Annotated in this window: 51 protein-coding genes and 3 tRNA genes (1 of these 54 cut by a window edge); 32 read left to right on the forward strand and 22 right to left on the reverse strand. The window is 73.2% G+C overall.

What is annotated here, in order from left to right:
• Both ACQ3I4_RS10095 and ACQ3I4_RS10100 read left to right on the forward strand, forming a co-directional pair.
• Window positions 1–1,116, forward strand: a 1,116-nt coding sequence (locus ACQ3I4_RS10095) for an FAD-dependent oxidoreductase (RefSeq protein ID WP_430633484.1), incomplete at its 5' end; no start/stop codon positions are given.
• Between the two features lie 28 nt (window positions 1,117–1,144).
• A complete protein-coding gene (locus ACQ3I4_RS10100; protein WP_430633485.1) occupies window positions 1,145–3,019 on the forward strand; it encodes an RNA polymerase sigma factor in 1,875 nt (624 codons plus the stop codon).
• A gap of 122 nt (window positions 3,020–3,141) precedes the next feature.
• Here the strand turns inward: ACQ3I4_RS10100 and ACQ3I4_RS10105 are convergent, their stop codons facing one another.
• The gene (locus ACQ3I4_RS10105) at window positions 3,142–3,570 is read right to left on the reverse strand and encodes a Fur family transcriptional regulator (protein ID WP_430633486.1); all 429 of its coding nucleotides are present in this window, start codon (window positions 3,568–3,570) and stop codon (window positions 3,142–3,144) included.
• Window positions 3,571–3,642: 72 nt separating this feature from the next.
• Here ACQ3I4_RS10105 and ACQ3I4_RS10110 point away from each other — a divergent pair, with 72 nt between their 5' ends.
• Complete coding sequence (locus ACQ3I4_RS10110; protein ID WP_430633487.1) at window positions 3,643–4,920, forward strand: MFS transporter; 1,278 nt, start codon at window positions 3,643–3,645, stop codon at window positions 4,918–4,920.
• Between the two features lie 162 nt (window positions 4,921–5,082).
• Window positions 5,083–5,949 (forward strand): zinc metalloprotease HtpX, encoded by an 867-nt coding sequence (gene htpX, locus ACQ3I4_RS10115; protein ID WP_430633488.1) that lies wholly within the window; start codon window positions 5,083–5,085, stop codon window positions 5,947–5,949.
• A 98-nt stretch (window positions 5,950–6,047) separates the two neighbouring features.
• On the opposite strand, the gene ACQ3I4_RS10120 is transcribed toward htpX, so the two are convergent.
• The gene (locus ACQ3I4_RS10120; protein ID WP_430633489.1) at window positions 6,048–6,536 is read right to left on the reverse strand and encodes a YajQ family cyclic di-GMP-binding protein; all 489 of its coding nucleotides are present in this window, start codon (window positions 6,534–6,536) and stop codon (window positions 6,048–6,050) included.
• A gap of 163 nt (window positions 6,537–6,699) precedes the next feature.
• Between ACQ3I4_RS10120 and ACQ3I4_RS10125 the strand changes: the two genes are divergently transcribed.
• A tRNA-Tyr gene (locus tag ACQ3I4_RS10125) sits at window positions 6,700–6,781 on the forward strand.
• Window positions 6,782–7,074: 293 nt separating this feature from the next.
• The gene (locus tag ACQ3I4_RS10130) at window positions 7,075–8,583 is read left to right on the forward strand and encodes a catalase (protein WP_430633490.1); all 1,509 of its coding nucleotides are present in this window, start codon (window positions 7,075–7,077) and stop codon (window positions 8,581–8,583) included.
• A 212-nt stretch (window positions 8,584–8,795) separates the two neighbouring features.
• On the opposite strand, the gene ACQ3I4_RS10135 is transcribed toward ACQ3I4_RS10130, so the two are convergent.
• Entirely contained in the window at window positions 8,796–9,176 is a 381-nt protein-coding gene (locus ACQ3I4_RS10135; RefSeq protein WP_430633491.1) for an ankyrin repeat domain-containing protein, read from the reverse strand.
• 100 nt (window positions 9,177–9,276) lie between these two features.
• A complete protein-coding gene (locus ACQ3I4_RS10140) occupies window positions 9,277–9,690 on the reverse strand; it encodes a hypothetical protein (RefSeq protein ID WP_430633492.1) in 414 nt (137 codons plus the stop codon).
• A 339-nt stretch (window positions 9,691–10,029) separates the two neighbouring features.
• Between ACQ3I4_RS10140 and trxA the strand changes: the two genes are divergently transcribed.
• Together trxA and ACQ3I4_RS10150 are read left to right on the forward strand one after the other, a co-directional pair.
• Window positions 10,030–10,407, forward strand: coding sequence for a thioredoxin (gene trxA / locus ACQ3I4_RS10145; protein ID WP_430633493.1), 378 nt, complete (start codon window positions 10,030–10,032; stop codon window positions 10,405–10,407).
• Window positions 10,408–10,567: 160 nt separating this feature from the next.
• The gene (locus ACQ3I4_RS10150; RefSeq protein ID WP_430633494.1) at window positions 10,568–12,391 is read left to right on the forward strand and encodes an AMP-binding protein; all 1,824 of its coding nucleotides are present in this window, start codon (window positions 10,568–10,570) and stop codon (window positions 12,389–12,391) included.
• A gap of 15 nt (window positions 12,392–12,406) precedes the next feature.
• Here the strand turns inward: ACQ3I4_RS10150 and ACQ3I4_RS10155 are convergent, their stop codons facing one another.
• Complete coding sequence (locus tag ACQ3I4_RS10155; RefSeq protein ID WP_430633495.1) at window positions 12,407–13,456, reverse strand: DNA-3-methyladenine glycosylase family protein; 1,050 nt, start codon at window positions 13,454–13,456, stop codon at window positions 12,407–12,409.
• Between the two features lie 113 nt (window positions 13,457–13,569).
• On the opposite strand from ACQ3I4_RS10155, the gene ACQ3I4_RS10160 reads away from it, so the two are divergent.
• Together ACQ3I4_RS10160 and ACQ3I4_RS10165 are read left to right on the forward strand one after the other, a co-directional pair.
• Window positions 13,570–14,946, forward strand: a complete 1,377-nt coding sequence (locus ACQ3I4_RS10160; RefSeq protein WP_430633496.1) for a cystathionine beta-synthase — start codon at window positions 13,570–13,572, stop codon at window positions 14,944–14,946.
• 11 nt (window positions 14,947–14,957) lie between these two features.
• A complete protein-coding gene (locus tag ACQ3I4_RS10165; protein WP_430633497.1) occupies window positions 14,958–16,115 on the forward strand; it encodes a cystathionine gamma-synthase in 1,158 nt (385 codons plus the stop codon).
• 106 nt (window positions 16,116–16,221) lie between these two features.
• Here ACQ3I4_RS10165 and ACQ3I4_RS10170 read toward each other — a convergent pair whose 3' ends face one another.
• Window positions 16,222–17,403 carry an amidohydrolase gene (locus ACQ3I4_RS10170; protein ID WP_430633498.1) on the reverse strand — a complete coding sequence of 394 codons (1,182 nt, stop codon included), beginning with the start codon at window positions 17,401–17,403 and terminating at the stop codon, window positions 16,222–16,224.
• A 154-nt stretch (window positions 17,404–17,557) separates the two neighbouring features.
• Window positions 17,558–17,983, reverse strand: coding sequence for a hypothetical protein (locus tag ACQ3I4_RS10175; protein ID WP_430633499.1), 426 nt, complete (start codon window positions 17,981–17,983; stop codon window positions 17,558–17,560).
• Between the two features lie 37 nt (window positions 17,984–18,020).
• Between ACQ3I4_RS10175 and ACQ3I4_RS10180 the strand changes: the two genes are divergently transcribed.
• From ACQ3I4_RS10180 to ACQ3I4_RS10235, 12 genes are all read left to right on the forward strand, one after another.
• Window positions 18,021–18,674 (forward strand): MOSC domain-containing protein, encoded by a 654-nt coding sequence (locus ACQ3I4_RS10180; protein ID WP_430633500.1) that lies wholly within the window; start codon window positions 18,021–18,023, stop codon window positions 18,672–18,674.
• Between the two features lie 349 nt (window positions 18,675–19,023).
• Entirely contained in the window at window positions 19,024–20,976 is a 1,953-nt protein-coding gene (locus ACQ3I4_RS10185; protein ID WP_430633501.1) for a DEAD/DEAH box helicase, read from the forward strand.
• Window positions 20,977–21,195: 219 nt separating this feature from the next.
• A complete protein-coding gene (locus tag ACQ3I4_RS10190) occupies window positions 21,196–22,527 on the forward strand; it encodes a glycosyltransferase family protein (protein ID WP_430633502.1) in 1,332 nt (443 codons plus the stop codon).
• Window positions 22,514–25,126: a glycosyltransferase gene (locus ACQ3I4_RS10195; protein WP_430633503.1), complete on the forward strand. Its 2,613-nt coding sequence runs from the start codon at window positions 22,514–22,516 to the stop codon at window positions 25,124–25,126. The genes ACQ3I4_RS10190 and ACQ3I4_RS10195 overlap by 14 nt, the downstream gene beginning before the upstream one ends.
• The gene (locus ACQ3I4_RS10200; RefSeq protein ID WP_329860681.1) at window positions 25,123–27,159 is read left to right on the forward strand and encodes an ABC transporter ATP-binding protein; all 2,037 of its coding nucleotides are present in this window, start codon (window positions 25,123–25,125) and stop codon (window positions 27,157–27,159) included. The genes ACQ3I4_RS10195 and ACQ3I4_RS10200 overlap by 4 nt, the downstream gene beginning before the upstream one ends.
• Window positions 27,156–28,382, forward strand: coding sequence for a hypothetical protein (locus tag ACQ3I4_RS10205; protein ID WP_329860679.1), 1,227 nt, complete (start codon window positions 27,156–27,158; stop codon window positions 28,380–28,382). Before ACQ3I4_RS10200 ends, ACQ3I4_RS10205 begins: the two co-directional genes overlap by 4 nt.
• An 80-nt stretch (window positions 28,383–28,462) precedes the next feature.
• On the forward strand, window positions 28,463–29,566 hold the full coding sequence (locus tag ACQ3I4_RS10210) for a phosphotransferase (RefSeq protein WP_329860678.1): 1,104 nt from the start codon (window positions 28,463–28,465) through the stop codon (window positions 29,564–29,566).
• 163 nt (window positions 29,567–29,729) lie between these two features.
• Window positions 29,730–29,801, forward strand: a tRNA-Thr gene (locus ACQ3I4_RS10215).
• Window positions 29,802–29,871: 70 nt separating this feature from the next.
• Window positions 29,872–29,945, forward strand: a tRNA-Met gene (locus ACQ3I4_RS10220).
• Window positions 29,946–30,094: 149 nt separating this feature from the next.
• Window positions 30,095–31,474, forward strand: coding sequence for an ATPase (locus ACQ3I4_RS10225; RefSeq protein WP_430633504.1), 1,380 nt, complete (start codon window positions 30,095–30,097; stop codon window positions 31,472–31,474).
• On the forward strand, window positions 31,467–32,408 hold the full coding sequence (locus tag ACQ3I4_RS10230) for a DUF2797 domain-containing protein (RefSeq protein WP_430633505.1): 942 nt from the start codon (window positions 31,467–31,469) through the stop codon (window positions 32,406–32,408). Before ACQ3I4_RS10225 ends, ACQ3I4_RS10230 begins: the two co-directional genes overlap by 8 nt.
• A gap of 126 nt (window positions 32,409–32,534) precedes the next feature.
• Window positions 32,535–32,780 (forward strand): hypothetical protein, encoded by a 246-nt coding sequence (locus ACQ3I4_RS10235; RefSeq protein WP_430633506.1) that lies wholly within the window; start codon window positions 32,535–32,537, stop codon window positions 32,778–32,780.
• A 115-nt stretch (window positions 32,781–32,895) separates the two neighbouring features.
• Here ACQ3I4_RS10235 and ACQ3I4_RS10240 read toward each other — a convergent pair whose 3' ends face one another.
• Both ACQ3I4_RS10240 and ACQ3I4_RS10245 read right to left on the reverse strand, forming a co-directional pair.
• A complete protein-coding gene (locus ACQ3I4_RS10240) occupies window positions 32,896–34,578 on the reverse strand; it encodes a SulP family inorganic anion transporter (RefSeq protein WP_430633507.1) in 1,683 nt (560 codons plus the stop codon).
• Window positions 34,575–35,063 carry a metalloregulator ArsR/SmtB family transcription factor gene (locus tag ACQ3I4_RS10245; protein ID WP_430633508.1) on the reverse strand — a complete coding sequence of 163 codons (489 nt, stop codon included), beginning with the start codon at window positions 35,061–35,063 and terminating at the stop codon, window positions 34,575–34,577. Before ACQ3I4_RS10245 ends, ACQ3I4_RS10240 begins: the two co-directional genes overlap by 4 nt.
• 141 nt (window positions 35,064–35,204) lie before the next feature.
• Between ACQ3I4_RS10245 and ACQ3I4_RS10250 the strand changes: the two genes are divergently transcribed.
• The 7 genes from ACQ3I4_RS10250 (at window position 35,205) to ACQ3I4_RS10280 (ending at window position 39,923) form a co-directional block, all read left to right on the forward strand.
• Entirely contained in the window at window positions 35,205–35,651 is a 447-nt protein-coding gene (locus ACQ3I4_RS10250) for an FAS1-like dehydratase domain-containing protein (protein WP_430633509.1), read from the forward strand.
• A gap of 3 nt (window positions 35,652–35,654) precedes the next feature.
• On the forward strand, window positions 35,655–36,101 hold the full coding sequence (locus tag ACQ3I4_RS10255) for a MaoC family dehydratase (protein WP_329860672.1): 447 nt from the start codon (window positions 35,655–35,657) through the stop codon (window positions 36,099–36,101).
• Window positions 36,102–36,145: 44 nt separating this feature from the next.
• Entirely contained in the window at window positions 36,146–37,378 is a 1,233-nt protein-coding gene (locus ACQ3I4_RS10260; RefSeq protein ID WP_430633510.1) for an MFS transporter, read from the forward strand.
• Complete coding sequence (locus ACQ3I4_RS10265; protein WP_430633511.1) at window positions 37,375–38,454, forward strand: UDP-N-acetylmuramate dehydrogenase; 1,080 nt, start codon at window positions 37,375–37,377, stop codon at window positions 38,452–38,454. Before ACQ3I4_RS10260 ends, ACQ3I4_RS10265 begins: the two co-directional genes overlap by 4 nt.
• Before the next feature lie 14 nt (window positions 38,455–38,468).
• Window positions 38,469–38,981 carry a DNA glycosylase AlkZ-like family protein gene (locus ACQ3I4_RS10270; protein ID WP_430633512.1) on the forward strand — a complete coding sequence of 171 codons (513 nt, stop codon included), beginning with the start codon at window positions 38,469–38,471 and terminating at the stop codon, window positions 38,979–38,981.
• A complete protein-coding gene (locus ACQ3I4_RS10275; RefSeq protein ID WP_430633513.1) occupies window positions 38,909–39,598 on the forward strand; it encodes a DNA glycosylase AlkZ-like family protein in 690 nt (229 codons plus the stop codon). Before ACQ3I4_RS10270 ends, ACQ3I4_RS10275 begins: the two co-directional genes overlap by 73 nt.
• A gap of 133 nt (window positions 39,599–39,731) precedes the next feature.
• On the forward strand, window positions 39,732–39,923 hold the full coding sequence (locus ACQ3I4_RS10280) for a hypothetical protein (RefSeq protein WP_329860668.1): 192 nt from the start codon (window positions 39,732–39,734) through the stop codon (window positions 39,921–39,923).
• A gap of 128 nt (window positions 39,924–40,051) precedes the next feature.
• Here ACQ3I4_RS10280 and asd read toward each other — a convergent pair whose 3' ends face one another.
• The 12 genes from asd to ACQ3I4_RS10340 all read right to left on the reverse strand — a co-directional run bounded on the left by asd (window position 40,052) and on the right by ACQ3I4_RS10340 (window position 51,723).
• Window positions 40,052–41,170, reverse strand: coding sequence for an aspartate-semialdehyde dehydrogenase (gene asd, locus ACQ3I4_RS10285; protein WP_430633514.1), 1,119 nt, complete (start codon window positions 41,168–41,170; stop codon window positions 40,052–40,054).
• A gap of 155 nt (window positions 41,171–41,325) precedes the next feature.
• The gene (locus ACQ3I4_RS10290; protein WP_329860666.1) at window positions 41,326–41,583 is read right to left on the reverse strand and encodes an NF038396 family protein; all 258 of its coding nucleotides are present in this window, start codon (window positions 41,581–41,583) and stop codon (window positions 41,326–41,328) included.
• Window positions 41,580–42,167, reverse strand: a complete 588-nt coding sequence (locus ACQ3I4_RS10295) for a dihydrofolate reductase (protein WP_329860665.1) — start codon at window positions 42,165–42,167, stop codon at window positions 41,580–41,582. The genes ACQ3I4_RS10290 and ACQ3I4_RS10295 overlap by 4 nt, the downstream gene beginning before the upstream one ends.
• On the reverse strand, window positions 42,164–42,967 hold the full coding sequence (locus ACQ3I4_RS10300; protein WP_329860664.1) for a thymidylate synthase: 804 nt from the start codon (window positions 42,965–42,967) through the stop codon (window positions 42,164–42,166). Before ACQ3I4_RS10300 ends, ACQ3I4_RS10295 begins: the two co-directional genes overlap by 4 nt.
• 60 nt (window positions 42,968–43,027) lie before the next feature.
• Window positions 43,028–43,774: a DUF1648 domain-containing protein gene (locus tag ACQ3I4_RS10305; RefSeq protein WP_430633515.1), complete on the reverse strand. Its 747-nt coding sequence runs from the start codon at window positions 43,772–43,774 to the stop codon at window positions 43,028–43,030.
• Between the two features lie 9 nt (window positions 43,775–43,783).
• The gene (locus ACQ3I4_RS10310) at window positions 43,784–44,212 is read right to left on the reverse strand and encodes a GntR family transcriptional regulator (RefSeq protein ID WP_430633516.1); all 429 of its coding nucleotides are present in this window, start codon (window positions 44,210–44,212) and stop codon (window positions 43,784–43,786) included.
• Window positions 44,212–46,137 (reverse strand): hypothetical protein, encoded by a 1,926-nt coding sequence (locus ACQ3I4_RS10315; RefSeq protein WP_430633517.1) that lies wholly within the window; start codon window positions 46,135–46,137, stop codon window positions 44,212–44,214. Before ACQ3I4_RS10315 ends, ACQ3I4_RS10310 begins: the two co-directional genes overlap by 1 nt.
• A gap of 120 nt (window positions 46,138–46,257) precedes the next feature.
• Complete coding sequence (locus ACQ3I4_RS10320) at window positions 46,258–46,584, reverse strand: GNAT family N-acetyltransferase (protein ID WP_329860658.1); 327 nt, start codon at window positions 46,582–46,584, stop codon at window positions 46,258–46,260.
• A gap of 102 nt (window positions 46,585–46,686) precedes the next feature.
• On the reverse strand, window positions 46,687–47,655 hold the full coding sequence (locus ACQ3I4_RS10325; protein ID WP_329860657.1) for an NUDIX hydrolase: 969 nt from the start codon (window positions 47,653–47,655) through the stop codon (window positions 46,687–46,689).
• Window positions 47,655–49,871 carry an RNA degradosome polyphosphate kinase gene (locus ACQ3I4_RS10330; RefSeq protein WP_329860655.1) on the reverse strand — a complete coding sequence of 739 codons (2,217 nt, stop codon included), beginning with the start codon at window positions 49,869–49,871 and terminating at the stop codon, window positions 47,655–47,657. Before ACQ3I4_RS10330 ends, ACQ3I4_RS10325 begins: the two co-directional genes overlap by 1 nt.
• Window positions 49,872–49,960: 89 nt before the next feature.
• Window positions 49,961–50,968 (reverse strand): mycothiol synthase, encoded by a 1,008-nt coding sequence (mshD, locus tag ACQ3I4_RS10335; protein ID WP_329860654.1) that lies wholly within the window; start codon window positions 50,966–50,968, stop codon window positions 49,961–49,963.
• Between the two features lie 50 nt (window positions 50,969–51,018).
• Window positions 51,019–51,723, reverse strand: a complete 705-nt coding sequence (locus tag ACQ3I4_RS10340; RefSeq protein ID WP_329860653.1) for a winged helix-turn-helix transcriptional regulator — start codon at window positions 51,721–51,723, stop codon at window positions 51,019–51,021.
• Between the two features lie 273 nt (window positions 51,724–51,996).
• Between ACQ3I4_RS10340 and ACQ3I4_RS10345 the strand changes: the two genes are divergently transcribed.
• The 3 genes from ACQ3I4_RS10345 (at window position 51,997) to ACQ3I4_RS10355 (ending at window position 54,644) form a co-directional block, all read left to right on the forward strand.
• The gene (locus tag ACQ3I4_RS10345) at window positions 51,997–52,755 is read left to right on the forward strand and encodes a hypothetical protein (protein ID WP_329860652.1); all 759 of its coding nucleotides are present in this window, start codon (window positions 51,997–51,999) and stop codon (window positions 52,753–52,755) included.
• A 216-nt stretch (window positions 52,756–52,971) separates the two neighbouring features.
• Window positions 52,972–53,571, forward strand: a complete 600-nt coding sequence (locus tag ACQ3I4_RS10350; protein WP_329860651.1) for an FABP family protein — start codon at window positions 52,972–52,974, stop codon at window positions 53,569–53,571.
• Window positions 53,571–54,644, forward strand: coding sequence for a YgfZ/GcvT domain-containing protein (locus ACQ3I4_RS10355; RefSeq protein ID WP_329860649.1), 1,074 nt, complete (start codon window positions 53,571–53,573; stop codon window positions 54,642–54,644). The genes ACQ3I4_RS10350 and ACQ3I4_RS10355 overlap by 1 nt, the downstream gene beginning before the upstream one ends.
• 72 nt (window positions 54,645–54,716) lie before the next feature.
• Here ACQ3I4_RS10355 and ACQ3I4_RS10360 read toward each other — a convergent pair whose 3' ends face one another.
• Window positions 54,717–55,042, reverse strand: partial view of a GNAT family N-acetyltransferase gene (locus tag ACQ3I4_RS10360; RefSeq protein ID WP_329860647.1) — the 3' end only. The gene runs 397 nt beyond the window's last position; the window shows 326 of its 723 coding nt (coding positions 398–723); its start codon lies off the right edge, out of view — the gene reads right to left on this strand; the stop codon is at window positions 54,717–54,719.

Raw genomic sequence — 55,042 nt, forward strand, 5'->3', positions numbered from 1 at the left:
TACGACGCGGTGGTCTTCGCGACCGGGGCGATCCGGGACGCGGACCTGAACATCCCCGGGATCGAGCTCGAGGGCTCCTACGGGGCCGCGGACTTCGTGTCCTGGTACGACGGGCACCCGGACGTGGACCGGCACTGGCCACTGCAGGCGCGCGAGGTCGCGGTGATCGGCAACGGCAACGTGGCCCTGGACGTGGCCCGGGTGCTCTCCAAGCACGCGGATGACCTGCTCTCCACGGAGATCCCGGCGAACGTGTACGAGGGGTTGAAGGCCTCCCCGGTCACGGACGTGCACGTCTTCGGCCGCCGCGGTCCGGCGCAGATCAAGTTCACCCCGCTGGAGCTGCGGGAACTGAGCCATTCGCGGGATGTGGACATCGTGCTCTACCCGGAGGACTTCGAGTTCGACGCGGCCTCGGACGAGGCGATCAAGACGAACAACCAGGTCAAGACCATGGTGAACACGCTCACGAACTGGCTCGTGGAAGAGCAGGACACGGGGGCCTCGCGGCGCCTGCACCTGCATTTCCTGCACAACCCGGTCGAGGTCCTGGGCGAGGACGGGCGGGTGTCCGGGCTGCGCTTCGAGCGCCAGGAGCTGGACGGCACGGGCAACGTGCGCGGTACGGGGGAGATCGTGGACTACCCGGTCCAGGCCGTGTACCGGGCGATCGGCTACTTCGGCTCCGAGCTTCCCGAGGTCGGCTTCGACGCCGCGCGCGGCGTGGTACCGAACGCGGGCGGGCGGGTCCTGGACGAGTCCGGGCAGCCCGTGCCGGGGCTCTACGCCACGGGCTGGATCAAGCGCGGGCCCGTGGGCCTGATCGGCCACACCAAGGGCGACGCCCTCGAGACCATCGGCAACCTGCTCGAGGACCGCTTGTCCCTCCCGGCCGCGACGCAGCCGGACGAGGATGCCGTGATCGGCCTGCTCGAGGAGCGCGGCATCCGCTACACGACGTGGGAGGGATGGCTGGCCCTGGACGCCCACGAGCGCGCGCTCGGCGAGGCGGCCGGTACGCTGCAGACGGAGGCCGGTCCCGTGACCCGCGAGCGCATCAAGGTGGTCCCGCGCGAGGACATGGTCGAGGTCTCCACGCGCCAGCCCGTGACCTGATCCCCGTTCCCGACGTAGAAGGCACCGTGTGACAGCCGAGTTCCAGCACCCCGCGGAACAACCCGTCCCGGACGACGCCCTGGCGTCCCGGGTCCGGGCCGGCGACCCCTCGGCCGCCGCGGTCCTCGCGGAGCGGCACCGTGCGGCGGCCCTGGCCGTCGCCCGCACCCATGCCGACGACGACGCCGGGGCACAAGCGCTGGCCGAGGACGCGCTCGGGCTCGTGCTGCGTTCCGAGCGGGACGGGCTCTCCCCGCCGGAGTTCTTCCGTGGCCGCTGGTGCACGGCCGTCGCACGGCTCGGCCTCTCCGCCGCGGACGGCTCCTCCGACCCGCACCGCTTGTTCGAGCGCGGCGACGCCCACGCGGATCGCGTGATGGACCTCCACGAGGCCCGGCTGCTCGCGAACGCCTTCCGTTCGCTGCCACCGCGCCAGCAGGCGGCCCTCTGGCTCGTCGAGGTGGAGGGCCGCGACGAGCGCGCCGCCGCGCCGCTGCTCGCGGTCACGCGCGAGGCGGCCGCGGCCGTGACGGCGCAGGCGCGGGAGGGCCTCGCCGCCGCCTATGCGCAATCCCACCTGGCCCTGAGCGCCGACCCGGCGTGCGGTGCGGCGCTTGGGCCGCGGCCAGCCGGCGGTCCGACCGGACCGGAAGGCCTCCGGTCCGGTGGCCGCCGTCCCGGGCCGCGCGGCCCCGAGGCGCGTGGCTCCGAGGCGCGGGAGCGGGGGGAGGCCTGCCCGGCGTGCCGCTGGGCGTTCGAGCTCGCGGGTGATCCCGGCCCCGCCGTGCGGCGCGTGGTCGTTCCGCTCTTCCTCGGCGCGGGAACGGCGGGCCACCTCGTGGTGCCCGCCGCCGCGCCGCTGCCGACCCGGGCCGGCGCCGCCGCGGCCGTTCGCGGGCCGGCGCGCTTCATCAAGGACAACGCCGTCGCGCTCGGGCTGGCAGTCGCCGCGGCGCTCACGGCGGCTGCCGTGGCCACGGCCGGAGTGCTTCCGCTCGGCGACGACGACGGGGCGCGGCCCGGTGCCGGCGTGTCCGACGAGGCAACGGACACGCCGGGCGGGTCCTCCAACGGGGGAGGCACCGACGGCGCCGACCGCGCCGAGACGGCGCCCGGCGTCTCCCTTCCGGCAGGCGGCGGAGCGGGCGACGGCGGAGCGGGCGGCGGCCTCGACGACTCGGCCGCGCGACCAGGGGCGGAGACGACGGCGCCGGGCGGCCCGGGATCCGGCGGTGCCACGGGGCCCGGGAACGGCGGGGCGGCGGACCCCACGACGGGCGCGCAACCCACCGCCCCGGGCACGGGAGGGGGGTCGACGGTGCCCTCGGCGTCGGAGCCCGGAGGAACGGGCGCGCCCTCGCCCACGCGGACGCCCGGTCCCAGCCCGACCGCCTCGACCTCCGGCACTCCATCGTCCAGTCCGACCGGCAGCGCTCCCGCGGATCCGTCCACGACGCCCAGCGGGACCCCGACGCCCACGGAATCCGACCCCGGAAGCGGCGCCCCGCCGTCGTCCTCCGAGCCGACGCCGGACCCGACCCCGACGGAGCCCGCGCCCGAGGGGCCCGCGATCGGCGGCTGGACCGTCACTTCCGGTGGCGGGGGCAACAGCACTGCGATGTTGTTCGAGCCGGAGGGCGGATTCGCGCCGCCCATGACCGTCACGTTCACCGTGCGACCCGCCACGGTGAACCTCATCGACGTGCCCCTGGGCGGGGCCGCGTGCACCCGGACGGGCGTGCCGGGCCAGTGGCGCTGCCTCACGGACGGGCGGCAGACGCTCCAGTTCGGGCTGACGGCGACCGGATCCCCGGACGGGGGCTCGGCGGAGCTCTCCGTCGAGGTGCAGGACGACGCCGGACGCGGCTTCAGCGGGACGCGGGGCATCCCGGTCGCGGACTGAGCTCGTCCCTCACCCTCGCACTCACCCCATCGCGCCCCACGCCACGCTCTCCACCCCCGGGTCGTGACGCGGCAGTCTGAACAGCGCTGGGCTGGATGGCGATGGGTGCAGCGGGGGCCGCGTCAGGAGGCCTTGGCCTCACGGCAGGCGGAGCACACGCCCTGGTAGACGACGTCGGCGATCTGGATCGTCATGCCGTGGTCGGTCGACGGGGTCAGGCACGGCGCGTGGCCCACGGCGCAGTCGACGTCCTCGACGCGTCCGCACGAGGTGCAGACGGCGTGGTGGTGGTTGTCGTCCGCCCGCGTCTCATACAGGGCGGCGGACTGCGGCGGGGTGAAGCGGCGCAGGAGCCCCAGGGCGGTGAGGTCGTTGAGGACGTTGTAGACCGACTGGATCGAGGTCTCCGGCAGCTCGCGGCGGACCTCGGTGGCGATCGCGTCCGCGGGGGAGTGCGGCATCCGGTCGAGCACGCCGAGGATCGCCAGGCGCTGGCGCGTGACGCGCAGGCCGTGGGCGCGGAGCCGTGCCGGATAGTCCATGCCGTCCATTGAACCGGTTTATTTTGAAAGCGTCAAAATAATGTGGCCCACGCGATAGTTGCCCGCGGGTACAATCCTCAGGTGTCCCGCCTCTTCGCCGACCTGACCCCGCTGAAGGTCAGCCCCGCGTTCCGCCGCCTCTTCATCGGCAACGCGCTCTCCGCCGTCGGCAGCCAGCTCACCCTGATCGCGGTGAGCCTGCAGGTCTACCACCTCACCGCGTCGAGCTTCTACGTGGGACTGCTGGGCCTGTTCGCCCTGGTCCCGCTCGTCCTGGCGGGCCTGTACGGGGGATCGGTCGCCGACGCGCACGACCGCCGTCGGGTCGCACTGGCCTCCTCGTTCGTCCTCTGGCTATCCACGATCGGCTTCGCCGCCCAGGCCTGGCTGCAGCTGGACAGCATCTGGGTCCTCTACGCGCTCACGGCCGTGCATTCCGCCGCGGCCGGCATCAACCAGCCCACGCGCGGGGCCATCATCCCCGCGCTCATCGGCACCAAGCTGCTGCCCGCGGCGAACTCGCTGAACATGGTCACGTTCGGGATCGCCATGATGGTCGGGCCCCTGCTCGGCGGCGTCCTCGTGGCCCAGGTCGGCTACGGCTGGACGTACACGATCGACGTCGTCACGTTCCTGGCCGCCCTCTGGTCCGTCTACCGGCTGCCGCCCCTGCCCCCGCAGGGCGAGATCTCCAAGGCCGGGATGCGCTCGGTGATCGAGGGCTTCCGCTTCCTGGGCGGCCAGCCGAACGTGCGGATGACGTTCCTGATCGACCTCGCCGCCATGATCCTCGCCGCCCCGCGCGCGCTGCTGCCGGCCATCGGCGCCGTCATGCTCGGCGGAGGCGAGGCGACCGTGGGCCTGCTCCTCGGCGCGGTGGCCCTCGGGGCCTTCCTGACGGGCCTGTTCTCCGGGCCGCTGACCCGGATCCACCTCCAGGGCACGGCGGTGTTCTGGTCCGTCGCCGCGTGGGGCGCCAGCATCTCGGCGTTCGGGCTCGTGGTGCTCCAGGCCTCCCGCGAGCCGCTGCCGAGCGGCGGGACGTCCGGGTGGATCTGGGCGGCCGTGGCGTGCTGCGCCGCCGCGGGCGTCGCCGATTCCGTCAGCGGCGTCTTCCGGACCACCATCCTGCAGACCGCCACGCCCGACCACTTGCGCGGACGGCTGCAGGGCGTGTTCATCGTCGTCGTCGCGGGCGGGCCCCGGATCGGGGACATGGTGGCCGGCGGCGTCTCGACCGGCCTCGGCGAGGCCTGGACGCTCGTCGTCGGGGGTCTCGCCTGCATCCTCGGCGCGTGGCTCCTGGTGCGCTGGAGCCCCGGGTTCCTCCGCTACGACTCCCGCAACCCCGTCCCGTAGCGCGTCCGCGTCCCCTGTCCCCTCGCGTGTCCGCCTGTGGCGAACCCGTGGCGAAGCGGCCGCCCGCGCCGGAACACGGCGGAACGGCCCGTCGTTGACTAGATTGGATACACGCGGGCCGCACGGAGCGGGCCGCACCGGATGGACCAGGAGTGAGGTTCCGTGCACCGTCACAACAACGGACTCAAGACAGCGCTGCTGCTGGGCGGCCTGTTCGCCCTGCTGCTGGCGATCGGCGGCCTCATCGCGGGAGGCACCGGGAACTCGACCTTCATCTGGATCTTCATGCTGATCGGCCTGGGCACCACCGCCTACGGGTACTGGAACAGCGACAAGATCGCGATCAGGGCCATGCAGGCCTATCCCGTCACGCCGGAGCAGCAGCCGGCGATGTACCGGATCGTCCACGAGCTCTCCGTGGCCGCCCAGCAGCCGATGCCGCGGCTCTACGTCTCGCCGACGTCCGCCCCCAACGCGTTCGCGACGGGGCGCAACCCCCAGAACGCCGCGGTGTGCTGCACCGAGGGGATCCTGCAGATCCTCGACGAGCGCGAGCTGCGCGGCGTCCTGGGACACGAGCTCATGCACGTCTACAACCGGGACATCCTCACGTCCTCGGTCGCGGCGGCCGTCGCGGGCGTCATCACCTCGGTGGCCCAGTTCCTGCTGTTCTTCGGCGGCGACCGCCGCAACGCCAACCCGATCGCGATGATCGCCACCGCGCTCCTGGCGCCCCTGGCGGCCTCGCTCATCCAGATGGCGATCAGCCGCACGCGCGAGTACGACGCCGACGAGGACGGCGCCAGGCTCACCAACGACCCGCTGGCCCTCGCCTCCGCCCTGCGCAAGCTGGAGATGGGCGTCCAGCGCGCGCCGCTGCCGGAGGACCAGAGGATCGTCAACGCCTCCCACCTCATGATCGCCAATCCGTTCCGCGGCGGCGCCCAGAAGCTCTTCGCCACCCACCCGCCGATGGCGGACCGCATCGCCCGGCTCGAGCGGATGGCCGGGCGCCCGCTCGGATCGTAGCCTCCGCGCAAGCAACCCGGCGCGACGACGCCGCCGCCCCCGGAGGGAGGCGGCGGCGTCGTACTGCCTGCCGGGCCCGCGGCGCGGGACCCGGCGTCCTAGCGGAAGTTCACGAACTGCAGGTCGGCTTCCTCGAAGGTGCGCAGCAGGGCCATGGTGGCCTGCAGGTCGTCGCGCGACTTGGAGGAGACGCGCAGCTCGTCGCCCTGGATCGTCGACTTGACGCCCTTGGGGGCCTCGTCGCGGATGAGCTTGTTGATCTTCTTGGCGACGTCCTGGGCGATGCCCTCCTTGATGGAGGCCTCGATCCGGTACTCCTTGCCGGAGGCGAACGGCTCGCCGGCGTCGAGGGACTTCAGGGAGATGTTGCGCTTGACGAGCTTGGTCTGGAAGACGTCGAGGACGGCCTTGACGCGCTCCTCGGAGTTGGCCTTCATCAGGATCTTCTCGCCGCTGAAGTCGAGCTCGGCGCCGACGCCCTTGAAGTCGTAGCGCTGGGCGATCTCCTTCTGCGCCTGGTTCAGGGCGTTGGACACCTCCTGGCTGTCGACCTTGCTCACGACGTCGAACGTGGAATCACTCGCCATGGAATCCTCCTGGGGTTGCTGGGGTGTTTGGCACCAGCCTACCGGCACGCGCCGCGGCCCGCGGGGTGGGGGAGGAGGGTCCCGCGGGGCGCCCGCTCCGGGCGGATTCGATTCTGGAGGGTTTCTTGGGTAGAGTATCTACTCGTTCCACAGCGGAGCGTTCGGCAGATTACCCGAGCGGCCAAAGGGGGCTGACTGTAAATCAGCTGGCACAGCCTACGGGGGTTCGAATCCCTCATCTGCCACCCGTGAAGAAGTCCCGTGACCTGGGTCCAGGTCACGGGACTTCGTCGTTTCCGGGACGGGGAAGGGCACCCTTTCTTATTTGGAATAGTTCCAGAAAAGTGGTTGACTGGTGCCATGATCGGAACCGGGAACGGCGCCGCCCTCCGGGTCGCTCCGCACGGTGCGGCCAGCGATGGCGGCCACGTTTCCCGGCGGATTCACCACAAGCCACCGGTCACGTCCGAACGGCGGGGCGGAGCGACCCGCCCTCGTGCCGGACGGTAGCGGTTCTTTAGCAGAAGGAGCGAAGGAAATGACCCAGGACAACACCAAGCCGTTGACGACCGCGGCGGGAGCCCCGGTTACCGAGAACGACAACGCCATCACCGCCGGCCAGCGTGGCCCGATGCTGCTTCAGGACGTCTGGTTCCTCGAGAAGCTGGCGCACTTCGACCGCGAGGTCATCCCCGAGCGCCGCATGCACGCCAAGGGCTCGGGCGCCTGGGGCACGTTCACCGTGACCCAGGACATCACCAAGTACTCCAAGGCCGCGATCTTCTCCGAAGTCGGCAAGCAGACGGAGATGTTCGCCCGCTTCTCCACTGTCGCCGGTGAGCGCGGCGCCGCCGACGCCGAGCGCGACATCCGCGGCTTCGCCCTCCGCTTCTTCACCGAGGAAGGCAACTGGGACGTCGTCGGCAACAACACCCCCGTGTTCTTCCTGCGCGACCCGCACAAGTTCCCGGACCTGAACCGCGCCGTGAAGCGCGATCCCCGCACCAACCTGCGGTCCGCCGAGAACAACTGGGACTTCTGGACCAACCTCCCCGAGGCGCTGCACCAGATCACCATCGTGATGTCCGAGCGCGGCATCCCGGACGGCTACCGCCACATGCACGGCTTCGGCTCGCACACCTTCTCCTTCATCAACCAGGAGAACGAGCGCTTCTGGGTCAAGTTCCACTTCCGCACCCAGCAGGGCATCCAGAACCTCTCCGACGAGGAGGCAGCGAAGCTCGTGGCCGACGACCGCGAGTCCTCGCAGCGAGACCTCTTCGAGGCGATCGACCGCGGCGACTTCCCGAAGTGGAAGTTCTTCGTGCAGATCATGCCGGAGGCCGACGCCGCGACGTACCGCTTCCACCCGTTCGACCTCACCAAGGTCTGGTCCAAGAAGGACTACCCGCTCATCGAGGTCGGCGAGTTCGAGCTCAACCGCAACCCGGAGAACTACTTCCAGGACGTCGAGCAGGCCGCCTTCACCCCGGCGAACCTGGTGCCCGGCGTCAGCGTCTCCCCGGACCGCATGCTGCAGGGCCGCCTGTTCTCCTACGGCGATGCCGCCCGCTACCGCCTGGGCGTCAACCACCACCAGATCCCGGTCAACTACCCGCGCGGCGCCAAGGTGGTCAACACCTACCACCGCGACGGCGTGGGCCGGGCGGACGGCAACCAGGGCGGGACCCCGGGCTACACCCCGAACAGCTACGGCCGCTTCGAGGCGCAGCCGGAGTACGCGCACCCGGGCCTGAACGTGGGCGGGGACTACGCGGACCGCTACGACTTCCGCGCGGACGACGCCAACTACTACGAGCAGCCGGGCGACCTGTTCCGCCTCATGAGCCGTGAGCAGCAGGAAGTCCTGTTCGCCAACACGGCGCGCGCCATCAACGGCGCCTCGGAGGCCACCGTCGAGCGCCACATCTACAACTGCACGCAGGCCGATCCGGCCTACGGCGAGGGCGTGCGCCGGGCCATCGAGGACCTCGCGGCCGGCCGCCTCGGCCAGAAGGACCCGAACCCGGAGAACGCCCCGGTCTAGTCCTGGACGGTACGACGACGGACGGCGGCCCGGGAGCCCCGGCCCACCGCCCGTCGTCGCCCTCCCCGCAGTACGGGAACGCCCGGGCAGCCAGCTGGCTGCCCGGGCGTTCCCGTGTCTCCGTACGAACGTGTCTCCGCATGGATCCGGTTCCGTGGGGATCCGTCTCCGTTGGGGGTCCTTCTGGGCTGGGATGTGCCTCCGGGTGGATTTCAGCCGTCGAGGAGGCCGCTGCGGCCGAACATCTCGGCGGTCGCGCGGGCGCTCGGCGTGCCCGCGTCGAGGTCGGCCCCCGCGGCGAGGAGCGCCTTGACGATCTGGTCCTCGCCCTTGAAGAGGGCGCCGGCGATCGGGGACTGGTCGCGGGCGTTGCGCAGGTCGACGTCGGCTCCGCGGGCGATGAGCGCCTCGACCGTCGCCGCGCGGCCGTGGTAGGCCGCGAGCATCAGCGCCGTGTTGCCGCCCGGGTCGCGCGCGTCGAGCGCGAGCCCGTGGTCGAAGAACTCCAGGAGGGTCTCCGTGTCGCCTTCGCGGGCGCGGTCCAGGGCGAGTTCGATGAGTCGGGCCGTCTGGTCGGCCGAAAGCGGTTCCATGCGCCCCATTGTATTCGGGCCCGGCGGCGGAGCGTCTGGGCGCGGCGGCGCGTCTGGGATTGGCGGCGGTGTGTCCGGGCTCCGTGGCGGCGCATCCGGGTCAGGCGGCGGCCCATCCGGCGAGATCGTCGAAGTACGCCTCCCACAGCAGCAGCACGGCCTCCGGATCGGCGGAGGCGAGCGCGGCGTAGTGCGCCCACTGCCACGCGGTGGCCCCATTGGAGTCCGGCGGGGCGGGGCCGCAGCTTCCCGGGGTCGTCCAGAGGCCGTCCTTCCAGAGGGCATGGACGTGGCCGAAGGCGGTCGCGGCCGAGGACGGGTCGTCGAGCCGGCGGGGGAGGGCGAGCCGGGCCTGGATCCGCGCGGCCCCCGAGACGGCCGTGAGGCGCGTGCCGCCGCCTTCGACCACACCAGGCAGCCCGGTCAGGTAGCCTTCCGCCGCCGTCTTCCCGCGCCGCAGCGCGTCCCGGAGGCCGGAGCCCTCCACGATCACCAAGAGCGTGCTCGTTGCCATGCGTGACTCCTTCTCCGTCTTCTCCGTCGTGTTCCTCGTTGCCATCCGCTGCGTCGGGACGAGCGGTGCCGTGCCGGGCGGCCGTGCCCACGGGCTCCGCCGCCCGCTACCCGTCGCCGGTGAGCCGGCCCGCACGTCCGCTCCCGTTTCCCTCGGCGTGAGGCGCCTGCCCTTTCCCCTCGACGCTAGGCACCGGCCGCGGCGCGCGGCAGGGGGTGCGGCGGATCTGTGGATATCGGCGGTGGGCGGCGCGCCTGTGAGGGGAGCCGGCAACGTGCTTTCCTCCACATCCGGGCCCCTCGGCGCGACAGGGGCGGGTCGAGGCGCTACCTTGGAAGGATGGCAACCATCGACATCACCGAGGCCGAGTTCGCACAGACCATCGAGCAGAACGACATCGTGTTCGTGGATTTCTGGGCGGAATGGTGCGGCCCGTGCCGTCAGTTCGCCCCCGTGTTCCAGGCGGCTTCCGAACAGCATCCCGAGATCACGTTCGCCAAGGTGGACACCGAGGCCGAGCAGGGCCTGGCCGCCGCGGCCGGCATCACCTCCATCCCGACGCTCATGGCCTTCCGCGAAAAGGTGCTCGTGTTCTCCCAGCCCGGCGCGCTCGGCCAGACCCAGTTCAACGACCTCGTCGAGGCCGTCAAGGGCATCGACATGGCCGAGGTCCACGCGCAGATCGCCGCCCCGCCCGCGCCCGAGTCTGCGAGCTGACCATCTGAAGGCGCGGGGAGTCAGGCTCTCCCTGCGCCCACGTGCTTCCCGGCCCGCCGGGGCCGCCATCTTCCCTTGAGGCGCCTCCTGCTTTGATATGTTCTGTGTCACACCGCACAGAGCACGTCACACCGCAGCAGCGGGCCGACAGGAGCCGAGCATGACCCACCACGCCGCCTACGCCGCCACCGATTCCCACACCGCCGGGGATGCGGAGCTCCCCGTCCTGCGCCAGACGATCGGGGCGCATTTCCGGGCGGTCGCCACGACCCATCCGGACGCCCCGGCGATCATCGAGGCCTCGACGGGCCGGCGCTGGAGCTATGCCGCGATGGACCGCGACACCGAGCTCCTCGCCCGCGCCCTCCTGGCCGCGGGGCTGGCCCCGGGCGACCGTCTGGGCCTCTGGAGCCCGAACTGCGCCGAGTGGACGCTGCTCCAGTACGCGACGGCCAAGGCCGGGATCATCCTCGTCAACGTCAATCCGGCCTACCGCACCCACGAGCTCGCCTACGTGGTGGAGCAGTGCGGCATGGCGATGCTCGTCGCGGCCCCGGCGGACGCGAACAGCGACTATCCGGCGATGGCCCGCGAGGTGGCGGCCGGGGCGCCCGGGCTGCGCGCGCTCGTCCTCCTCCCGGAGCCCGGAGCGGACACGGGCCTCGGTGACCACGCGGCGACCGGCGATCCCGGCGCGGTCACCGCCGCCGGTGACGTGCGCGACGCAAGCACGGCGGAAGCCGACGACCCCGATGCGGCCACCGCGGCGGCGTCGTCCGCATCCGGGGACTCGATCGCAGCGCCCACCGGACCCGAGCTGACCTGGCGGCAACTGCTCGACGGAGCGGCCGGCGTCGAACAGGCCCGGCTCGACGCGATCCTGGAATCCCTCGACCCGGACGACGCAATCAACCTGCAGTACACCTCGGGCACCACGGGATTCCCCAAGGGCGCGACGCTCAGCCACGCGAACATCCTCAACAACGGCTTCCACATCGGCGAGCTCCTCGCCTACACGACGTCCGACCGAGTGGTGCTGCCCGTCCCGTTCTTCCACTGCTTCGGCATGGTGATCGGCAACCTGGCGGCCTTCTCCCACGGCGCCGCGACGATCCTGCCGGGCCGCTCCTTCAAGCCCGCCGAGGCCCTGCGGGCCGTCCAGGAACACGGCGGGACGAGCCTCTACGGCGTGCCGACGATGTTCATCGCCGAGCTCGCGCTCCCGGACTTCGCCGAGTACGACCTCTCGACGCTCCGCACGGGTGTCATGGCCGGTTCGCCGTGCCCCGTCGAGGTCATGAAGCGCGTGATCGACGAGATGCACATGTCCGGGGTGGCGATCTGCTACGGCATGACGGAGACCTCGCCGGTGTCCACGATGACCCGGGCCGGCGACTCGCTCGAGAAGCGCACGCAGACCGTCGGCCGGACGATGCCGGCGCTCGAGTCGAAGATCGTGGATCCCGCGACCGGCGTGGTGGTGCCGCGCGGGACCACGGGGGAGCTCTGCACGCGCGGATACGCCGTGATGAAGTGCTACTGGAACGATCCGGAGAAGACGGCCCAGGCGGTCGACGCGGACGGGTGGATGCACACGGGCGACCTCGCCGCGATGGACGACGACGGCTACGTGCGCATCGAGGGCCGCATCAAGGACATGGTGATCCGCGGCGGGGAGAACATCTCCCCGCGCGAGATCGAGGAGTTCCTCTACGGCCACCCGTCGATCCGCGACGTGCAGGTCATCGGCGTACCCGACGAGAAGTACGGCGAGGAGCTCATGGCCTGCGTCATCCTCAAGGACGGCGCGAAGCCGTTCGGCCTCGAGGAGCTGCGGGCGTTCTGCGCGGGGCGGATCGCGCACTACAAGGTCCCCCGCTACCTGCAGGTGCGCGAGTCCTTCCCGATGACGGTCTCCGGCAAGGTGCGCAAGGTCGAGATGCGCCGCGAGGCGGCCGAGTCGCTCGGTGCCCTCGAGCGCTGAGCGGGACGGCCCGGCTCACCGGCTGCGGTGGTCCAGGGGCGCCAGCCGGGGCCCGAACGAGGGCTTGCGGATCCCCGAGAGGTAGAGCATCCGGACGACGCGCTGGCGGTGGCCTGCCCAGGGCTCGAGGAGGCGCAGCATTCCGGCGTCGTCGGTCCGCCGGCCCGTGAGCGCGTGGCCGACGAAGCCGGCGAGGTGGAAGTCGCCGACCGAGACCGCGTCCGGATGGCCGTGCGTGCGCTGCAGGACCTCGGCAGCCGTCCAGGGGCCGATGCCGGGGACGGTCTGGAGCAGGCGCCCGGGATCCTGCCCGCAGGACAGGGCGGCGAGCCGGTCCAGACCGGCGGCCGAGGCGGCGGCCCGCAGGATCGTGTCCCGTCGGTGGGCGTCGACGCGGGCGGCGTGCCAGTCCCAGCTGGGCACGCGCCGCAACTGCGCGGGCCGGGGCGGGACACGCAGCCACTCCGGCACGGGCCCCGGGGCGGGGTCGCCGAATCGGCCCGCGAGGTAGCGCCACGCGTGGCGGGCCTCGATCGTCGTGACCTTCTGCTCGAGCACGACCGGGACGAGGGCGTCGAACACGCGCCCCGTCGAAGGGAGCCGGATGCCGCGATTCCGCCTCCGGGCCTCCCGCGCCGGGCGGGGCAGGGTCGCGGCGAAGCCCGGGTCGTCGAAGCCGCTCCAGTCGTCGCCGGCGCCGAGCAGCGCGGGGACCGTGGCGGCGGCGTCGTCCGCTCCCGGCCCCCACGCCTGCCAGTCCACCACGGGTTCCTGCTGCGGGTCGTCCCGCCGCAGCTCGAGGCGCAGGGAGGCCGCCCCGGACCCGGTGTTGACGGCGAGCCAGGCCGATGCGCCCGCGACGCGCACGCAGGGATCATGCATGCCACGCTGCAGCACGCCGAGCGTCGCCTCGAGGGAGTAGGGGCCGCCGGGCCGCCAGGAACCGTGCGGACTCCCGGCTCCGGGCGCGGCCCCCGCACCCGGCTCCCGGGCGGCGGGCGGGCGCGCGGCGGCTCCTGCGGACGCCCCGGGGCCCGGGGCGGTGGAGGACTCGGTGGCGCGCATCCTTCCATGGTGCCACCCGCCCCCGACGATCCGCCGCCGCGGGGTGCCGTGCGTGTGTACGGAGGTTGCGCCCGGTACCCGTTTCGACGGGGCCCGGCGGTAGAGTTCACGGCATGAAATACGCGCAGTCCGTCCTCGACTTGATCGGCAACACCCCGCTCGTCAAGCTCAACCAGGTCACCGAAGGCCTCCAGGCCACCGTCCTCGCCAAGCTCGAATACCTCAACCCCGGCGGCTCGATCAAGGACCGGATCGCGTTGAAGATGGTTGAGGAGGCGGAGAAGTCGGGCGAACTGAAGCCCGGCGGCACCGTCGTCGAACCGACCTCCGGGAACACCGGCGTCGGACTGGCCCTCGTGGCCCAGATGAAGGGCTACAAGACCGTCTTCGTCACCCCGGACAAGGTGGGCGAGGAGAAGCGCGACGTCCTGCGCGCGTACGGCGCCGACGTCGTCGTGACCCCGACCGCCGTCGCCCCCGACTCGCCCGAGTCCTACTACGGCGTCTCCGACCGGCTCGTGCGGGAGATCCCCGGCGCCTACAAGCCGGACCAGTTCTCCAACCCGGCCGCCCCGGCCAGCCACTACGAGACCACGGGCCCGGAGATCTGGAACGACACCGAGGGCGCCGTGACCCACGTCGTGATCGGCGCGGGAACGGGTGGCACCATCACCGGCACGGGCCGCTACCTCAAGGAGGTCTCCGCGGACCGCCCCGGCGGCCCCGTGCGCGTGATCGGCGCCGACCCGGACGGCTCCGTCTACTCCGGCGGCACCGGCCGGCCCTACTTCGTCGAGGGCGTCGGCGAGGACATGTGGCCGGGCAACTACGACCCCTCCGTCCCGGACGAGGTCCTGCCCGTGACCGACGCCGAGGCGTTCGCCATGACGCGCCGCCTCGCCGAGGAGGAGGGCCTGCTCGTCGGCGGCTCCTCCGGCATGGCCGTCGTCGCAGCCCTGCGGATCGCGCGGGAGCTGCCGGCCGACGCCGTCGTCGTCGTCATCCTGCCCGACGGCGGGCGCGGCTACCTGGCCAAGATCTTCAACGACGAGTGGATGAAGTCCTACGGATTCATCGCCGAGCACGAGGGCGGCACGGTCGAGGACGCCCTGCGCGCCAAGTCCGGCGGGCTGCCCGACCTGATCCACACCCACCCGGCCGAGTCGGTGCGGGACGCGATCGACGTGATGAACGAGTTCGGGGTCTCCTGCCTGCCCGTGCTGTCCAAGGAGCCGCCCGTCCGCCTGGGTGAGGTCGTGGGCAGCATCGACGTGCGGACCCTGACCTCCAAGCTGTTCAAGGGCGAGGCCTCGCTTTCCGACGCGATCGACGCCCACGTCGGCGCGCCGCTGCCGCTCATCGGCGCCCAGCAGGGGATGACCGCCGCGCGCGCCAAGCTCCAGGACGCCGAGGCGCTCATGGTCACGCGCGACGGCGAGCCCGTCGGCATCCTGACCCGCCACGACCTGCTGAACTACCTGACCCACTGAAGGGACCGACGATGACCTCCCAGAACCAGGGATTCAATACCCGTGCCATCCACGCCGGCCAGGCGTTCGAGCCGCATACCGGGGCCGTGGTCCCGCCTGTGCACTTCTCCACGACCTATGCTCAGGACGGCATCGGCGGGCTGCGCAACGGCTACGAGTACGGGCGCGGCACCAACCCGACGCGCGACTCGCTCCAGGAGCAGCTCGCCGCGCTCGAGAACGGCACCCATGCCTTCACCTTCGCCTCCGGCCTGGCCGCCGAGGACTCGCTCATCCGGGCGTTGACCCGTCCGGGCGACCACATCGTGCTCGGCAACGACGCGTACGGCGGCACCTACCGCCTGATCTCGCGGATCTTCGGCGAGTGGGGGATCGGCAACACCCCCGTCGACATGGCGGACCTCGATGCGACGGCCGCGGCCGTCGCCGCGCACCGGACCCGCCTCGTGTGGCTCGAGACGCCGTCGAACCCCATGATGAAGATCTCCGACATCGCCGCCGTCGCGAAGATCGCGCACGACGCCGGGGCCCTCCTGGTCGTCGACAACACCTTCGCGACGCCCTACCTGCAGCAGCCGCTGGACCTGGGCGCGGACATCGTGGTGCACTCCACCACCAAGTACATCGGCGGGCACTCCGACGTGGTCGGCGGGGCGGTCGTGGTCAAGGACGCGGACCTGGCCGAGAAGATCGGCTTCCTGCAGTTCGCCGCCGGCGCCGTGAACGGGCCGATGGACGCCTTCCTCACGACGCGCGGCCTGAAGACCCTCGGGGTGCGGATGGACCGCCATTCGGACAACGCCCAGGCCGTCGCCGAGTGGCTCCTGGGCCGCCCCGAGGTGGAGAAGGTCCTCTTCCCGGGCCTCCCGGAGCACCCGGGCCACGAGCTCGCCAAGGCGCAGATGAAGCGCTTCGGCGGCATGGTCTCCGTCCAGTTCGCGGGCGGGGAGGCGGCGGCGCGCGCGGTCGCGGAGTCCACGCGCGTCTTCACGCTGGCCGAATCGCTCGGAGGCATCGAGTCGCTCATGAACTACCCCTCCGAGATGACCCACGCCTCCGTCAAGGGCACCGAGCTGGCCGTGCCGGAGAACCTCCTGCGCCTCTCCTGCGGCATCGAGGACGTCGGGGACCTCATCGCCGACCTCGAGCAGGCCTTCGCCCGGCTGTAGGGCGGCCCGGCCCCCGCCGGGCCGCTTCGCCGACGGGAGGACGTCAGATCCGGCGTCGGCCGGAACCGCCGCGCGGCCGCGGCCGACCCGGGGGACACGCCCCCGGCTACGCGGCCGTCCGGGGAGCGACGCGCGGAAGCCGGGCGCCGGCGTCGTACTCCATGACCTGGCGCCCGCCGATGAAGACGCGCAGCGCCCGCTGCATCACGTCCAACGGGTCCCCGGACCACAGCACCAGGTCGGCATCCTTGCCCACCTCGATCGAGCCGATCCGCTCCGCGAGGCCCAGGACGCGCGCGGGGTTGATGGTGATCGAGCGCAGGGCCGCGACGGGGTCCAGGCCCTCCTTCACCGCGAGCGTGCACTGGTGGACGAGGAAGTGGATGGGGATCACGGGATGGTCCGTGATGATGGAGATCTCCACGCCCGCCGCGTCGAGCCGGCCCGGATTGGCGAGCGAGCGCCCGCGCAGCTCCACCTTGGACTTGGTCGTGAACAGCGGGCCGATCAGCACCGGCACGCCGCGCTCGGCCAGGACGTCCGCGAGCACGTGCGCCTCCGTTCCGTGGTCCAGGACCAGCTCGTAGCCGAACTCGTCGGCCAGGCGCAGGGCCGTGGCCACGTCGTCGGCGCGGTGGCAGTGCTGGCGCCACGGGATCTCGCCGCGCAGCACCATCGCGAGCGCCTCGAGCTTCGGGTCCACGGCGTCGGGGTCCGCCTTGGCCATGTAGTTCCGGGCCTCGATGAACGCCTTGCGGATGACCATCGCCGTGCCCAGCCGGGTCGAGGGGGTCTGCTTCTTCTCCCCGTAGACGCGCTTGGGGTTCTCGCCCAGGGCCGACTTCAGGCCGCTGGGGGAACGCAACACCATCTCCTCGATGTAGCGGCCGTGGGTATGCATCGCCACGGCGAGCCCGCCGACCGGATTGCCGGAGCCGGGATTGACGTTCACGGTCGTCACGCCGCCGGCCAGGGCGTCGTCGAAGCCGGGGTCGAACGGGTCCACGGCGTCGATCGCGCGGACGGCCGCCATGATGGGGTCCGTCATCTCGTTCACGTCCGCGGTGGATCCGACCTCGCCCTCGGGATGCATCCCGAGGTGCACGTGGGCGTCGACGAAGCCCGGCAGGAGCCACTGCCCGCCCGCGTCGAGGACCTCGGACCCGTCCGGGATGGCGGCGTCGGGCCCGGCGGCGGCGATGACGCCGTCGCGCACCACGACCGTCCCGTCGAAGGGTTCGCCTTCGATCGGGACGACGTGGGCGTTGGTGATGGCGAGCAGGGTCATGGCGGGGTCCTCTCGAGTGGTTCGGATATCCCGACCCTACCCGCCGGTCACCAGCCGGGAGGATCGTCCGAAGCATGACGTTTTAGCTGGGGCATGACGTTTTATTGTCATGGCCCGATGAAATCGTCACTGTTCGCGCAGCGCACAGCGCCGGCTAGCGCCCCCGGGCCTGCCGCGCCTGGCGGCGTTCGGCCTTGCGCAGCGCGCGGGCCTGGCGGGACTGCTCCTTGAAGTAGGCCATGCTGGGCGGAAGCCACAGCAGCAGGACGCCGATCAGGAGGCCGACGGCGAGGACGCCGAGGCGGGGTCCGCGCATCAGCAGGGGGATCCCCGCGATGAGCCCGAAGGTCGTCAGGAGTCCACGCCCGGCGAGGAGTCCGCGGGCCAGCTGCCACGCGCCCCAGCCGATCAGCAGCGCCAGGACGCCGAGGGCGATCGAGAGCGTCACGAGCCCGACGCGCTCGGCGTTCGTCGACAGCTCGAAGTTCGTGATCGTCGCCGCGGACAGGGCCAGGCAGGCCGCCGCGAGGACGCCCCACCACCACACGGCGCCGCGCAATGTTCCGGGGAGGTTCTTCACGCCGTCCAGCCTACCGGGCGCCGCTAGCATGGACCCCATGGAACCCCTCGACTCGGGCCGCCTTGTGGCCGTCTGCCGCGTCCACCAGCTGCTGCCGGACCGGGGATCGGTCGGCGTGACGGCGATCGACAAGCGCCCGGTCGAGGGTCCCGTGAAGTTCGGCCCGCTCGGGCTCCATGCCGACGTGCAGGCGAACCGGGCCCACCACGGAGGGCCAGACCAGGCCGTGTACGCGTACTCGGAGGAGGAAGCCGCCCGCTGGGGTGAGGAGCTGGGCCGCGGCATCGAGCCGGGCCTCTTCGGAGAGAACCTGCGTGTGTCCGGGATGCCCGTCTCCGACGCCGTGATCGGCGAACGGTGGCGGATCGGCACCGCCGAGCTCGAGGTCACGATGCCCCGCACCCCGTGCGCGACGTTCGCCCGCCGGCTGGGGGAGGAGCGGTGGGTCGTCCGCTTCACGGAGCGCGCCGACACGGGCTGCTACCTGAAGGTCGTGCGCAAGGGGAAGGCGGGTGCGGGGGACGGCATCGCCGTCGTGCACCGCCCCGCGCACGGGGTGACGGTCCGGAGCTTCTTCACCGGGCCCTCGCCCGAGGACGCCGGGCGGCTGCTCGCCGGGCACGAGGGAGGCGAGTGGGTCCTGCCGGAGAAGATCCTTGCCCGCTCCCGGCACGTGCTCCGGGCGCGGTAGCAGGACGACGCCGGGGCCCCGCCCGCGCTCCTGGCCCGCCGGCCGCACGGGTCGTCCCGGGAGGGCGCGGGCCCGTAGGAGTCGGCGGTGTGCGCAAGCGCACAGGCCCCGGGTCGGCCCCGGGGCGGCGCGTCCGTTAGACTTAAGTGTTCGCCGATCTCCGGCTCCCTCGCATCCTGCCCAATTCTTGAGGCAAGAGCTCATCGTGTGTGAACCCGCCAAGCGGGTGGTTTTTCATAGGGGAGCACCGGAACTTACGGCGTTGAGTCCGAATGTGCCGCGGATCCCGCTCGAAAGAGCGGACGCTGATCCGCCCCTATGAATGAGGTATATCCCCATGTCTTCAGACATGTCCGAAAACACGACCGACACCACCTCCACCGAGAACGCCCCGGAGGAGGAGACCGTCCGCTTCACCGACCTCGGGATCGACGGCCGCGTCCTGGCCGCGCTGACCGACGTCGGCTACGAGAAGCCGTCCCCGATCCAGGCCGCCACCATCCCGCTGCTGCTCTCCGGCCGCGACGTCGTGGGCCTGGCCCAGACCGGCACCGGCAAGACCGCCGCGTTCGCCATTCCGGCCCTGTCCAAGATGGCCGAGCTCGCGGACCTCAACGGCCCCGCCCGCAACACCCAGGTCCTGGTCCTCGCCCCGACCCGCGAGCTCGCGCTCCAGGTCGCCGAGGCCTTCACCTCCTACGCCAAGCACATGGGCGACTTCACCGTCCTGCCCGTCTACGGCGGCTCCCCGTACGGCCCCCAGCTCAACGGCCTGCGCCGCGGCGCCCAGGTCGTCGTCGGCACGCCCGGCCGCGTGATCGACCACATCAACAAGGGCTCCCTCGACCTCTCCGGCCTGCAGTACGTGGTCCTGGACGAGGCCGACGAGATGCTGCGCATGGGCTTCGCCGAGGAGGTCGACAAGATCCTCGAGGCCACCCCGGAAGAGAAGCAGGTCGCCCTCTTCTCCGCCACCATGCCGTCCTCGATCCGCCGCATCGCGAAGCAGTACCTGCGCGATCCGCAGGAGGTCTCGGTCAAGTCCAAGACCACCACGGGCAAGAACATCCGCCAGCGCTACGTCCAGGTCATGGGCCCGCACAAGCTCGATGCCCTGACCCGCATCCTCGAGGCCGAGGAGTTCGACGGCGTCATCGCGTTCGTGCGCACCAAGATGGCCACCGAGGACCTCGCCGACAAGCTCAAGTCCCGCGGATTCCGCGCCGCCGCGATCAACGGCGACATCCCGCAGCAGCAGCGTGAGCGCACCGTCGAGAACCTCCGCGCCGGCAAGATCGACATCCTCGTCGCGACCGACGTCGCCGCCCGCGGCCTCGACGTGGAGCGCATCAGCCACGTCGTGAACTACGACATCCCGCACGACACCGAGTCCTACGTGCACCGCATCGGCCGCACGGGCCGTGCCGGCCGCACCGGCGACGCGATCCTGTTCATGACCCCGCGCGAGAAGTACCTGCTGCGCGCGATCGAGAAGGCCACGCGCCAGCCGGTCGAGCTCATGCACCTTCCGAGCGTCGAGTCCGTCAATGACAAGCGCCTCGAGAAGTTCGCCGAGCGGATCACCGAGACCCTTTCCGCCGAGGACCTGACCGTCTTCCGCGGGCTCGTGGAGAAGTACGAGGCCGACCACGACGTCACGGCGGTCGAGATCGCCGCGGCGCTGGCGCACATGGCCCAGGGCGGCCGCCCGCTGCTCCTCGAGGAGCTCCCGGTGCCGCCGGCCAAGCAGGCCCGCATGTCCAAGGGCGCCAAGGACGGCTTCGGCTCCCGCGGCCCGTCCCGCCCGCTGACCGAGGGCAACGCGACGTACCGCATCGCCGTCGGCCGCCGCCAGCGCGTGATGCCGGGCTCGATCGTCGGCGCCCTGGCGAACGAGGGCGGCTTCAGCTCCGCCCAGATCGGCGGGATCGACATCCGCGCCGACCACACCCTCGTCGAGCTCCCGGCCGAGCTGAGCCAGGACCAGTGGCAGGCCCTGTCCCGCACGCGGATCGGCGGCGAGCTGATCAACCTCGAGCTCGATTCCGGGCGCAAGCCGCGCAGCGACCGCGAGGGCGGCGGCTACGCCGGCGGCCGTGGCGGCTACCGCAAGGACCGTGGCTTCGACTCGGGCCGTGGCGGCGAGCGCGGCGGAGACCGTGGCGACCGCGAGTTCGGCGGAGACCGCGGCGGCTTCCGCAAGGACCGCGGCACCGGTGGCGACCGCGGCGGCTTCGGCGGCTCGCGCAAGCCGCGCAGCTCCTCGCGGGGCTTCGAGGGCGGCCGCAGCCGCAGCTACTAGGCACGACGACGACGGCGGCGTCCGCCGCCGACCAGGCACACGAGGCCGGGCACCCATCGAGGGTGCCCGGCCTCGGCCGTCCCCGCTGACCCCCGGACCGCCCACATGAGAGCTCTCTCATCGGGCCTTCATGTCCGGCTCATGTCCGGCCCACAGGCTGGATGGACGCCCCGCCGGGGCGTCCCGGACGGCCGGGGTGCTTGAGAGGATGGCTCAGCGATGGACATGGACCCGCACGGACCGGGCTTGAGGGTGGTCCTGTACTCCCACGATTCGGTGGGGCTGGGGCACACGCGCCGGAACCTGGCCATCGCCCACGCGCTCGCGGACCGGCTCCCCGCCGCGACGGGCCGCCGCGTCTCGGGGCTGCTCATCACGGGCGAGCGGAGCGCGACGTCGTACGCCTGCCCCGAGGGCTGGGACTGGGTGGTCATGCCCGGCATCCGCAAGAGCCGCGGCCGCTACGCGCCCCGCACGCTCAACGTCGGGATGGGGCGCCTCATGGACGTCCGTTCCTCCCTCATCGACGGGACGCTGGGCGCCTTCCGCCCGCACGTGATGATCGTCGACCGCCACGCGTTCGGCGTCGACGGGGAGCTCGACGCCCCGCTCGCGAGGCTTCGCCGCGAGAACCCGGACTGCCGCGTTGTGCTCGGCCTGCGCGAGGTCCTCGACGATCCCCAGACGGCCGCCGCGGAGTGGGCCCGCATCGGCGTGGACCGAATCCGCACCGTGTTCGACGAACTCTGGGTCTACGGCGATCCCGCGGCCCACGATCCCCTGGCGAGCGGCGAGATCCCGCCCGACCTCGCGGATCTGCTCCGCTTCACCGGGTACCTGTCCCTCGGACGCCACGGCGCGTCGCCGCCCGAGACGGAGCGGCCGTTCCTCGTGACGATGGTCGGCGGCGGCTCGGACGGCTTCGCGCTGACCGCCGCGGCGGCCGCGGCGTCGATCCCGGACGGGTACCGGCACCTCGTGGTCACGGGCCCGCAGATGCCGCCGGCCGCGCGCCGCCGCGTCCAGGCGCTGGCCGCTCCGGGCACGCGCGTCGTCGATTCCGTGCCGGACGGGCTCGGCTATGTCGAGGCGGCCGCGGCGGTCGTCGTGATGGGCGGCTACAACACCGTCTGCGAGGTCCTCGGCTCGGGCACGCCGGCCCTCGTCGTCCCGCGCGAGGAGCCGCGCCGCGAGCAGCTCATCCGGGCGTCGGCCCTGGCCGGCAGCGGCGCCGTCGACCTCCTGCGCGCCGGGGACGCGACGCCGGAGGCGCTCGCCTCCTGGTTCGCCGCCGCCGTCGCGCCCGTTCCCCCCGAGAGTACGACGCCGGGGCCCGCCGTTTCCCGGGCCCGGCCCGCCGCCGTCGCAGCGGCCTTCCCGGAGGGGACGACGCCGGGCGTCCCCGCCGCACAGCACGCGGCGCGATCCCGGCTCGACCTCGACGGCCTCGCCGCCGTCGCCTCCCACGCCGCCCGCCTCGCGGCCGCCGACGCGCGCTCCGCGGCCCGGCTGGCCCCCACCGGAAAGGAACCCCTCCATGCAACGGCCTGATACCGCACACCGCACGGGCTACGTCGTCAAGGTGTACCCGCGCTTCTCCGAGACGTTCATCGTGACCGAGCTCCTGGCCCGCGAGGCCGCGGGAGAGCAGCTGGAGGTCTTCGCGCTGCGCCCCACGAGCGACACGCGGTTCCACCCGGAGCTGGCCCGCGTCAAGGCTCCCGTGCGCTTCGTGGCGCGGGCACGCAAGCTCACCGAGGGGTGGGCGGTGCTCGCGGAGGCCTCGGCGACGGTGCCGGGCTTCGACGCCCGTTTCGCCCGACTGCTTCCGGAGCTGTCGGGGTACGACGCCGACGAGGTCCACCAGGCGGCGGCCCTCGCGACCGCCGCGGTCCGCTCGGGCATCACGCACCTGCACGCGCACTTCGCCTCGCTCGCGGGCAGGACGGCCGAGCTCGCGTCGCTGATGTCGGGGATCCAGTTCTCGGTGACGACGCACGCGAAGGACCTCTTCCACGAGTCGGTCGACGCGGGGCGGCTCGGCCGGATGCTCGGCCGGGCGCACCACGTGGTGACGATCAGCCGCTACAACCTCGAGCACCTGGCCGCGGCCTATCCGGAGCACGTCGACAAGGTCCACCTCTTGTACAACGGGCTGGAGCTCGAGCGCTTCCCGTTCACGGAGCCGCGGCCCGTCCGGGGACCGCTGCGGATCGCCGCGGTCGGCCGGCTCGTGGAGAAGAAGGGCTTCGCCCAGCTGCTCGACGCCGTCGCGGAGCTGGGACGCCGCGGGGTTCCCGCCGAGCTGCGCATCGCGGGAGAGGGCGAGCTCGAGGACGGGCTGAGGAGCCGCGCGGCCCGGCTGGCCGGGAGCGTGAGGGCCGAGCTGCTCGGCGCGTGCACGCAGGCCGAGGTGCGCTCGCTCCTCGAGTGGGCGGACGTCTTCGCCGCCCCGTGCGTCGTGGGCGCCGACGGCAATGCCGACGGGCTGCCGACCGTCCTGCTCGAGGCCATGGCCATGGGCGTGCCCTGCATCGCGACCTCGGTCACGGGCATCCCGGAAGCGGTCCACCCAGGGGCTCCGGGAGTTCCGGGAGGGGTGGCCGACGCCGGTCCCGCCCTGGGCGCGGTGCCCGGGCGCCACGGCGCGGCCGGCCCGGCCACGGGCGTCCTGCTCGAGCCCGGAGACGTGCCGGCCCTGGCCGAGGCCCTGGAGGCCGCGGCCGGAGGGGACTTCGACCGCGTCGGCCTGGCCCGGTCCGCACGGGCCTTGATCGAGGAGCGCTTCGACTCCGCGCGGCAGGCGCGCGCCCTGGCCCGCCTCGAGGACACGGCCGGCCCTGTCGCCGCGGTCAACGCCGCGGACCCCGCGGTCCACCGCGGACCTGCCGTGGCGGGGCGGACGGCGCGGCCGGCGGGCGGCGAACGCCGCGCGGACGTGCCGCCGCGCGACCTCGACGGCCTGCGCGTCGCCTACGTGTGCCTCGATCCGGGCATCCCCGTGTTCGGGTCCAAGGGCGCCTCCGTCCACGTCCAGGAGGTCGTCCGCGCCCTGCGGGCCCGCGGCGCGGCCGTGACCCTGTACTGCGCGCGGACCGGCGGCGCACCGCCGGCGGACCTCGACGGGCTGCGCGTCGTGGAGCGCCGGCTCGGCCGCGGCCCCGCCGCCGAGCGGGAGCTGGCCCAGATCCGGGCCTCCAGGGAGGCCGCCCGCAGGATCGCTGACGACGGCGCCGACCTCGTCTACGAGCGCTACAGCCTCTTCAGCACGGTCCTCGCCGAGCTCGGCGGCCAAGGCGTTCCGGGGATCCTCGAGGTCAACGCGCCGCTCATCGACGAGCAGCGCCGGCACCGCGAGCTCCACCACGAGGGCCGGGCCCTCGAGGTCGCCCGCGCCCAGATCGGGGCGGCCGTGCGGACCGTCTGCGTCTCCGGCGCGGTCGCCGACTGGGCGCGCGGCCACGCGCCGGCCGGGGCCGCCGACCGCGTCCGCGTCGTCGCCAACGGCGTCAACACGGACCGGATCCGCCCCGGAACCGGGACCGCGCCGTCCGCGGTGCCGACCGTCGTCTTCGTCGGCACGCTCAAGCCGTGGCACGGCGTGGAGACGCTGATCGACGCCGTGGCCGCTTCGGCCGGCCGCTGGCGCCTGCGGATCGTCGGCGACGGCCCCCTGCGCGGGGCGCTCGAGGACCGGGCCGCGGCGCTCGGTCCCGCCGCCGCGGGCCGCGTCGAGTTCACGGGCGCCGTCGCCCCGGAGCGGATCGGGCCGCTGCTCGGCGACGCCGAGCTCGCGGCCGCCCCCTACCCGGCAGCGAGCGAGGCCGAGTCCTACTTCTCGCCGCTGAAGATCTACGAGTACCTCGCGGCGGGGCTGCCCGTCGTCGGCAGCCGCGTCGGGCAGGTGCCGGGCATCGTCGACGACGGCCGCACCGGGGTGCTCGTGGAGCCGTCCGACGCCGGTGCCCTCGCCGCCGCGCTCGACGCCCTGGCCGCCGACCCTGCGCGTCGGGAGGGGATGGCCCGGGCCGCCCGCGCCGAGGCCGTGGAGCACCACGGCTGGGACCGCGTGCTGGACCGCATCCTCGACGGGCTCGATCCGTTCCCGGCCGCGGCGCCGCGCATCGTCGACGAGGAGGTCTCCGCATGAGCACCGAAGCACCCCGGCGCGATGCCGCCGGGACCACCCTCGGCCGGGCCCCGGCGTCGTCCGGCCCCGGAACGCCGGAGGCGCCGGACCCTACACGCGAGGCGCCCCCGGCCCCCGGGAAGGGCGGGGCGGACAAGCCCCGCGCCTTCCGCCGCACCCTCGCCATCCTCCGCCCGCACGTGGGCGGCAACGGCCGTCTGATGGCCGGAGGCGTCGTGGCCCTCTTGTTCGAGGTCGCCTTCCGCGTCCTCGAACCGTGGCCCGTGAAGTTCGTGGTCGATGCCGTCACGCGCAGCCTCGGGGCGGACCTCGGCGACGGGATCGCCGGCGCCACGGTGCAGCTCCTCGCGGCCTGCGCTGCGGCGGTCGTCGTGGTCGTCGGGCTGCGGGCCCTGTGCAACTACCTGTCCACGATCGCGTTCGCGCTCGCCGGCTCCCGCGTCGCGACGTCCCTGCGCCAGCGCGTGTTCGCCCATGTCCAGGCCCTGCCCGGCACGTTCCATGCAGGCTCCCGGACGGGCGACACGGTACAGCGCCTCGTCGGCGACGTCGGCAAGCTGCAGGAGGTCGCCGTGACCGCGGGGCTGCCGCTGCTGGCCAACGTCGTCACGCTCCTCGCGATGGCCGGGGTGATGTTCTGGCTCGACCCGCTGCTCGCGCTCGTCGTCGTCGTGGCCGCGGCCGCCTACGCCCTGTTGTCCCGCGGCAGCACCTCCAGCATCACGGGCGCGTCCCGCAAGACGCGCAAGGGCGAGGGCCAGCTCGCGAACATCGCCCAGGAGAGCCTCGGCGCCATGCGCGTGGTCCACGCCTACGGGCTCGAGCGCGAGCTCGAGGGCCGCTTCGCAGGCTCGAACCAGAAGACCCTCAAGGACGGCGTCAAGGCCAAGCGGCTCGCGGCCGGGCTCGAGCGCCGCACCGACGTGATCGTCGGCTTCGCGACCGCCGCGGTCCTGTTCGGCGGCGGCTGGCGCGTCCTCGACGGCGGCATGACGCCGGGCGACCTGGTCATCTTCCTGACCTACCTCAAGACGGCCATGAAGCCGCTGCGGGACATGGCCAAGTACACGGGACGGATCGCCCGCGCGGCCGCGTCCGGCGAGCGCGTGGCGGACCTCCTCGACGTGCCCGTCACCATCGCCGACGGCCCGGGATCGCGCGGCCTGGCCCGCGCCGACGGGCGGATCGAGCTGCGCGGCGTGCGCGCCGGGTACGCCGGCGGCGAGGACGTGCTGCGGGGCGTGGACCTCGTGATCCCCGCCGGGCAGAAGGTCGCCGTGATCGGCCCGTCCGGCTCGGGCAAGTCCACGTTGTCCCTGCTGCTGAACCGCCTGCTGGAGCCGAGCGCCGGGACCGTGGCGCTCGACGGGCTGGACCTGCGCCGCATCACGCTGTCCTCGCTGCGCTCCCTCGTGGGACTCGTGCCCCAGGAATCGGTCCTGTTCAACGGGACGATCCGCGACAACATCCGCTACGGCCGGCTCGACGCCGGCGAGGAGGAGATCATGGACGCCGCCCGGCGCGCCCACGCCCACGACTTCATCCACGAGTTCCCCGACGCCTACGACACCCACGTCGGCGAGCGCGGCGGCACCCTGTCCGGCGGGCAGCGGCAGCGGATCGCGATCGCCCGCGCCATGCTGCGCGACTCGGCCGTCGTGGTGCTCGACGAGGCCACGACGGGGCTCGATCCCGAGTCCGCGGGCCACGTCCTGGACGCCCTCGAGCGCCTCGCGGAGGGGCGCACCACGGTCAGCATCACCCACGATGCCGCGACCGCCCTGGCCGCGGACCGGATCCTGTGGATGGAGCGCGGGCGGATCGTCCTCGACGGCTCCCCGGAGCAGTTGCTGTCCGACGGCGACGGCCGCTTCTCCGAGTGGGTGGCGCGGCAGCGGGAGGACGACGACGGGGCGGAGCCCCCGGGTGCCGCAGCGGTGCCCGCGTGCGCCGCGGCTGAGCCCGCGGCTGAGGCTGCGGTGGCACCCGCGGGGATTCCCCGGCAGTCCGTGCGGGAAGGAGGCGGGCGATGAGCGTCGACGTCGTGCGTCGCGCCCCCGCCGGTGCCCACCTGCTGCCCGCCGTGCGCCTGATCCTCGACGAGGCCCCGGGCGGCGGGATCCTCGACCCGCTCACGGACGGCCATCCAGTCGACCACTTGCGCTACAAGCCCGGCCGCTCCGTCGTCGGACGCGTCCACGGCCCCGGCGGTCCGCGCTGGATCGCCGGCTTCTCGCCCCGGGCCGCCGCGAAGGCCGGGAAGCTGCGCCACCACGCCGCGCGCCGCGGCCTCGAGCTGCCGATGCTCGAGGTCCCTGGAGCCCCCGGCCACGTGCTCCTGGCCGGTCCCGTCGGCGAGGACAAGAGGCTGCACCGCGCGCTCAAGGCGGCCGGGCTCCTCGAGGCCGGAGGCGGGCCCCGCGGGCACGTCCTGAACTACAACCCGTGGCGCCGGCTCGTCCTGGAGCTGCCGCCGGGCGTCCTCGCCGGGGTGGAGCAGCGGGCGGTCGCCAAGACCGCCGCGGCACCGCACGGCTCGCACGGCGGCGCCGGCGCCACCCTGGCCCAGCTCGTGGCGGGGCTGCACCGGGAGGGGGTGCCCGTCCTCGTCCCCCGGGAATCCGCCGACCCGAGGACCCTCGTCTATCCGCACTACGGCTGGGGAGACTGGGCCGGGGAGGGCGCCGGGCCCGACGAGGGGACGTGCCACGCGGCGGCCGAGGCCCTCGCCCGGCTGCACCGCAGCGCCGTCCACCCGTTCCGGCACGTCGACCCCGCCGCGCGCGCCGCGGCCGCCGTCCGCGCCGTCTCCACCGTAGTCCCCGGCGCGGGGGAGGCCGCGGGGCGGATCGCGCGGGCGCTGCTCGACGCCGCCGCCCGCCACGACGGGTCCGCGCACAGGTCCACGCACGGCGTGGTCCATGGAGACTTCTCCGCGGACCAGGTCCTGCTCGGGCCGGACGGGATCCGGTTCATCGACCTGGACCGGATCGCACTGGGGCCGGCCGGATGGGACCTGGGCTGCTTCGCGGCGTCCGAGCTCCTCGCCGGCCGCGGGACGGAGCGGTCGGAGGAACTGCTCGCCGCCTATGGCGCGGGCGCTCCCCGCTTGCGGCCCGCGGTCGGTGCGTTCCGCGCCTGGACGGGACTGCACGTGCTCCTGAGGGCCGTCGAGCCCTTCCGGGAGAACCGGGCGGACTGGGCCGAACAGGTCGTGGACCGGGTCCGCCTCGCGGCGACGGCGGGGCTGCGGTGAACCCCCGGACGGGCTCTGGCGGGACGGGGCCGGGCGCGCGTACGGGCCTGCGGACCGGCGCGCTGCCCTCCAGCGTCCGGGTGGCCGGGGAGGTGCTCGAGGTCGACCGTTCCTGGCCCCGCCCCGACGGGACGCTCTTGTTCGACGCGGCCGACGCGGCAGGACGCCTGCGCGCGGGCCGCGTGCGGGACGGCCGGATCGAGGTCCTGCCCGCGGGCGAGGACCCGCGCCTGCGCCCGGCCCCGGGCGGCCCCCGTTTGGCCGCCCCCGGTACCGGCGCCCGGCTGCTCGTGCACCGCTGGGGACGCCGCGCGGTCCTGCGCGAGACCGCTGCCGGGCCACGGGCCGACGCCGGGCCGGGCGCCGGGGCCGGGGCAAGGGCTGGCTCCGCGGCCGCGGCCGGGGCGGAACCGGGAGGCACCGTCTACCGGAAGCTGTTGCGCCCGGGGAAGGCGCCCGCCGTCGCCCGGGTCTCCGACACCATGGCGGGACTCGCCGCCCGGGCGGGGCTCGGCGCGCCGCGCGTGCTCGGCCACGGCGGCGGGCACGTCGTGTTCAGCGCCCTGCCCGGCCGCGAGCTGTCGGCCCTCGCGGGCAGCGGGGCATGGGACGCCGCGTGGGGCGCCTGGGCACAGGCGTGGCCCCGGCTCCTGGGCGAGCGGGCCCCCGGCGGCTTCGCCGTGCACGACGCGCGGCGCGAGGCGGGCGTGCTGCGCGACTGGGCGGGGCACCTGGCCGCCTTCGACCCGCTCGGCCTCGACGCCGCGGAACGGGCGCACCTGGAGCGCCGGGTCGAGTCGGTTGTGGGCCAACTGGCCGAGGACGGGGCCGCCGCGCCCCTCGTTCCCTGCCACCGCGACCTGCACGAGCGCCAGTTGCTCTACGACGCGGCGACCGGGCGGATCGGCCTGCTGGACTTCGACACGGCCGCGCTCGCCGAGCGTGAGCTCGACCTCGGCAACCTTCTGGCCCACCTCGTGCTGCGCGTCGACCAGGGCTCGCTGCACGCCGGCGAGGCCGCCGCCGCGCGGCGTCACGTGCTCTCCGTGTCGGACGCGGTGGGCGCGGATCCGGGGCGGCTCGAGGCCTATACGGCGTCGGCCTCGTTGCGGCTGGCCTGCGTCTACGCCTTCCGTCCGAAGTGGCGTCCGCTGGCCCGGATCATGCTGTGGCGCAACGAGTGATCCTCCCTCCGCGCCGCGCAGGGTCTGGCCGCCCTGTGGCGCCGGATCCCCGCGCCGCGCCGCTCCCGATCCGGGGCCCGCTGGGACCCCCTATGGCACGGGCCACAAGGGGCGGTTTTGGTTTTTGTGCAGCGCCGAAATGCTGGTAGAGTTTTTCTCCGTTGCCCCCCTAGCTCAGTGGTAGAGCGCAGTCTTGGTAAGACTGAGGTCACGGGATCGATTCCCGTGGGGGGCTCTGAATGGAAGGCCCGCGTCCGTGTCGCCTCGCAAGAGAGCCCGACGCGGGGCGGGCCCTTTCCATTCGTGGCGGTGTAGCTCAGCTGGTTAGAGCGCACGACTCATAATCGTGAGGTCCCGGGATCGAGTCCCGGCACCGCTACAGAACAAGGATCCCCGGCCCCGTGCCGGGGATCCTTTGCGTTGGAGGCTGCCCGGCGGGCCTTCTGCCGGCGCTTCAGCGCCTAAGCTGGTGCAGGTGTGTGCCGCGCATCGAACGACGTGTGTTGACTGCTGGAGGGAACAGGACTGATGGCCGTGGGGGAACCGAGCCGGGAATTTCCGACGCGGGCGGAGCTGCGGCGCGCGCGCCAGGCCGCCGAGGAGGAGCGTCGGGCCGCGGAGGCCGCCGAGCGGCTGCGGCAGGCCCGGACGGCCGTCGAGCCCGATCCGGAGGCCGTCGACGAGTTCGACGACGTCGCTGAGAGCCGCCCCGAGGACGGTGACCTCGAGCCCCAGGGCCGGGTCGTCCCCGCCGACGCCGACACGGCGGCCGGGGCTCCGCTCGAGTCTGCGATCGAGCCGCCCGCCGCGCAGCGGCAGCCCGACGACGACGCCGCACGGCCGCCCGCCGCGGACCCCGTGCCGTCCGCGCCCGCACCCGCGGGCACGACCGGTCCGGCCGCGCCCGCCGCCGACACCCTGGGCAGCCCCGAGGCCCGGCGCCGGGCACTGCGCGAGCTGAACCCGGCGTTGACCGAGCGCGAAACGTTCCTGCGCCAGGGCGACGACGTCGACCTGCCGCCGGAGCAGGGGCTGCGCGGCGTGCTGGCCCGTCTCGGCTTCGACGTCAAGCCCTCCGAGCGCGAGCGCCAGCAGCGCACGTGGAGGCGCCAGGTCGGGGCCCGCCTGGACCGGCCGCGCACCATCTCGGTGGTCAACGGCAAGGGCGGCGCCAATAAGACGCCGACGGCCGTCCTCCTCGCGGCCGCGTTCGGCCGCAACCTGGGCCAGCCGGTGCTCGCGTGGGACAACAACGGCACCCGCGGCACCCTGGGCTGGCGCACCGTCCAGGGCGGGCACGAGGCGCATGCGATGGATCTGCTGGCCTCCGCCTCCGAGCTCGCGCACGCCCCGGCCGGCGAGCAGCGCATGGACGGGTTCGTCCACTACCAGACGGAGGACCGCTTCAGCGTGCTGCGGACGGACCCTACGCTGTTGGCGTCGGAGCAGCACCTGACCGCCAAGGACTTCGACGTCCTCCATGCCGCCGTCTCCAACTACTTCGCCCTCACGGTGATCGACTCCGGAAACGACGAGTCGGCGGAGCGCTGGATGCGGATGATCGACCACACGGACCAGCTCGTCATCGCGAGCACCACGGTGGAGGAGCACGCGGAGGCCGGTGCCCTGCTGCTCGAGGCGCTCGCTCAGCGCGGCGGGCACTACGCGGAGCTGGCCCGCAACGCCGTCGTGGTCGTGAGCCAGCACGAGCAGCGCGGCAGCCGGGAGCAGCTGGGCCGGATCGCCTACGGCTTCCGCCGGCTCGCCCGGGCGGTCGTCACGGTGCCGTACGACCCGTCGCTCGTGAAGGGCCAGATCCGCTTTGAGGCGCTGCGCCCGGCCACGCGCCACGCGTGGCTCGAGGCCGCGGCCGCCGTCTCCTCCGGGCTCAACGGGCCGCGTGTCTGAGCAGCTGCTCTGCGCCGGCCTCTCGTGGCCGGCGCAGGACGGCGCGCCGCGCCTCGCCCTGTCCGGGGCGGACGGCACCGACCACTCCGTCGTGCTCGAGCCCGGCACGCGGCTCGCCTTCACGGTGGGGCCGGGCCGCTGGTGCCTCGGCCACACGAGCGTCGAGTCCCGCACCGAGCGCACGCACCACCCCTGTCCGACGGGCGCGGCGGCGGAGCGCGGCACCCAGTGCGGCCCGTGCTTCGGCCGCGATCAGACCCGGCTCATCCATGATTTCCACCGTTCGGGCCAGGCCCCGCCGGGGCTGCGCGACTACCTCATGCAGCCGCATTGGCTCTACGTCGCCGGCTTCGCCCACGGCGCGGCGAAGGTCGGGACGGCGGCCGCGCCGGGCAAGTGGCGCCGCCTCGCCGAGCAGGGCGCCGTCGTGGCAAGCTACGTGGCGCTCGCCGCCGACGGGCGCACGGTGCGGGTCCTCGAGGACGCGGTCACGCGGGAGTGCGGGCTCGGCCAGGCGGTGCGCGCCGCGGGCAAGGCGGCGGGGCTCGCCTCGGCCGCCGGGGCGGAGTACGACGCCGGGGCGCTGGCCGCCGCGCACCGCGAGAGGACCGCACGGGTCCGGGAGTTCCTGGCCGGCGTCCTCGCCGACGCGGGCATCGAGGCGGCGCCGTTCGACGAGGACTGGATCCTGCCGTCGGCCGCGGAACCCGTCGTGGCGGCGTGGGGCGCGGGGCGACAGCACGCCTATCCGCACCGCCTCGACGGCGGGACCCACGGTTTCACGGTCACCGGCGTCATCGGCCAGGGCCTCCAACTCGGTCTCGACGGCCTGGCGGCGCCGTTCGTCGCGGACGCCTCCGTGCTCAAGGGCCGGCGCATCTCCTGGACGCGGGCCGCGAGCGAGGCCCCGGCCGTGCAGGACTCCCTTTTCTAGCCCGCGAGTCCAGAACGCCCGCTCTGGTCTGCAGATCCTGAGGGCCCGGGGCCGTGGTGCACTGCAGGATCTGCAGACCAGACCAGGAGTGCGGGGCCGGCGCCGCGCGCCGATAGGATGGACGGCATGATCACGACCCCGTGGGACGCCGCCTCCCCGCTGTACAAGAAGCTCGTCGTGGCCTCCATGTCCCTGTCGCTGCTGGGGATCGTCCTGGCCGTCGTGGGCGCGGCCGGCGGGAACCGCTCCCTCATGTACACCGCCGTCGGGATCCTGCTGACCGGCGTGGTCCTGCACGTCGTCGGGCTCGTGGTCCGCGGCCGCGATGTGAAGACCTTCCGCAGGGACAACCCGCCCACGCCCCGGCGTTAGGCGGTCCGGCGGCGGAAGCGGGCGCCTGGCCGCCCCGCTGTTGAGCGCCCGCCTCCGTGGCGCGGGGCGCGACGACGGCGCCCGGCCGCCCCGGCGTCGTGTCCGTCCGGAACTCCTACGCGTCCCCGCCCTCCCGCGCTTCCGCGTTGCGCCGCACGTGCGAGCGCGCGTGCTCGATCGCGGGCGGCAGCTCGTCGAAGCGGTGCTTGTAGTGGCGCAGGGCCCGCACGACGCCTACCGTGTCCGCGAGCCGCACGTGCTCGGGTTTGATCCCCTTGATGAGTACGGTGATCCCGCGCCGCTCCAGGATGCCGATGATCTCGGCGAGCGTGTGGGCACCCGTCGCGTCCAGCATCCGCAGGTGGGACAGCCGCAGCACCACGACTTCGACGCCGCGCACGCTGGAGATCTCCTGCAGGATCCGCTCGGCGGCGCCGAAGAACATCGAGCCCTCGAGCCGGAAGACCGCGATCCTCTCATCGCCGGGCACAGGTTCCCCGCCGATCTCCTCCCGTGCGACGCCCGAGAGCCGCGCCACGGAGCGCAGCGCGAAGAACGCGGCGACGAGGACGCCGATCTGGATCGCCTCGATGAGGTCGAACGCCACCGTGATGAACGCGGTCACCACGAAGAGGGCGGCGTCGGCGCGCGAGGAGCGCAGGATGGAGGCGGCCGTGTGCCGGGAGACCATGCGGGTCGCGGTGACCATGAGGATCCCGGCGAGCGCGGCGAGCGGGATCCTGGACACGAGCGGCGCGGCGGCGTAGACGACGACGAGCAGCAGCAGCGCGTGCACGATCGCCGAGGCGCGGGTCCTCGCGCCGCTGCGGACGTTGACGGCCGTGCGGGCGATCGCCCCGGTGGCCGGCATGCCGCCGAAGAGCCCCGAGGCGATCGAGGCGAGGCCCTGGCCGGCGAGCTCGCGGTCGGGATCGTACGGGCCCGTCGTGGCACCGGAGGGGCCGGCGAGGCCTGCGGCGACGCGGGCGGAGAGCAGCGATTCGATCGCGGCGAGCGCGGCGATCGCGAGGGCGGGACCGGCGAGCTCGGAGAGCAGTTGCGAAGTGACGGCGGGAAGGCCCGGGGCGGGCAGGGAGTCCGGGAGCGCTCCGATGCGGGCCACCGGCAGGGCGGCGGCCTCCGCGACGAGGGTGGCCAGGACGACGGCGATGAGGCTCGCCGGGAGCGCGGGGTGCAGGCGGGGGAGCAGCAGCATGACGGCGGCGACGCCGACCACGAGCGCGAGCCCCAGTCCGGCCTCCGGCCACTGCGCGCCGGCGACCGCGTGCCACGCGGCGACGGCCGTGTTCTGCCCCGCCTCAACCTGCGTGCCGGTGGCGAGCGGGACCTGCTGCAGGAAGATGATGGCGCCGATGCCGAGCGTGAAGCCCTCCACGACGGGCCAGGGGATGAACGCGACGGCGCGGCCGAGCCGGCTCAGCCCCAGCGCGAGGACGACGAGGCCGGCCATGAGGCTCAGCAGGGCCACGCTCGAGGCGCCGTGCACGGCGACGATCGGGGCGAGGATGACGGCCATCGCGCCCGTGGGGCCGGAGACCTGGACGTGGGAGCCGCCGAACACGGCCGCGACGATCCCGGCGACGACGGCCGTGACGAGCCCGGCCGCGGCGCCGACGCCGGAGGAGACGCCGAAGGCGAGCGCGAGCGGCAGTGCGACGATGCCGACCGTGAGGCCGGCGGCGACATCGGGCCGCCAGGAGGTGCCCAGCTCCGCGTAGTCGTCGCGCCGCGGCAGGAAGCGGCCCGCGTAGGACGCCGCAGCCCCCGCCCAGCTCATCCCGCGGCCCCCGCCGGCCGGGGGCCGGCCGCGTCCGCCGGCCACGCCCTGCCGGTCTCCGCAGCCCCCGTTCTCCGGGCCGCGCCGGCCCCCGGGGCCGGGGCTCCGGCGTCGTGCCCTCCTGGGAGCTCCGGGGCGCCCAGGAGGGCCGCGGCCCGCTCCGCCTCCTCCGCCTCGAGGGAGTCCAGGAGGAAGCGGCGGGCGATCGCCAGCAGCTCGGCGACCCCGGGATGGGCCAGCGCGTAGTGCACGTGGCTGCCGCGGCGCTCCGAGACCACCACGCGGTGGCGGCGGAGGACGCGCAGGTGCTGGGAGAGGTGGCTCGGCTCGATCTCGATGCGCTCGAGGAGCTCCGAGACCGTGAGCGTTCCGGCCGGATCGGCGCTCAGGAGCTCGAGCGCGCGGATGCGGGCCGGATGGGCGAGCGCCTTGAAGAGGTTGGCCTTGACCTCGTACAACGGGGCCTGGCCGGGGGCGAGCTTCATCGGGTTCCCTTCGCGGTATGACGAATTCATCATATGGCACGCGGCGGGGCGGTCAACGCGGGTCGTCGCGGCTAGGGGACAGGCGGGGCGGTGGCCTAGGGTTGGAGGCAGGCCCACCACCGAAGAATCCCGAGGACCGCCATGAGCATCAACCCCGCCCTGAAGGGGCGCAGCTACCCGGCCGGCGAGCCGTACGTCGTCGGACGCGAGAAGATCCGCGAGTTCGCGGCCGCCGTCAAGGCGATCCACCCGGCCCACAGCGACCCGGCCGCGGCCGCCGCGCTCGGCCACGCCGACGTCGTCGCCCCGCCGACCTTCGCCGTCATCATCGCCCAGCGCGCCGACGCGCAGCTCATCGAGGACCCGGAGTCCGGGATCGACTTCTCCCGCGTCGTCCACGCCGACCAGCGCTTCACCCACCACCGCCCCATCGTGGCCGGCGACGAGCTCGTCACCGAGCTGCACGTCGACCAGGTCCGCGCCATGGGCGGCGGGGCCATGATCACGACCCGCGCCGAGATCGCCACGACCGCCGGCGAGCCCGTGGCCACCACGGTGTCCTCGCTGCTCGTGCGGGGAGAGGACTAGGACATGACCGCCATCGACTTCTCCACCCTCGAGGCCGGTCAGGGCATCGGCGAGGCCGTCGTCGCCGTGAACCGCGCCGACCTGGTCCGCTACGCCGGGGCGAGCGGCGACTTCAATCCCATCCACTGGAACGGGCGCTTCGCCGAACAGGTCGGCCTCCCCGGCGTCATCGCCCACGGCATGTTCACGATGGGCGCCGCCGTGCAGCTCGTCGTCGACTGGTGCGGGGACCCGGCCGCCGTCGTCGACTACCAGACGCGCTTCACCAAGCCCGTCGTCGTCGAGGACCCGGACGGCAGCAACCCCGCGGACGCCCCGGGCACCGAGATCACCGTCTCCGGCGCCATCGGGGCGCTCGACGCCGAGGCCCGCACCGCCCGGGTGGACCTCACCGTGACCGCCGGGGGGCAGAAGGTGCTGGTCAAGGCGCAGGCCGTGGTGCGGTTCTGACCTCCAGAAGCGATGCGGCCGTCGTGGCGTGGCGCAACGGCGTCATGTCCGCGTATTTCGCCTCCGGAATCGTCGTCTCGACGCTCGTCTCGCGCCTGCCCACGGTGCGCGACGACCTGGGCCTCAGCCACGGCGAGGTGGGCCTGCTGCTGCTCTGCCTGACGCTGGGATCCTTCATCACGGTCTCCCTGTCCGGGCTGATCGTCCTGCGCCTGGGCTCCGGAAACGCCATCAAGTACGGTGCCACCCTGGTGGGGGCGGCCCTGCTCCTGGCCGGTTTCGGCTCCACCGTGCTGAACAGCGTGCCCGTCACCGGCACAGCGCTCGCGCTCCTCGGGGCCGGCACGGCCGTGTGGAACGTCGCGTCCAACGTGCAGGGAGCGGCCATGGAGGCCGCGCTCGGCCGCGTCGTCATGCCCGTGCTGCACGGCTTCTTCAGCGTCGGCACGGTCGTCGGTGCCGGGATCGGGGCGGCGTGTGCCGCCCTGCTCCTGCCCGTCGGCTGGCACTTCAGCGCCTCAGGCCTCGGCGTCGTCGCCCTCGTCTGGTGGGCCTCGCGGACCTTCCGCCCGGACGCCCGCCCGGGAGCGGCCCCGGCGCCCCAGTCCGTCTCGACCCACACGGGAGCCCTCGAGATCGTCGCCCCGCCGGTCACGAGCACCTCCAGCACGGGGGCCTCCGTCGGCGGCCGCGCCGCCATGGGGCGCGCGTGGCGCGAGGGCCGGACCGTGCTCCTGGGCATCATGGTCCTCGGCATGGCGCTCGCCGAGGGCGCCGCGGGCGACTGGGTGGCCCTCGCCCTCGCTGACGGCTACGGCACCGCGGATTCGGTCGGCGCGCTCGGCTACGGCGTCTTCGTGACCGCCATGATGACCGCCCGGCTGCTCGGCGGCCGCGTGATCGAGCGCCTGGGCCGCGTCGCCGTCATGCGGCTGAGCGCCGTCACCGCGTTCGCCGGCCTCCTGCTCTTCGTCTTCGGCCCCACGGTCGCGGTCGGCTTCGCGGGCCTCGCGTTGTGGGGCCTCGGCGTGGCGCTGACCTTCCCGGTGGCCATGACGGCGGCGGCCGACGACCCCCGCCACGCCGCGGCCCGCGTCTCCGTCGTCTCGACGCTCGGCTATGGCGCGTTCCTGTGCGGGCCGCCGCTCCTGGGGCTGCTCGCGGACCAGATCGGCCTGCTCAACGCCCTGCTGCTGCCCGCGGTGCTCGTCGTGGTGTCCTTCACCATCGCCGGCGCGGCCCGTCCGGCCGCGGCTGCCAGTAGGCTGGAGCGGTGACCCAGACGCTGCTTTCCGAACTCACCACCAACGCGGTCGGCGGCCCGGCCGACCGGCTCGTCGAGGCCTCCACGCGCGAGGAGATCACCACCGTCGTGCAGGAAGCGGACGCCTCCCGGACGCCCCTGCTGATCGTCGGCGGCGGCTCCAACCTGGTGGTCGACGACGCGGGCTTCGCCGGGACCGTCCTGCGGATCACGAGCCGGGGGATCACCGTCGACGACGACTCCGCGGCCTGCGCCGGAGCGGTCGTCACCGTCGAGGCCGGCCACCCGTGGGACGAAGTCGTCCAGCACACGCTCTCCCGCGGCCTGACGGGCCTCGAGGCCCTCTCCGGCATCCCCGGGTCCACGGGCGCCACGCCCGTGCAGAACGTCGGAGCCTACGGCGCCGACGTCTCCCAGACCATCTCCCGCGTCACGACGTGGGACCGCGAGGCCGGGCGCGTGAAGTCCTTCGCCGCGGCGGACCTCGGCTTCGGCTACCGCGACTCGCTGCTCAAGCGCACCACGGTCAACGGCTCGCCCCGCTACGTGGTCCTCGCCGTGTCCTTCCAGCTCGCGCTCGGCGAGCTGGGCGCGCCGCTGGCCTACGCCGAGCTCGCCCGGGCGCTCGGCCGCGCGCCGGGGGAGCGGGCCCCGGCCGTCGACGTGCGGCGGGAGGTGCTGCGCCTGCGGGCCGGCAAGGGCATGGTCCTCGACCCCGCGGACCGCGACACGTTCAGCAGCGGCTCCTTCTTCACCAACCCCGTCGTCGACGCCGCCGCGGCCGGAACCCTGCCCGACGACGCCCCCCGGTATCCGGCCGGCGGCGACGGCCTCGTCAAGCTCTCCGCAGCCTGGCTGATCGACCGCGCCGGCTTCCCCAAGGGCTTCGGGCTTCCGGGCACGCCGGGCGAGGACCTCGCCGGCGGACGGGCATCGCTGTCCACGAAGCACACGCTCGCCGTGACCAACCGCGGGGGCGCCGGCGCCTCCGATCTGCTCGCCGTGGCCCGCGCGGTCCGCGACGGCGTCAGCGAGCGGTTCGGGATCGAGCTGCACAGCGAGTCGCTGCTCATCAACTGCGCCTTGTAGGCGGGGACGCAGCCGTGGACGCCCGCGAGCCCGGACCCCACGGCATCGCCCGCGCCCGGCTGGCCGACCAGGGGCTGCTGCCCGGCTTCGGCCGGCAGGACGACGCCGCGGCGACGGTGCGCTGGATGGGGATGATGCAGGCCCAGGACCTCGGCCAGGCGTCCTGGGCGCTCGGCGTGCGCCAGCCCGGACTCGGGCTGTCAGGGGTGCGGGATGCCCTCTCCGAGGGCCGGATCGTGCGCACGTGGGGCGCCCGCGGCACCCTGATGCTCGTGGCGACGGACCGCGTCGACGCGCTCCTGGACGTCACGGCCGCCCGCATGGGAGGCCGCCGCGGCCGCTCGGCACCGGCAGCTGGGCATCACGGAAGGCGACGTGTCCGGCATCGTACCCCTGGCCCTGCGCACGGCCGCCGGCGGGGCGACGCGCGCGGCACTCTTCGCGGCGTTCGAGGATGCCGGGGCAGGCGACCGGGGCCCAGCGCGGCGTACACCTGCTGTTCCTGTTGTGCGCCCGCAGGATCCTGATCCAGGGGCCGCCGGCGCCGGGGACGGGGCACGCGCAGCTGTTCGTGCCGTACCGCGAGTGGGTCCCCGGGGCCGCCCGGAGCCCGGGCGCCGTTGATCCGGGCGCCGTGGACCCGCACGACGCCGGGGCCGTGCTCCCCGGACCAGCCCGCCTGGCGCTGGACTACTTCCGCAGCCACGGGCCGGCCACCGAACGGGACCTCGCGTGGTGGCTGGGGTTGCCGCTCGGGACCGTGCGGGCGATGATCGCGGAGGCCGCGCCCCTGCTGGCGTGCCGGCGATGGGACGGCACCGACTACTGGATGGATCCCCGGACCGCCCAGACGCTGCGCGCGGATCCGAACGGTCCGGGAGCCCGTTCGGTCCTGGCGCTGCCCGGTTTCGACGAGCTGCTGCTGGGCTACCGGGACCGCGGCGCCGTGCGCGATCCGGTCCATGCCGATCGCGTGGTGCCGGGCGGGAACGGGGTGTTCAAGCGCGTGGTCGTCGCGGGCGGCCGGGCCGTGGCGACCTGGGCGCCCGGCGCCGCCGAGCCGTTCCCGGGGGAGTGGGGGACGGCGCGGGCACGGGCCTTCGAAGCGAGGATGCGCGAGCACCGAAGGATCCTCGAGGGGTAGGGCCGCGGTGCCCCGAGCGATGGGCCTGCCGGCCGTTGCCCGCTGTAGGGCACCACCGCCGGGCGGTAACGTCTCGGCGTCGGGCGCGGGCACATCGTGGACTTTCCGGTGGGGGCGGGAGCAAGATGGGGTCATGGAACATTCGACCAGTCTTGAACACGCGCTTGACTTGGCGGAAGCCAACCTCAAGGAGGCCAAGCGGCTCCTGGACCACGGCAAGAAGGCCCACGCCGCGGGCGACATCGACGACGCCCGGCTCGAGCAGCTGCAACGGCTCTTCGACACCGCGGCCGAGGACGTCCTGCGGGTCCGCCGGGAGAACTGAGGGCCCCAGCGCCGATCGAGCTCGGGGCGGGCGCCCATCCAGCGCCCGCGAGGGGTCGCGCAGGCGGCCGTCCGCGCGTCAGGCGGGGCCCCGGCGTCGTCCTCGGTGCGTGGCCTTCCGGAGGAGCGCTAGAGGCGGCCGAGCGCGATCAGCAGCATGCGGCGCAGCGGTTCCGCCGCACCCCAGAGGAGCTGGTCGCCGACCGTGAAGGCGGAGATGTACTCGGGGCCCATCTCGAGCTTGCGGATGCGGCCGACGGGGATGTCCAGGGTTCCGGACGCGGCGACCGGCGTGAGGGCGTCGACGGTCGCGTCCTTGGTGTTCGGGACGACCTTAGCCCACTCGTTGTCCGCGGCCAGGAGGCGCTCGATCTCCTCGACGGAGAGGTCTTCCTTCAGCTTCAGGGTCAACGCCTGCGAGTGGGACCGCATGGCGCCGATCCGGACGCACAGCCCGTCCATGACGACCCGGTCGCCGTTGGAGGTGCCGAGGATCTTGTTGGTCTCCACCCCGGCTTTCCATTCCTCCTTGGACTGGCCGTTGCCGAGGTCCGCGTCGATCCACGGGATGAGCGATCCGGCCAGCGGCACGCCGAACTGGGTGGCGTCGAGCCCGCCGCGCTGGGCGGCCAGGACCTTGCGGTCGATCTCCAGGATCGCCGACGCCGGATCGGAGAGGTCGTCTGCGACGTGGGCGTTGATGTCGCCGAACTGGGTCAGCAGCTCGCGCATGTGGCGGGCGCCGCCACCGGAGGCCGCCTGGTAGGTCATGGCGGTGCCCCACTCGACCAGCCCGTTGCGGAACAGTCCGCCGAGGCCCATGAGCATGCAGGACACCGTGCAGTTGCCGCCGACGAAGTCGCGGGTGCCGTTCGCCAGGCCGGTGTCGATCACGTCGCGGTTGACGGGATCCAGCACGATGATCGAGTCGTCGTTCATGCGCAGCGCGGAGGCGGCGTCGATCCAGAGTCCGTCCCAGCCGGCCGCGCGGAGCCTCGGGTGGACGGCCTTGGTGTAGTCCCCGCCCTGCGCGGTCACGATGATCGGCAGCTTGGCGAGCTCGTCGACGTCGTAGGCGTCCTTGAGTGGTCCGGCGCCCTCGGCGAACGACGGCGCAGGGCCGCCCGCGTTGGACGTGGAGAAGAACACGGGGTCGATGCCGGCGAAATCGCCCTCGTCCTGCAGTCGGTGCATCAGGACGGAGCCGACCATGCCGCGATAGCCGACGAAGCCAACGGAGGAAGTCATGCCTTCCATGGTAGGGCTGACCGCTGACGCTTCGCAGTCGGTTACGTCACCGGCAGGGCCGGCGCTGGAAACATCCAGCACCGGCCCCTGGGATCACCCTCGGGTCGAAGAGCCGCGCGTCAGTCGCGCAGCCCGCTTCGGCCTGCAGGTCCTCGTCAGCTGTCGACGCCGCGTTCGCGTCCCTCCCGTTCGGCGTCCAGGGCCTTGCGCCGCTGGCTGATCGCCCAGAACGCCCCCAGGACGAACACCTGGGTCACGAGGAGGAGGACCACCAATCCGCCGACGCGCTGGCCGGTGAGGATCATCCACAGCCCCAACGCCGCGAAGACCAGCGCGACCACCGGGAACAGCATGTAGCCGATCAGGAACAACAGCTCGGGACGGGCGGACAGCGCCTTCAAGGCATCCTTCACAGGGTCTTCTCCCAGAGTTCGATTCGGTATTCCAACGCGGTCTTGGACGTCAGCCACCCGTCGTCGGGATCCGCGAGGGTGCGCTTCCATCCGTCCCCGAGCCGGGGGGCCGTCGTGTCGCCGGGGATTTCGGCATTGATCACGGTGACCACGATGGTGTCGGCCAACGGCTCGAAGGTGGCGTAGACCTGGCCGCCGCCGCAGACCCAGATCTCGTCCGATCCCTCGGCGGCCCGGGCGGCGTCGAGTGCCGCTTCGGGGGAGCCGACGACGATGCCGCCCGCTTCCCGCACCTCGGCCGCGGTGGACTCGTCGGACGTCAGCACGATGTTCGTCCGGCCGGCGAAGGGGCGGAAGCGGGGCGGGATCGACTCCCAGGTCCGACGCCCCATGATGACCGGGTGGCCGAGCGTGGTGCGCTTGAAGTGGGCCATGTCCTCCGGCAGGGACCACGGCATGGTCCCGGCGTCGCCGATCACGCCGTCCCCCGCCTGGGCCCAGATCATGCCGATGCGGGCGCGCCCGGACGAGCCGTCCGGCGTCGTCCCCGCATCACGGCCCTGGGCCGAGTGTGCCCCGCTCATACGGCCACCGGGGCCTTGATGGTGGGGTGGTGCTGGTAGCCGAGGACCTCGAAGTCCTCGAAGGCGTAGTCGAAGATCGACTCGGGAACGCGCTTGATGCGCAGCTGCGGGCCCGCGTACGGCTCGCGGGAGAGCTGCTCGGTGACCTGCTCCACGTGGTTGTCGTAGATGTGTACGTCGCCGCCCGTCCACACGAACTCGCCGACCTCGAGCCCGGTCTGCTGCGCCACCATGTGGGTCAGCAGGGCGTAGGAGGCGATGTTGAAGGGCACGCCGAGGAACATGTCGGCGCTGCGCTGGTACAGCTGGCACGACAGCTTGCCGTCCGCGACGTAGAACTGGAAGAACATGTGGCAGGGGGGCAGGGCCATGTTGGCGATCTCGGCGACGTTCCAGGCCGAGACCAGGTGCCGGCGCGAATCCGGGTTGTCCTTGAGCGACTCGACGACCTGCGCGATCTGGTCGATATGTCCCCCGTCCGGCGTGGGCCAGGAGCGCCACTGGACGCCGTAGACCGGGCCGAGCTCGCCGTCCTCGCCGGCCCATTCGTCCCAGATGGTCACGCCCTGCTCGCGCAGCCAGGCGACGTTCGAATCCCCGCGCAGGAACCACAACAGCTCCACGGCGACGGACTTGAAATGCACGCGCTTGGTCGTGATGAGCGGGAAGGACTCGGACAGGTCGAAGCGGAGCTGACGGCCGAACACGCTGCGTGTCCCGGTGCCCGTGCGGTCCGTCTTCGGGGTGCCGTGGGCCATCACGTCGCGCAGGAGGTCCTCGTAGGGGGTGGCGATAGTCACCGGGCCAGTCTATCGGCGCCGGAGTCGCCTGCCGACGCGGGACGGCCCAGGGCTCGCACGCTATCCCAGCAGGATCGGGAGCAGGACGAGCGGACCCACCGTGAGGAGGAGGAACACGACGACGGCGACGCGCCCCTTCCTATTGCCGACGTTGACGGTCAGCCCGTATCCGGTGCCCTCGCGCTTGGGGACCAGCAGGTGCGGGTCCGACGGATCGTTGTAGAAGACGCCGCCGATCCACTTGCGGTCGTCCTCGACCTCGTCCCCGGTGGGGACCACTCCCGCGTCCCGGGCGGCCCGCTCGGACCAGCGCTCGTAGCGCACGGAGCAGGCCACCACGCCGCCGATGATGGCGAAGGTTCCCAGGAGCAGGGGCCAGGTCGGGACCGTGGCGCCGGGATGCCACGTGGCCCACATCACGACCCCCATGATCATGGCCAGGAAGAGACACGTCCACCCGAGGCCCGCGACCGTGCCACGCAGCATGCCCTCGCGGCGGTAGGCGGTCCACGCGGTGGCGTCCTTCGGTGGCGGGCTCATGGCGGGCGCCATGTAGGCGAGCAGGGCCAGCAGGACGGTCAGCCCCACGCCGACGATGAGCGGCCCGAAGACGGTCCCCACCGATTTCTCGCCCCATGCGTCGGCCTCGCCGCCGACCCCGAATTGCGTCGGGACCGTTTCCGGAAGGCCGTCGTACAGGGAGGCCCCGTAGACAGCGAGCGCGGCGAACACGGCCGTGGCACCGAGGAAGGGCACCCAGGGCCGCCGGCGTCCGGGGGCGAGTTCGGGTCCGGTCGTGGTGCGCATGGTTCCACCCTAGGGGCTCGGCGCGTCGGAGGCGTCGCCGAGCCGCGGTGTCCGCCCGCCGTCCCGCAGCCGGCCGCGCAGGAGCTCGAGCACGGACTCGTCGTCGAGCCCTGCGTTCCGCGCGTGCTCGACGAGTAGTTCGAGGGCGCGTTCGACGCCGGACGGCAGTTCCGCGCCGGGCGCCGCGGGGGGCCGGGCGGCGGTGACGACGGTTCCGAGGCGTCGCCGGGAGGCGATCATCCCGGCGGACTCGAGCTCCTTGTAGGCGCGGTTGACGGTCCCGGGGGCGACGCCGAGGTCGGCGGCGAGGGCACGGACCGTGGGGAGCCGGGCGCCGTCGGACAGCTCGCCGAGGGCGATCATGGAGGCCAGTTGGCGGCGGATCTGCTCGTAGGGCGGGGTGGCGTCGCCGAGGTCCACGGTGACGGTGCGGGACATCAGGGGCGTCCCGCGGCGGGGTCCGTGTGGCTGTCCGCCGCCGCGGCCGGCGAGCCGTGGCGGCCGCCGTCGCTCCGGAGCCCCGGCGGCTCGCCGGCCGGCCACTCCCGGCTCGGCCAGAGGAACGCCGTGGCCGCCGAGGCCAGGAGGACACCACCGGTGAGGTAGGCGATCCGCCGGATCCCGTCCGGCAGTTCCCGGACGTCGGTGATGTGCCACCCCGGCGTGAACCATGCGGCCCAGAAGGCGGCATCCAGGAGGAGCAGCAGCCCGGCGCCGGCGAGCAGGGCGGCGGCCGTCGTACGGAGCGCGCGGTGGATCGTCAGGCGTCGCAGGCGGAGGTCCTGGGCGGCGTCGCCGCGGCCCAGCGGGGCGCGGCGAAGCGCGACGGCCGCCGTGGCGGCAGACAGGGCCGCGGCGGCGGTGGCGCCGACGAGCAGGGAGAGGACGACGCCGGAGCGTCCTCCCGCGGCGAGCGTCAGCCCCGAGGCGGCCGCGAGGGCGAGCAGGCCGGCGGCGGCGAAGCCGAGGGGGACCCGCGCGAACCGCCACGTGCGGAGGGCCTGGGCCGGACCGCCACGGGGCGTGTGCCCGCGGCGCACGAGCGCTTCGCCGGCGAGCAGGACGAGCGCGTAGGCCGTGAAGGGCAGCAGGGCAGCGACGAGGTCGGGCGAGATGCCGGCGGCGTGTTCGGGGGCCGGCCCGGCCCAGGCCGCGAGCCCGAGCGGCAGGAGCAGGAAGGCGGCTGCCATCAAGCCCAGTTGGTGCAGCTGCCGGGACAGCCGGGAGGCGGCGGCGAACGTCCCGGGGCGGTCGACGTCGTCGGGCGCCTGCGCCGACGTCCCGGCGCCCGACGCTCCCGAGCCGCGGGCCCCGCCGTCGGAATCCATCTCCCCGGGCCCGCCACCGGGGCCGCGCGAGAGCCGCGGGGCGGACCAGCCGGCCATGAGGAACACGACGACGAGGACGAGGACGGGCAGGAAGGTGTTGACCCAGGCGAGGGGGAGGTCCACCGGGAGCGAGTCGTCCCCCAGACCGCGTACGTAGTCGCCCGGGTAGTAGCCGTGTTCGGCGTGGAAGCGGTCGCGGAAGGCGCCCTGGACGCCGGCGACGCCGTAGGTGACGGCGACCGCAAAGAAGCCCCCGGCCACGAGGACGGCGGTCCGCAGCAGGCGATTGAGGGAAATGGTCCGCAGCGTCGCGTCGTCCCCGGCGGTCAGCGCGCCGAGGGGGCTGCGCCGGGTAACCACGAGGACCGAGACGGCGACGGCGGCCGCGAGGAGGACGAGGCCCAGGAGGAGCCACGGCGCGAACTCCGTGCCGGCCCGGAGGCCGTCCGCGCCGGAATCGATGCCCTCGGAGGTGATCGCGCCCGAGCCGTCGCGCTCGATGAAGCGGCGGGGCGGGACGGGGGAACGGCCGGGCATGGTCCACGCCCAGGCCGTCGCGGCGACGGCGGCGAGCCACACGGTGCCGAACATGGCGGGCAGGAAGCGGGGGAGGAAATCGGCGGGGCGGCGCACCTCGAGGGCGGCCGTGCGGACGCGGCCCGCCGGCCGGGGCCACGTGAACTGCGCGACGACGTAGACGATCCCGAGCCAGAGTCCCGGCGACGCCGCAGCGAGGACGAGCTCGCCGGGGCCCGGCGCGGCCACGGATTCGATCGTGAACGGCTCGTCGAAGCCGCCGCTGTAGGCCGGCGCCGGCAGGTAGCCCATCTCGGCGAGCCCGGCCGTTCCGGAGGCGAAGAGCGCGATCAGGGCGGTCCAGAACGCGTGGCTGCGTGCGCTGTCCCGTGGGTCGGCGCCGCGCGGCGTCCTGGCCCGGTAGCGGAGGAACGCGTAGAGCAGGGCCACCCCCAGTGCGATCCCGAAGGCCGCGTTGGCGAGCTCGTCGAGGCGCAGTCCCTGTGCATCGGTGTTCATCGGGGCCCCTTGTGGTCCGTTCGTCGCGGGCGTGGCGCCTGCTGGGCGCCGCGGTGCCGCGATGGCTTTGTCTCAATGTATCAATTCATTGAGACAAAGTGGAAGGGGTCGACGCCGGGGTCAGCCCGCGACGAGGTCGTCGTACTCCGGGTAGCGGCGCAGGTAGTCCTGGACGTAGCTGCACTCCGGGACGATCCGCTCGCCGTCGGCCCGGAGCCCATCGAGCACGAGAGTCACGAGGGCCCGCGCATAGCCGCGCCGGCTGTACGCCTCGTTGATGATGGTGTGCTGCAGGGTCAGCACGCCGTCCTCGCCTCGCGCATAGCCGAGGAAGCCGACGTAGGTGGGCCCGTGCCACAGGGCATAGCGCCCCCGGTCCGGATCGTGCTCCAGGCGCAGCCCTTCGTGGACGATCTTCTCCGGCTGCCCGGCACCCGTGGCGCTCATCTGGTGTCCCTTTCGTCGCTGGCCGGGCTCGACGTCGAGGCCGGCCGTTCCACCTCGAGCCTAGCCATGCGAGGAGCCGGCGTCACGCGTCCGCGGGAGGGGTCAGTCCTCGAACGCCTCGAAGACCTCGATCGAGACGATGCGTCCGCCGCGCCCGGGAAGCTGGTGGGCCACGATCACGGCGCCGGGGCGCAGGTACGGGTCCTCCTGCGGCAAGTGCGCGGCGAGCTTCCTGCCCGCGCGGGAGGCGAGCACCTCGAGGGCGTTCGGCAGCACGGGACGGTGCGTGCACACGGCGGTCGGCACGCGCTTGTCGAGGAGCTTCTCGAACGCGCGGCGGGCCTTCTTGGGGCGTCGCTTGCTCTCGTGCTCGGTGATCGCGTCGACGAGCTTGACCCGTCCGTTGCGCCGGTTCACGTACGGGGCCACGGTCTGCAGGCAGCGGGTCCACGGGCTGCTCGCGACCTTCCGGGGCCGCCAGGCCTCGAGCAGGTTGGCCACGGCGCCGGCCTGCCTCCGGCCCGTCGCCGCGAGGGGGCGCTTGCCCTCCGCCTGGGTCCAGCTGGAGCGGGGCTTGGCCTTGGCATGGCGGACGACGACGAACGGCACCGTTGCAAGCGCCCCGTCCCGGTGCGCGGCCTCCAGTGCGTCGAGGGGTTCGGCGTCGCTCGGATTCGTGAGCATCTCGCGGGCCTGCCGGGGTCCGACCCAGCGCGCCGCGTCGACCTCCTTGCCGTCCGGGACGGGGACGTGCCCGTCCGCGGCCGCCGCCCAGTAGTAGACGACCTTGTCGCCGGACGCGACCGGGTAGCGGATGGCGGGCAGCGGGATGCCGAGCACGATCGGCAGGCCGATCTCCTCGTAGACCTCCCGGACCGCGCACTCGGGGACGGTCTCGCCGTCGTCGAGCTTGCCCTTGGGCCAGGACCAGTCGTCGTAGCGCTCGCGGTGGATGAGCAGGACCTCGAGGGCGCCGCCGCGGATCCGCCACGGCAGCACGCCCGCGGCGACGACGGCGATCTCGCCGCCGACCGCGACCGGCGCGTCGGCGGAACGGTGGACGAGCGTCATCAGCGGCGGACCGACCCACGCTGACGCTGCCGCGAATCCAGCAGCCAGCTCTGCACGTCGGAAAGCTGCCCGCCGTCCGGCCCGCGGTTGTGCCGCGTCCACACGCCGTCGTGGTCAAGATGCCAGCTCGCGGTGGAATCGTCCATGTAGCGGTCGAGCAGGGAGACGAGGTCCTGGATGTCCTCCCGGTTGGAGAGCCGCACGAGGGCCTCGACGCGGCGGTCGAGGTTGCGGTGCATCATGTCGGCGGAGCCGATGAAGACGACGGGGTCCCCGGCGTTGGCGAACGCGAAGACGCGGGAGTGTTCGAGGAAGCGGCCCAGGATCGAGCGGACGCGGATGTTCTCGCTCAGGCCGGGCACGCCGGGGCGGAGGGCGCAGATGCCACGCACGATCACGTCGACCTGCACTCCGGCCTGCGAGGCGCGGTACAGGGCGTCGATGACGGCCTCGTCGACCATCGAGTTGACCTTGATGACCACGCGGCCGGCCAGCCCGGCCCGGCGGTTGGCGATCTCCTGCTCGATCCGGTCGATCAGGCCCGAGCGCAGCGAGCGCGGAGCCACGAGGAGGCGCTTGAAGGTGGACTTCGGCGCGTAGCCGGAGAGCTGGTTGAAGAGGCGGGAGAGGTCCTCGCCGACCTGGTCGTCGGTGGTCAGCAGGCCCAGGTCCTCGTAGTAGCGGGCCGTGCGGGGGTGGTAGTTGCCCGTGCCGATGTGGCAGTAGCGGCGCAGCTTGTCGCCCTCGCGGCGGATGACGAGGGAGAGCTTGCTGTGGGTCTTGAGCCCCACGATGCCGTAGACGACGTGGACGCCGGCCTGCTCGAGCTTGCGGGCCCAGGAGATATTGGCCTGCTCGTCGAAGCGGGCCTTGATCTCCACGAGCGCCAGGACCTGCTTGCCCGCCTCGGCGGCGTCGATGAGCGCGTCCACGATCGGGGAGTCCCCGGAGGTACGGTACAGCGTCTGCTTGATGGCCTGGACCTTGGGATCGTTTGCGGCCTGCTCGAGGAACGCCTGAACGGAGGTGGAGAAGGAATCGTAGGGGTGGTGCAGGAGGATGTCGCGGCGGCGCATCGCGGCGAACACGTTGGCCGCCTTGGAGGTCTCCGACTCGTTGAGGAAGCGGCTCGTGTGGGCCAGCTGCTTCGGGTAGTGCAGGTCGGAGCGGTCGATTCCCGAGATCGCTCCGAGGCCGCGCAGGTCCAGCGGGGCGGGGAGCTCGAAGACCTCGTCCTCCTCGATCCCGAGCTCGCGCACGAGCAGGGCGCGCACGGCCGGGTTGATGTCGCTCGCGACCTCGAGGCGGACGGGCGGGCCGAAGCGGCGCCGCAGCAGTTCCTTCTCGAGGGCCTGCAGGAGGTTCTCGGCGTCGTCCTCCTCGACCTCCAGGTCCTCGTTGCGGGTCACGCGGAAGCTGTGGTGCTCCGCGACCTCCATGCCGGGGAAGAGCTGGTCCAGGTGCTCGGCGATGACGTCCTCGAGCGCGATGAAGCGGGCGACCCGGCCGGCCGTGTTGCCGGCGCGGGGGCCGTCCACGGAGATCAGGCGGGGCAGAACGTCCGGCACCTTCAGGCGGGCGAAGAGCTCCTTGCCGCTCACGGGGTTCCGCACGATCACGGCGAGGTTCAGCGACAGGCCGGAGATGTAGGGGAACGGGTGGGCGGGGTCCACGGCGAGGGGCGTGAGGATCGGGAAGACCTGGTCCACGAACCAGCGGTGCAGCTCGGCCTTGGCGGCGTCGTCGAGCTCGTCCCAGCGCGTGATGAGGATCTGCTCGGCGGCGAGGGCCGGGCGGATCTGCTCGGCGAAGACGTGGGCGTGGCGCTGCTGCAGGCGGTGGGCGCTCGCGAGGATGTTCTCGAGCTGGTCGATCGGGCTCACGCCGGCCGCCGACGGGACGGCGAGGCCCGTCGCGATGCGGCGCTTCAGGCCGGCGACGCGGACCATGAAGAACTCGTCGAGGTTGGAGGCGAAGATCGACAGGAAGTTCACCCGCTCCAGCAGGTACAGGTCTTCGTCCTCGGCGAGTTCGAGCACACGGGCGTTGAAGTCGAGCCAGCTGATCTCGCGGTCGAGGAAGCGCTCCAGCGTGAAGTCGCCGTCCGGTCCGGGCGCCGGCTCGAACTCGGGGAGCTCGATCCGGTCCTGGGTCGCGCGCGCCGACGGCATGTCGCTGTCGCCAAAGGAAGGTGCTGCTGCCGGCTGCGTGTTCATCGCCAGGTCCTTATCGCTTGCAGTGGAAAAGGGGGTGGGCGCCGCGGGCCCGCGCCTGCGCGGCCCGCGGCGTCGCGTTGGGTTTCACTTTACCCGCCGGAGGCCGCCGGTCCGGCTGCCTCCACGGCGGCCCGCGCATACATGACGTCGACGTCCCAGCGCGTGAAGCCGAGCTTCCGGTAGAGGCCGACCGCGGCCGTGTTGTCCGCGTCCACGTAGAGCATGACGGCCTGGAGGCCCTGCTCCTGAAGGTGCCGGATCCCGGCCAGGGTCAGCGCCTTGCCCAGGCCGGTGCCCTGGGCCTGCGGCACGACTCCGACGACGTACACCTCGCCGATCGCGGAGTGCTCGCCCGTGGTCCGGCTCGCCACGGCGGGATGGACCTTGGTCCAGTGGAATCCCAGGATCCGGTCCCCGGCGTCGACCGCCAGCAGGAAGCCGGCCGGGTCGAACCAGTCCTCGTCCATGCGGGCCAGCAGGTCGCGCCGCGTCAGCGAGCCCTGCTCGGCGTGGTCGGCGAAGGCGGCGGCATTGGCCGCGAGCCACGCCTCCTCGTCCTGCCCGGGAACGAACGCGCGCAGCGTGACGCCGTCGGGCAGACGGGGCTCGTCGACGACCTCGTGGTGCACGAGCCGCATCCGCCACAGCTCGCGGACGGAGGCGAAGCCGTGGCGTTCGGCGAGCCGGGCCGCTCCGGCGTGGTTTCCGTGGGACCAGGCCTGGTAGCCGCCGAGGTCCACGCGGGCCGCGAGCGTCTCGACGAGGCCCGTGCCGATCCCGTCGTTGCGGTAGTCGGGATGCACGACGAGCTCGAGCGTCCCGTGGGACGCGCCCGGGCGCGCGTGGACGGCGACGGCGAGCCCGACGAGCTCGGCCGAGTCCCGCCCCTCGCCGTCGGAGAGGTAGGCGTAGGCACCCAAGAGGGCATCGGCGTCGTCATTGGTCCCCAGCTCCACGAGCGTCTGCTCGCTCAAAGGGGGGTTGCCGTCGGAGTCCTCGGCGGCGGCCGCGAGGGCCCGCAGCGGGCCCAGCAGATCGGCGTCGGGCGTGCCCGCCAGGGTCGTGATGGTCCAGTCGGTGCTTTCCGTGGCGCTCATGGAACCAACATAGCGCCGGGCGCCGGGCGAAGGGGAGTGCGGGCCGGGGCTCAGCCCGCGTCGACGACCGCGCCCTCCTCGGCGCCGGAGCGGGCGTTCGCGAAGCGGTACCCGACGTTGCGGACCGTGCCGATGAGTTGCTCGTGGTCCGCGCCGAGCTTGGCGCGCAGGCGCCGGACGTGGACGTCGACGGTGCGCGTGCCGCCGTAGTAGTCGTAGCCCCAGACCTCGTGCAGGAGCTGGTCGCGCGTGAAGACGCGGCCCGGATGCTGCGCGAGGTACTTCAGGAGCTCGAACTCCTTGTAGGTCAGGTTCAGGGGCTCGCCGTGGACCTTGGCGGTGTAGCTCGCCTCGTCGATGACGACGCCGGCCGCGCGGATCTCCGACGGGTCGCCGCCGGAATCGGACGGCTTGACGGTGGCCAGGCGCAGCCGCGCCTCGACCTCGGCGGGGCCCGCGGTGTCCAGGACCACGTCGTCTGCCTGCCAGAGCGAGGAGACCGCGGCCATGCCGCCCTCGGTGAGGATCAGGATGACGGGGGCCGAGAGGCCGGTCGTGCGCAGCAGCTGGCACAGGGAACGGGAGCCGGAGAGGTCCTTGCGGGCGTCGACCATGACGACGTCGGCGCGCTCGGCGTCCAGGAGCGCCGTCGCGGACGCCGGGAAGATCCTCACCTCGTGGGAAAGCAGCTCCAACGCCGGGAGCACGTCGATCGACGGTCCTGCTGCGTTGGTCAGGAGCATGATGCTGGCCATTCCGCGCCTCCTCACGGCCTCTTGAACCGAAGCTCGCCGTTGGGTCCGGGGTTGCTCCAGTATAGATCGGGACCGTCCTCCGGGAGGTTCCGCCGCGTCACGGGACGGACACATCCCCGCCACCGGCGCGCCATCGCGGGGCTACGGCCGGGACACCGCGGTGACATCCAGGGGACATCCCGGGGGACATCACCGGGACGCGGCCCGGGACGGTCAGGGGCGGCGGGGGCCGGCAGGGGAGCGGGCAGGGAGGCGATAGGGCAGGATGGAGGCGTGAGGACCAAGACCACCGCCGGGACCGCCCTGCTTGCCACCGCCCTGCTCGTGGCCGCGAGCTACGCCGGGACGCCGTCCGTCTCCGGACCGGCCGTCTGGCTCGTCGCGGCCGTGGGCGTGCTCGTCTTCGCGGCCGGCTGGCCGCGCCTGCTGGACCTGCCCGCGCCCTGGGCCCTGTCCGGGGTCATCGGCGTGTCCGGCCTCGCGGCCGCCACGCTCGCCGCCTCGACCCCGATGCCGCAGCCGATGTTCTGGATGGCCTCCTGTGCGGCCGTCGGCACGCTCGGCATCTTCATGGTGCAGTTGTTGCGCGGCACGGGCGAGCGCAAGCGCCTCGAGTCCACGCTCGGCGGGATGGCCGGCGTCCTCGTCGCGGTCCTCGGCTCCGGCTGGGTCGCGGCGGACCGCTTGGCCCCGAACGCCTCCAACTCCTCACTCATGCTGCTGTCCGGGCTGGGCCTGGCCGCCGCCGTCCTGGTCTCGTCGATCCGCTGGCCGGACCGCATCACGGGCCCCCTGGCCCTCGTGGTCGCGGCGCTCGTCGCCGGCACTGCGAGCATCCTCGTGGCCGACGTCGGGTTGTGGCCCGCCGTCGTCGTCGGCGCGGTCGCGGGCGTCGTCGTGGCCGGCGCCCGCGCACTCGTCGTCTCGGAAGGCGGCCCGTCCACGACGACCGGCGCCATCGCGACCGGTCTCCTGCCCGTCCTCGCCTCCGGCGCGCCCCTGTACTTCGTCGAACGGCTCGTCCTGCGCTGACGCGCGGGGTGCCGGGCGGTCCCCATGCGACGCGTCACACGGGTCGGGGCCCGCACGGAGCCCGGGCTAGTATGGAGCCATGCATGATAACTACCTGGCTCTGGAAATCTTCTTCATCGGCCTCCTCGTCGTCGCGGGCATCGGCATGGCCGCCTTCGCCGGGCTCGTGGTATCCCGCCTGTTCAAGGGCCAGAAGTAGCCCCAGGGACCGCATCCATGGCGATCGACATCCCCACGGACCTCACGCCCGAGCTCGTTCCGCTGTCCTGGCTGCTCGGCGTCTGGGAAGGCACCGGTCGGCTAGGCGAGGGTGAGGGCGACGACGCCTTCTTCGCCCAGCGCGTCGAGTTCACCCAGCGTGGCCTGCCCTACCTCGAGTACCGGGCCGAGAGCTGGCTGACCGACGAATCCGGGGCGCGCCTCCGCCCGCTCACCGTCGAGACGGGGTTCTGGTCGCTGGACCGGCAGCAGGTCGATTCCGACGGCGGGCCCGGCATGGTCCCGGCCGAGATCGTCCCCGCCCTCCGCAACGCCGAGGACGTCGAGAAGCTGCGCAATCCCGAGGGCGGGTTCAACCTGCAGGTCAACGTGGTGCACCCGGGCGGGGTGAGCGAGCTCTACTACGGCGTGATCGCCGGCCCCAAGATCCAGCTCGCCACCGACCTCGTGATGCGCGGGACCAACGCCAAGGACTACGCCTCCGCGACCCGCATCTACGGACTCGTCAACGGCGACCTCTTCTGGCGCTGGGACGTGGCCGTCGACGGGTCCGGGCTCAAGGCCCACGCCTCCGCGGCGCTCAAGAAGGGCTCCTGATGTCCCGCCGCTCCCCGCTGCTGTCCCGCCCCGGCGCCGTCGAGGGCTCGGGGCCCGACGCGGGCGTCGCCGCGCACTACGGCGAGCCCCTTCCCGAACAGCGCCGCCTCGAAGCCGGGGAGGCCGTGGCGGACCTGTCCCACCGCGGCGTCGTCACGGTCGCCGGGCCCGATCGCCTGGGCTGGCTCAACACGCTCTCCTCGCAGGCCACCACCTCGCTGAGTCCGGGAGCGTCCACCGAGGCCCTCTTCCTGAACCTGCAGGGCCGGATCGAGCACGACTGCCGCGTCGTCGACGACGGCGCGACGACGTGGCTCGTCGTCGAGCGCGACGAGGCGGCACCGCTCGCCGCCTGGCTCGACTCGATGCGGTTCATGCTCCGCGTCGAGGTCGCCGACGCGAGCGCGGAATGGGCCGTCGTCGGCTCAGCGCGCGAGCTGCCCGGCCTCGCCGGGAACACCGTCTGGCGGGATCCGTGGCCCGGCGTCAGCGACGGCGGCTACGCCTATTCCACCGGCGGGCATCCCGCGGCCGGGCGCACGTGGCTCGAGTACCTCGTCCCCGCCGCCGGCCTCGAGGACGCCGTTCAGGGGCTGCCGCTCGCCGGGACGCTGGCCGTCGAGGCGCTGCGCATCGCCGCGTGGCGGCCCCGCATGGGCGTGGACACGGACGAGAAGACCATCCCGCACGAACTGGATCTGCTGCGCACCGCCGTGCATCTGAGCAAGGGCTGCTACAAGGGCCAGGAAACGGTCGCGCGCGTGCACAACCTGGGCCACCCGCCGCGCCGCCTCGTCTTCCTCGACCTCGACGGCAGCCTCCACACGCTGCCCGAGCCCGGCAGCGAGGTGGTCCTCGGCGGCAAGGTCGTCGGCCGCCTGACGTCCGCCGCGCTGCACCACGAGGCGGGTCCGATCGCGCTCGCGGTCCTCAAGAGGTCCACGGACCCCGACGCCGAACTCACCGTCCGCTCCGGCGACGACTCCTATCCGGCGACGCAGCAGATCGTCGTCGCCCCGGATGCCGGGCAGGTCGTCGGGCGCCAGCAGGGCTTCCTCCGCGGCCCGCGGTAGCAACGCCGGGAACCGCCGGACGACGCCGGGGCGGGACCCGGGTGGCCCGTGTCCCGGTGGCCCGGCTCCGGGTCAGATCCTGGCTTGCGTCAGCGACCCCGTGAGGACGAACCCCAATCCGTCCGCGGTCAGGTGCGCGGCGCGGTGGCTCACGGCGGCCCGCCACTGCGGGATGTAGCCCTCGGAGAGCGCCTCGTCCACGGCCACCGCCGCGATGTAGCTGGCCAGGCCGTGGCGGCGCAGCGGCGGCACGGTCAGTACCCCTACGTCCGCGATGAGGCCCTCCCAGACGTCGAAGCCGGCCCCCGCGAGCGGGGCGTGGCCCTCCTCGGCCAGGAGGGTGAAGGTGCTGGCGCGCCGGGCGAGGTCGATCCCGGACACATCGTCCCGCGGGCACG

Origin of the sequence: Zafaria sp. Z1313 (genome assembly GCF_050563205.1) — a bacterium.
Classification (GTDB): domain Bacteria; phylum Actinomycetota; class Actinomycetes; order Actinomycetales; family Micrococcaceae; genus JAZDCJ01.

What these genes read in the sequence shown, in the direction of transcription:
- ACQ3I4_RS10245 (WP_430633508.1), bottom strand. Translation starts at nt 35,063, where the DNA reads ATGAAGCTCGCCCCCGGCCAGGCCCCGTTGTACGAGGTCAAGGCCAAC.
- mshD (WP_329860654.1), bottom strand. Translation starts at nt 50,968, where the DNA reads ATGAGCGCCACGGAAAGCACCGACTGGACCATCACGACCCTGGCGGGC.
- ACQ3I4_RS10190 (WP_430633502.1), top strand. Translation starts at nt 21,196, where the DNA reads ATGGACATGGACCCGCACGGACCGGGCTTGAGGGTGGTCCTGTACTCC.
- ACQ3I4_RS10135 (WP_430633491.1), bottom strand. Translation starts at nt 9,176, where the DNA reads ATGGAACCGCTTTCGGCCGACCAGACGGCCCGACTCATCGAACTCGCC.
- ACQ3I4_RS10250 (WP_430633509.1), top strand. Translation starts at nt 35,205, where the DNA reads ATGAGCATCAACCCCGCCCTGAAGGGGCGCAGCTACCCGGCCGGCGAG.
- ACQ3I4_RS10310 (WP_430633516.1), bottom strand. Translation starts at nt 44,212, where the DNA reads ATGTCCCGCACCGTCACCGTGGACCTCGGCGACGCCACCCCGCCCTAC.
- ACQ3I4_RS10185 (WP_430633501.1), top strand. Translation starts at nt 19,024, where the DNA reads ATGTCCGAAAACACGACCGACACCACCTCCACCGAGAACGCCCCGGAG.
- ACQ3I4_RS10330 (WP_329860655.1), bottom strand. Translation starts at nt 49,871, where the DNA reads ATGAACACGCAGCCGGCAGCAGCACCTTCCTTTGGCGACAGCGACATG.
- ACQ3I4_RS10260 (WP_430633510.1), top strand. Translation starts at nt 36,146, where the DNA reads ATGTCCGCGTATTTCGCCTCCGGAATCGTCGTCTCGACGCTCGTCTCG.
- ACQ3I4_RS10305 (WP_430633515.1), bottom strand. Translation starts at nt 43,774, where the DNA reads ATGCGCACCACGACCGGACCCGAACTCGCCCCCGGACGCCGGCGGCCC.
- ACQ3I4_RS10320 (WP_329860658.1), bottom strand. Translation starts at nt 46,584, where the DNA reads ATGAGCGCCACGGGTGCCGGGCAGCCGGAGAAGATCGTCCACGAAGGG.
- ACQ3I4_RS10340 (WP_329860653.1), bottom strand. Translation starts at nt 51,723, where the DNA reads ATGGCCAGCATCATGCTCCTGACCAACGCAGCAGGACCGTCGATCGAC.
- ACQ3I4_RS10295 (WP_329860665.1), bottom strand. Translation starts at nt 42,167, where the DNA reads ATGAGCGGGGCACACTCGGCCCAGGGCCGTGATGCGGGGACGACGCCG.
- ACQ3I4_RS10275 (WP_430633513.1), top strand. Translation starts at nt 38,909, where the DNA reads ATGCCGGGGCAGGCGACCGGGGCCCAGCGCGGCGTACACCTGCTGTTC.
- ACQ3I4_RS10140 (WP_430633492.1), bottom strand. Translation starts at nt 9,690, where the DNA reads ATGGCAACGAGCACGCTCTTGGTGATCGTGGAGGGCTCCGGCCTCCGG.
- ACQ3I4_RS10195 (WP_430633503.1), top strand. Translation starts at nt 22,514, where the DNA reads ATGCAACGGCCTGATACCGCACACCGCACGGGCTACGTCGTCAAGGTG.
- ACQ3I4_RS10130 (WP_430633490.1), top strand. Translation starts at nt 7,075, where the DNA reads ATGACCCAGGACAACACCAAGCCGTTGACGACCGCGGCGGGAGCCCCG.
- ACQ3I4_RS10350 (WP_329860651.1), top strand. Translation starts at nt 52,972, where the DNA reads ATGGCGATCGACATCCCCACGGACCTCACGCCCGAGCTCGTTCCGCTG.
- asd (WP_430633514.1), bottom strand. Translation starts at nt 41,170, where the DNA reads ATGACTTCCTCCGTTGGCTTCGTCGGCTATCGCGGCATGGTCGGCTCC.
- ACQ3I4_RS10325 (WP_329860657.1), bottom strand. Translation starts at nt 47,655, where the DNA reads ATGACGCTCGTCCACCGTTCCGCCGACGCGCCGGTCGCGGTCGGCGGC.
- ACQ3I4_RS10225 (WP_430633504.1), top strand. Translation starts at nt 30,095, where the DNA reads ATGGCCGTGGGGGAACCGAGCCGGGAATTTCCGACGCGGGCGGAGCTG.
- ACQ3I4_RS10235 (WP_430633506.1), top strand. Translation starts at nt 32,535, where the DNA reads ATGATCACGACCCCGTGGGACGCCGCCTCCCCGCTGTACAAGAAGCTC.
- ACQ3I4_RS10165 (WP_430633497.1), top strand. Translation starts at nt 14,958, where the DNA reads ATGACCTCCCAGAACCAGGGATTCAATACCCGTGCCATCCACGCCGGC.
- ACQ3I4_RS10315 (WP_430633517.1), bottom strand. Translation starts at nt 46,137, where the DNA reads ATGAACACCGATGCACAGGGACTGCGCCTCGACGAGCTCGCCAACGCG.
- ACQ3I4_RS10240 (WP_430633507.1), bottom strand. Translation starts at nt 34,578, where the DNA reads ATGAGCTGGGCGGGGGCTGCGGCGTCCTACGCGGGCCGCTTCCTGCCG.
- ACQ3I4_RS10280 (WP_329860668.1), top strand. Translation starts at nt 39,732, where the DNA reads ATGGAACATTCGACCAGTCTTGAACACGCGCTTGACTTGGCGGAAGCC.
- ACQ3I4_RS10160 (WP_430633496.1), top strand. Translation starts at nt 13,570, where the DNA reads ATGAAATACGCGCAGTCCGTCCTCGACTTGATCGGCAACACCCCGCTC.
- trxA (WP_430633493.1), top strand. Translation starts at nt 10,030, where the DNA reads ATGGCAACCATCGACATCACCGAGGCCGAGTTCGCACAGACCATCGAG.
- ACQ3I4_RS10105 (WP_430633486.1), bottom strand. Translation starts at nt 3,570, where the DNA reads ATGGACGGCATGGACTATCCGGCACGGCTCCGCGCCCACGGCCTGCGC.
- ACQ3I4_RS10200 (WP_329860681.1), top strand. Translation starts at nt 25,123, where the DNA reads ATGAGCACCGAAGCACCCCGGCGCGATGCCGCCGGGACCACCCTCGGC.
- ACQ3I4_RS10150 (WP_430633494.1), top strand. Translation starts at nt 10,568, where the DNA reads ATGACCCACCACGCCGCCTACGCCGCCACCGATTCCCACACCGCCGGG.
- ACQ3I4_RS10355 (WP_329860649.1), top strand. Translation starts at nt 53,571, where the DNA reads ATGTCCCGCCGCTCCCCGCTGCTGTCCCGCCCCGGCGCCGTCGAGGGC.
- ACQ3I4_RS10205 (WP_329860679.1), top strand. Translation starts at nt 27,156, where the DNA reads ATGAGCGTCGACGTCGTGCGTCGCGCCCCCGCCGGTGCCCACCTGCTG.
- ACQ3I4_RS10180 (WP_430633500.1), top strand. Translation starts at nt 18,021, where the DNA reads ATGGAACCCCTCGACTCGGGCCGCCTTGTGGCCGTCTGCCGCGTCCAC.
- ACQ3I4_RS10155 (WP_430633495.1), bottom strand. Translation starts at nt 13,456, where the DNA reads ATGCGCGCCACCGAGTCCTCCACCGCCCCGGGCCCCGGGGCGTCCGCA.
- ACQ3I4_RS10170 (WP_430633498.1), bottom strand. Translation starts at nt 17,403, where the DNA reads ATGACCCTGCTCGCCATCACCAACGCCCACGTCGTCCCGATCGAAGGC.
- ACQ3I4_RS10255 (WP_329860672.1), top strand. Translation starts at nt 35,655, where the DNA reads ATGACCGCCATCGACTTCTCCACCCTCGAGGCCGGTCAGGGCATCGGC.
- ACQ3I4_RS10120 (WP_430633489.1), bottom strand. Translation starts at nt 6,536, where the DNA reads ATGGCGAGTGATTCCACGTTCGACGTCGTGAGCAAGGTCGACAGCCAG.